The sequence below is a fragment of the Photobacterium sp. genome, from assembly GCF_057456235.1.
Genome location: NZ_JBVCPH010000008.1, coordinates 173,015 through 230,685, shown reverse-complemented (window position 1 = coordinate 230,685; position 57,671 = coordinate 173,015). Strand labels below are relative to the sequence as shown.

Here is a 57,671-nt window from a genome sequence, read left to right as displayed (position 1 = left end):
GCACAGAGCGAAGAATCCGCGCTTCCTGTCATTACCGAGAGCGGGTTGCTCATCGGACGTTTAGATATGGGGCTGGCATACAGGCTGCAATCTGAACGGGCTGAATCGCAGATCATGGCTACCGCCGGTCTTGATGAAAATGAAGATCTTTTCTCGACGGTTCGGAAAAGCACCCAGAATCGTGCCATCTGGCTTGGCATTAATCTTCTGACCGCCTTCCTTGCGTCTTGGTTTATTGGCTTATTTGAAGCGACATTGCAACAAGTTGTTGCGCTGGCGGTTCTGATGCCTATTGTCGCATCAATGGGAGGGGTTGCAGGCAGTCAGACTCTTACCCTGATTGTAAGGGGCTTGGCTCTTGGGCAGATTTCGCGAGCAAACCTCAAACCGTTACTCACCAAAGAGGTTAAAGTTGGCGCACTTAATGGTGTGCTGTGGGCACTGGTGATTGGGATCATCACCGGTTACTGGTTCAGTAGTATCATGCTGGGGCTGGTCATCGGTCTTGCGATAGTCGCCAATATTATCAGTGCGGCACTTGCCGGTATCTTTGTTCCCGTTATTCTTGAAAAGTTTAAAATTGATCCTGCTTTATCCGGTTCGGTTATCCTGACCACAGTAACGGATATTACCGGATTTGTGGTGTTTTTGGGGCTAGGAACCCTGTTATTACTGTAACCTTTTCGGGGATTCAGATTCTGCTCTGAATCCCTTTTCTCTCTAAGCCCACTCGTATTCTTTCACAGCAATCATAATGCGTTGACGTTCCTAATATGTTATCCCGTAATTGAGGCGATATCGGGTTCAGCAGCCCACATCTGTGTCAAATGTATTCGAAATCGCCTGCCCCCCACTTAGTACTTCCTCCTTGAATATAGCGGGTTGGAATCACTCTGAATCCTGAATCCTGAAGTTACTGGCGTATAAGCACAACTGTCATAATTTTTTCGTATCATCAAAACAACCGGATGAACTTGTGTGGCAGCTAACCTGTTTTAGCGTTAGGAATGGATCATTTCCAATTGTTCTTAGTTAAAAGTTATTCCCATTTTTTGGGATTTTAACCCACTAATAATCTTTTAATTCTCACCTGATGAGAAAGTTGGTTGTATTATCATTTAAGGAAGATTAAAAACACCGCAGAGAATGATTGTGAATAAAAACACCTTGAGCCCGAATCAGCGATTACTTCAGATTTTAATGACAATATCTTCATCATCTGAGCCGCTGTCCGCGCAGATGATCAGTGATCAAACCAGTACGCCGATTAGCTCTGTTTACCGGTATATAACAACACTGAGAGAGTGGAATCTGATTGAAGAACAGCATGGCCACAAACGCTATATTATTGGCCCTGCTGCCCTGCAATTACTCAGTAATTTTCGTTCTTTTTCGCCGTTATCGGAAGGTGTGAGGCCGGTACTGAAACGCTTACAGAACCAGACCGGGGAAATGTCGGCCTATATGGTTCCTGTTGGTTTTTGTGCTTTATGTGTGGAAATGGTCGAGAGTCCTCATGCGCTGCGTTGTAGTTATCAGCAGGGGCAAAGTCAGCCACTTATCCTGGGCGCCTCGTCGAAGGTGCTGTTAGCACAATTTAGTGAAAAACGATTACTTGCTACGTTAGCGCATTTTGGGATCAAAGAAGAGTGTGAAAGAACTAAGTGGTTAGTTGAACTTCAACAAATAAAACAAGATGGTTATGCGTTGAGTACTTCAGAGTTTGACCCTGGGGTCTCAAGTGTTAGTGCCCCGGTCTTTCTGAATAAAAAAGTGGTGGGTGCTATTAGTGTTATGGCACCCGAAGAACGTATTAACCATAAAAAAAACAGCATTATATTTAACGTATTACAAGCGGCCCGAGCATTACCTCCAGAATGGTAATGCGATAGACCAGCAAGGGTAGGAGGCGAGATGATTTTTAAACAAGTTAACCAGTGGTTTAACCGTGTGTTTTCTCACGAGAACTACCATACGACAGCTACTTTTCGCCCTTATACCGAGCAATCGCGAGTAGGGGCAGTATTGTTTGGTGTCGCTTCAGATCTGAGTCTTGGACGCTATCGTGGCCGGCTGGGCGATAGTGACGGACCTGAAAGCATTTGCCGGATGTTGGCAATATATCATAAGTGTTCACCGCATTTACCGCTGTATGATGCTGGAATTATTGATGATTTGGATGGCCTTGAATTTAATGAGTTGCAGGCAGTGCAGTATAGAAAAGTGTCTGGTTTTTTGGCAAAAGGTCATTTCCCTGTCGTTATCGGGGGAGGACACGAAATATCTATTTCAAGCTACCAGGCACTCTCTGATTATGTTAATCAGCCAGGGTATATTGTGAATCGCGCCGAAGAATGTTCGGAATATAAAGAGCCGCTGGCACGAGTGGGGATCATTAATTTTGATGCAAACTTTGAACTACGTCCAACGCTGTCACCGAGAGTCGGTTCAGTGTTTCACTCTGTCGCGAGTTTTTGTACCCAAAATCATCGTCCATTTCACTATTTGGCGCTGGGAATATGCGAGCGCACAAACTCGCAAGCTTCATTTGAATATGCAGAGCAATTAGGTTGCCACTGGCTGCAAGACAAAGATATGACGATACGCAAGAAAAAAATTGTGCAGAAAAAAATCGACCTGTTTTTGAGGGGGGTGGATTATGTTCATATCAGTTTTGATCTGTCGGTTTTTTCTGCTGCAGTGGCTTCTGGCGTCAACTTATCTCGGATACAAGGTGCTGACTGGTCTATTGTGGAGTTTGCACTTAATCAGATTGTAAGCAGCGGTAAAGTGAGGCTATTGGATGTCGCAGAATTAAATCCAGAGTTTGATGATGGACACCAAACAGCGAAAATTGCGGCAAAAGTGGTCAGCACCGTTCTGGAGAAATATTCACTTTTAAACGAGTAAAGTCGTTGTATTAAGACTGTATTGTATTGTGATTAAAATTGATTGACTAAATAGGGTTTGATGATGCTCGATATAACGCCTTTCGAGTGGGAGGATATAATCACGTGTATTTTGTGCGGGTCAGTACTGGGTATAGAGCGCCAACTGCGAGGTAAGCCGGTAGGCCTTCGCACTGCAACGCTGATAACGATAGGCACGTACTGTTTTATCGCATTAGGTGTAAGCTTGTCTGATGATCGAGGCGATCATGCACGTGTGATGGCACAAGTGATCACGGGCATCGGTTTTTTGGGCGCTGGTGTCATGATGACTCGGGATGGACAGATCCACGGTGTGACATCGGCTGCGGTAATATGGCTGCTTGCCGCTCTGGGTGTCACGATTGGTTTGGGATATGGACAAACAGCCCTTATTCTTACGGTGTTGATATTAACAGTGTTACTCGGCGTGGATAAGCTTGAAAACAGTATGCTGGCCTTGCGCAAGGGAGTGCATGTTCATATTTCTCGTCGTGTGCAGCGTCGTAGAAAAAAGGTGACAGAGAAAAGCGGCGAGTCTAATTCGGGAATCGGTGAAAAGTTATAAATGTTACGGAATAACAAATCCGTGCTTCTTATATTCAAACCCTCCGCTTTGATGCGGAGGGTTTGTTAGCAAAAGAGATCGCCTCTTTATGGTTAATTCTTCTGACAGCTCGCCCAGAGGTGTAGCAAGTCAGTGGCAATGGTTGCTCCGGCTAATGCCGTAATTTCAGCATGGTCATAGGCAGGGGCGACTTCTACCACATCCATGCCAATTAAGTTAATACCCACTAAACCGCGAATGATCTTCAGTACTTTGTCTGAACTCAAGCCGCCGCATACGGGGGTTCCGGTACCCGGAGCATAAGCTGGATCCAGGCAATCGATATCAAAGGTAAGGTACACCGGACGCTTTCCTATAATGTCTTTGATCTGCTCAACAATCACTTCGACGGTTTGGTCATTGGCGCTCGCGGCATCAATTACATTGAAACCTAATGTATCGCTGTGCTCGGTACGGATACCGATTTGAACCGAGTGCTTAGGGTCGATTAATCCCTCATTGGGCGCATGATAGAACATGGTGCCATGGTCATATTTACTTCCCATCGCGTAAGTATCTGTATGGGCATCAAAGTGGATCATGGCCATTTGACCGTACTTTTTTGCATGTGCGCGTAACAATGGCAATGTAACGAAGTGATCGCCGCCAAAGGTCAGTAATGTTTTACCTTGTTGAAGTAAGCTATTGGCATGCGCTTCTAACCGCTCACTCATTTGCGCAGGATCGCCACAATCGAAAACCAGATCTCCACAATCCTCGATCTTTACTGTTTTAGTCAGATTGAATGTCCACGGCCAGCGCTTACCTTCCCATGCTAAATTGATCGATGCCTGACGAATAGCCCCCGGCCCCATACGGCTGCCTGAGCGACCGGTGGTGGCAAGGTCGAAAGGAACGCCGGTGATGATCACATCCGCATCTGACTGTTGCGGCATGAAGTTTAGTGGTTGACGTAAAAATCCAAATGCATTGGAATATAAAGAGTAATCGGCATGAGTTGCTAACGTTGCCATATCTCGCTCCATAATTATAAGCGGCGATGAAGAAGCCGCTTACAGACGAATTAATTAGACATTGGTGGATGGGTAAAAAAGAGCGTTCATAATCATGATGCTCTCTTTAACGGCCATTGAGGCTATATTTCAGAAGAAATTATTTGTTATAACAAATATCTTCCAAATAGGTATATCCGTGTAGGCCTTCTGCCAATTCAGCCAGAATGTCGCTATGTTCAGATTCAGGTAGATTTTCCTTAACCATATGTTCGTATTGGCGGAGGAATTTTGCTGGATCAAGATGAACGTAACGCAACACATCTCCGACAGAATCACCACGGTCGATATTTTCAATCTTATAGTGACCATTATCATCACAACGAACGACTGCCGTGTCTGTATCACCAAATAAGTTATGCATATCCCCAAGAATCTCTTGGTAAGCACCGACCAGGAAGAAGCCGATTCGGTACGGGTTTTCATCATTCCATTTAGGTACAGGCAGCGTACTTTCAATACCTTGCCCTTCAACATAGTGCTCGATAGCACCATCTGAATCACAGGTTATATCTAAGATTACAGCACGACTATCTGGTGCCGTATCAAGATTAGATAACGGCAATACCGGGAAAATCTGATCGATACCCCAGGCATCCGGTAACGACTGGAATAACGAGAAGTTAACAAAGAACTTATCTGCCAGCCGCTCGTGTAATTCGTCCAGTAAAGGGCGGTGAGCACGGTTTTTGGCTGACAACACTTTTTCCAGTTCATAACAAAGGCGTAAGCTTACTTGCTCTGCCCATGCGCGATCAACAAAGCTTATTAATCCCATATTAAATGAAGTATGTACTTCAGTGAGATCACTTTGGTTATCGTGGAATATTTCAACCAAAGAACGGTCAGCAGTATTGCCTGATAATTCTTTCCATGAACGCCACATGTTATGCAGGATCTGTGGAGCATCTTCTGCTGGTGCTGAAATATCTTCGGCTTTATAACTTTCTACGCCAATTACATCGGTGATTAATACCGCGTGGTGGGCCGTTAGGTTACGTCCGGATTCCGAAATAATACGAGGCATTGAAATATCGTATTCAGTACAGATATCGCCCAAGGAATACACCACGTTATTGGCATATTCACTTAGGGTGTAATTCATCGAGCAACTGCTCTGGCTGCGCGTGCCTTCGTAATCGACGGCTAAGCCGCCCCCCACATCAACCGTGGTAATGCTGGCACCGAGTTGCTGTAGCTCGGCATAAACCCGTCCAGCTTCGCCGACGCCGCTTCGAACGTCTTTAATGTTGGCGATCTGAGAGCCTAAATGGAAGTGCAATAGCTGCAAACAATCCAGCATGTCACGCTCGCGCAGTGCATCAATCACGGTTAAGACTTGTGATGCAGATAAGCCAAATTTAGACTTCTCGCCACCGCTGGCCTGCCATTTCCCTTTGCCCTGAGACGCTAAACGCGCCCGTAAACCCAGACGTGGAGAGACACCCAGTTGCTTAGCTTCTTCAAGAATGACTTTTAGTTCAGACAGCTTTTCAAGCACGATGTAGACTTCATGCCCGAGTTTTTCGCCAATAAGTGCCAGACGAATGTACTCACGATCTTTATAACCATTACAGACGATGACAGAGCTTGCCTCTTGCGCCATAGCCAGCACAGCCATTAACTCGGGCTTACTGCCCGCTTCTAAACCAAGTTGACGTTGTTGTTTGGCATATTGGCTCTTTAGAATTTCACTGACCACGGCTTCTTGCTGGTTTACTTTAATTGGATAGACCGCAAGGTAGCTGCCTTGATAGTTATACGATTCGATGGCCTGATTAAAGGCACTGCAAAGGCTGTCGACGCGGTTATGCAGAATATCAGGAAATCGAACCAATACCGGCAATGATGCACCTGCGGCAATTAATTCATCCGCTAAGTGCGATAAATCGATGGCATTGTTAGGATTGTTTTTATCCGGACAAGCAACAACCGATCCTTGCTCGTTGATATCGAAGTAACCTTGGCTCCAGTAGGGCGTGTTATACATTTCACGCGCATCATAAATCGACCAATCGCTCATTGTTATATATCTCTAAATGAAAAATACGATTGTTGCTGCAATAACACAGCAACCTTTTATATAGGCCATGGCGTTGAAAGATAATCCAACGTCGTCTAACGGTATTAAACAGATACCGCGGTACAGTAGGATCCTGTTTCACAAAATCTGTCGACTGCCTGGCAATACTTAAATTTAAAAAGCCTTCTGACGAAACACACAGGTGAGTACGTAAGAAAAAATGTAAATGAATAGCTCGCTGGGCCAATATGAGCGATGGTATTCCTAATAAGGTCTATACTGATCGAGCGGATTAAACAATTGATTTATTGTTAGTGCAAATTAAAAAGTTTCATCGTAACCACAAAAATAAATCATCTTATAATTTCTCGATTTTTTACTCATTTGGCATCATAGTTATCAGCCATTTAGTCAGGAGCCGAAGAACGCCAAACTTCCTCCTTTTTTTGGGTCATCCTTAAATTTACCTATCGTGAGTAACGTAATGAAAATTGGCATTCTTTCTCAAAACAAAGACTTGTACTCAACCCGACGCCTGCGCGAAGCGTGTGAACAACGAGGCCACCAAGCGGTTATTATCAATGCGCTTCGTTGTTATATGAATATAAACTCGATACAACCATCAATTCATTTTGAAGGCAGTGATTTAACTGGGTTTGACGCCATAATTCCTCGCATCGGCGCTGACATCACTTTTTATGGTTGCTCCGTATTGCGCCAGTTTGAGATGATGGATGTATTTTCGATTAATCAATCCATTGCGATTACCCGTTCTCGCGACAAACTGCGTTCACTTCAGCTGCTTAGTCGTAAAGGTGTAGGGATGCCGATTACTGGCTTTGCGAGCAAGCCTGATGATGTGGCCGATTTAATCAAAATGGTAGGCGGTACACCTCTTGTCATTAAGTTATTGGAAGGCACTCAAGGTATTGGTGTTGTCCTGGCCGAAACGAAAAAAGCGGCAGAAAGTGTGATTGAGGCCTTTATGGGATTAAAGGCAAATATCATGGTGCAAGAATATATTGAAGAAGCTGGTGGCGCCGACATTCGCTGCTTTGTGATTGGCGATAAAGTAATTGCTGCGATGAAGCGTCAGGCTGCAGATGGTGAGTTCCGATCCAACCTGCATCGGGGTGGCAGCGCTTCACTTATTCGTATCAGCCCGGAAGAGCGAAAAACGGCTGTGGCTGCAGCAAAAGCGATGAACCTGAAAGTTGCCGGAGTGGATCTTTTACGGTCGAAACGCGGCCCGTTGGTGATGGAAGTGAACTCATCACCAGGCTTAGAAGGTATAGAAGCCGCAACAGGAAAAGATATTGCAGGTATGATTATCGAGTATATTGAAAAGCACGCTAACAATAAAAGTTCTCGACATTTGCAACATCAATAGACAAGCTTTATATTGAACAGCCTTAGCGAATGTTCGGCCATTCGCAAAAAAAAAGCAGCAGGTAACCGCTGCTTTTTTGTTAAATAAAATATATTGCTGAGTCATTCAGCCACTTCACTTATGATTTACTAACACTGTATTTATGTTGGACATTGCATTGGAAAAACTTGAACTTCTATTTGTTTACTTGATGGCACACAAACTCCTGCTCAGCGTGCTGGGTATTGTATTTGTTCTAATTCTCCGACGGCTGACGATTACTCAAATTCGTGGTGATAGCAATTTTCTCAGCGCAGAACAGCGTAAATGGATTTCACGGACCAAAAACGGTGCATTTACATTAGTGTTGCTGACTCTATTTATCTTATGGCAATCCGAGATCAGTGAGTTTGCATTGTCGCTGACTGCAATTGCCGTTGCTGTTGTTGTCGCATCAAAAGAGATCATTTTGTGTTTCACGGGATCGATACAACGTGCCAGTTCGCGTTCATTCCGGATAGGTGATTGGATTGAAGTGGGGACATTATGCGGTGAAGTTATCGAGCACAATCTGATGGCGACCATGATTCAAGAAATTGACTTACATCATGGCCAGTATCATTACACCGGTAAAACGGCGACGATTCCCAATAGTGTATTCTTCAGTGTTCCGGTGAAGAACCTTAGCTTTATGAAACGCTACGTATATCATGATTTCTTTATAACTATTCGGGAAACCGTCAACCTTTATCCATTACTGCCGATTATGCTGGCAAAAATCGATGATCACACAGAAGACTTCATCGATGTCGCTAAGCGTTATAATTATGTCATTGAAAGACATGCTGGCGTCGATTTACCGGGAGCGGAGCCGCATATCCATATAACGAACACCGACACTGGTGAACAACTGGTTCATTTCATGTTGTTTTGCCCAACGTCGCGAGCATCAGAGCTTGAACAGTTGATCCGTGAGGACTTTATGATCTTGTATTGTGCCCGTTATTTGAATAAAGATGGAAATAGTTTAACGTCACAGAGTCAGTGTGCTTTGGTTTGATCTGGAATCTGTAAGGGCTGGTAGCCCACACGTTATTGAAGATGTTTGACGTTATAAGGCAGAGATGGCCGACCTCTCTGCCTTTTTTGCCTTGGCAATAGCGAGTACTTTATTTTATCTACTTTACTGACTCACTTCAGCTTTATGCACTACCTTAAAGAGAGACATTTCAACAGGGCCACAGCTGGGTACTTTAAACGAGAATAAACGCGCCTTTCGGGAGACTCCAGTTCTTACTATGTCAAATATGCTTGAAAGGATCTGCTATTCGTTCGAATATTGTCTTTAATTAAACTGGCTGTTATTACTCTGAATCCTGTAATTTAAGTATATTTATATCGTTGATGACAATATTAGGTTACTACGGAGAGTATCGTGATAGAGGTTTCAGATAAGATTTCAGCTGACGATTTAATTATGATCAAATCACATCTCAGTGAATATAATGAAAAATTCATGACCCCTGATTTCCGTGACTTAGGCGTATATGCAAGGGCTGAGAATGGTGAGTTGCTGGCTGGATTAATTGGTAAAACCGCATGGGGTTATTTTGAGATAAATTTTCTCTGGGTATCAGATAAGATGAGAGGGTGCGGTGTTGGTTCTCAGCTTTTACAAGCCGCTGAAAATGAAGGTATCAGGCGTGGTTGTAAATACGCATTGGTAGATACTTTTAGTTTTCAGGCGAAAGGGTTTTATGTTAAACATGGTTATTCTATCTTCGGTGAGATAGATGATTATCACGATGGACACACCAGATACTACCTTCGAAAAGATATCCAATGATCAATCAAAGGTGATGCGTTAATTGAAACATAAAAGCAATGACAAATAGCGGTATCAAGATTTTCCGCTTCATCAACCATGATTACGTAAGAATAAAACGGAAATTCAATGTATTGCAACTGAAGGAGTCGCAGCATGGATAACAGCAAGGAAGGTCTGATCTATGGGTGTGTTTTTGATGGCCAAGGCAGTGGCCGGGCTATTGGTTGGGCGGATATTGCACAATGGAAGCCCGAGCAAGGCATTGCCTGGCTTCACTTTAATTATACTAGTGAGCAGGCCAGAAATTGGTTAGAGCATGAAAGTGGTTTAGACAGCCTTGTGGTTGACGCTTTGCTAACCGAGGAAAGTCGTCCTCGAACCACTCAACTGGCTGGCGGGTTGTTAATTGCCCTGCGGGGCGTGAATCACAGCCCTGGTTCGGATCCGGAAGATATGGTCGGGATCAGGATTTGGAGCGATGGTCATCGAATAATTAGTACCCGAAGGCGCAAGCTACTTTCTATCGGTGATGTGATTGCTCGGCTGGAAGCAGGGGAAGGGCCTAAAAGCATTGGCGAATTCTTGGTTATTTTATCCGATAGATTAATAACCCGAATGGGAACGACTATTGACGATACGGAAGATCAGGTCGCGGCGATTGAAGATCAGATATTGAGTTCCGATAGCGACGGTCTGCGCAGTCAAATTACGTCGCTGAGGCGGATGGTGATCGCTCTGCGGCGCTACTTGGCCCCCCAACGTGAGGCACTGGCGCAGATGCAGGCGCTCAGGGGCTCTTTGATCAGTAGTGATGAGCAGCAGATGATACGAGAGGTGACCGATCACCTTATTCGTTATCTTGAGGATCTGGACTCGGTGCGTGACCGTGCTGCCGTGGCCCATGAGGAGTTGGCCAACCGCCTGACTGAGCAAATGAATAATCGGATGTATGTGTTGTCACTGGTCGCAGCGGTATTTCTGCCGTTGGGTTTTTTTACCGGATTGCTGGGTATTAATGTCGGCGGCATCCCGGGAGCAGACAATCCCTGGTCTTTTGGAATTTTCTGCTTGCTTCTTATTGTTATTGTCACGATTCAGGTATGGATTTTTAAGAAAAAGAAGTGGCTTTAGTTTTCTTTCATGAACACACCGATATCGCCAGAGCGGATATGCAGATCACGCTGGGGGAAGGGGATCTCGATCCCTTCTTTACTAAATGTTTTGCTAATCAGTCGGTTGAGTCGATCACGTATTGGCATAATATCGTCCGGAGAAGGGACAAACACCCGTAAGTCCAGATCAAGCGAGCTTTCTCCATGTCGCATGAAGATGACGGTAGGCTCTGGGATGGTCAGTATTTCGGGCTGCTCAGTGGCGATTTTCATCAGTAACTCACTGACACGGTCTACGTCGCTGCCATAGGCGACACCGATAGAAATAACTACCCGGTTGACGGTGTCGCTCCGGGTCCAGTTAATAACATCATTAGTGATCAGACTCCGGTTGGGAACCATCACCTCCTGGCGGTCGAAGTTTACGATAGTGGTGGCGCGGATGTTGATTCGACTCACCGTGCCGGAAAGGTTACCGATGGTAACGGTATCGCCGGGTTTTACCGGCCGCTCGACCAAGAGGATGATGCCGCTGACAAAATTCGAAACAATTTCCTGCAGGCCGAACCCGAGCCCGACACCGATAGCCGCCATCAGCCAGCTAAGCCGGCCAAGATCAAGGTGGAGCTCCGCCAGTGCAAAGAAGAAACCCACCAAAAAAATACTATAACGAGAAATAGTTAGAATGGCATATTTGATTCCGGCATCAACATTCCAATGCGGGAACACCCACAGATTAAACAGCCCCGGTAAAACCCGAAGAATCCAGATAGTGACAACAAGCAGCAGGATACCGCGCAGAATATCTCCGAAGGTGACAAATTCAGGCTCTGCACCCGTTATCCGTACTTTATAAAGCTGCATGTCATCGAAAGTCCGCAGTGCCTGCTCATTGATACCCCAGAGGTTGAGCAGCAAGATAGCACCCAGAATAATAAAGATCAGGCGCAATACTCTAACGTATTTAGTTCTCAGTTCCCGGTGGGTCACCAAATTGCCATGCGGCTCTGGCGTGAGCATTCTGCTACGTTTGACAAAGGCGTGCATTCGTCCCCGAAAAAGGCGATAGATCGGAGGTAAAAGCGTCAGTACGATCAGTGTGCCAGTAAGGCTCAGGGTAATAGATAGTGAAGCATAGTGATAACCTGCCACCTCAAGCAGGATGACCGCCCAGGCAAGGATATTCAGGATCCCATAAAGTAGCTTCCAGTGGCGGAATATAGGTTCAAATTTAAGTGTCTCCAGCGCATGTTGCACAAAGGCGGAGCCCGGGCGTGTCAGTTTATATACGCCAATGGCTGAGGTGATCAGAAAAAGAGTATAAAAAATGCGTGGCAGAACTTCATTTTCGAACGGAGGCTGCCGGAAAACATTCCACGGCAGAAGCCATATGAGGAAACCGAACAAAAACCATTTTAGTGCAGAATATAATGCGTTGGCGGCAGAGTGTGGGAACCCAAACTGAATCTCTGAAATACTACGGCGGGCAAAGAAAGAACGGCTCAAGAACCAGAGAAAGAAAAATAGCGAAAAATGCTCGAAGATCTGGCTGCTGACACTGCCTATACCGGCAGGTAGCTGGGCAGAATCTGCCAGACGGGCCACAACGTAAAAGTAGGCAGGGATCAGTGCCGCGCTGAGCAGCGCGGTGATAACCACCAGACCAGATAAATACAGTAGCTTACCTTCAGCCTGGACACGATCGTTAATGCTGTGACTGAAGCCGCGGAGATATGCTCTTGTCTGATATAAGCCGATGGGCAGTATCAGAAATAGTACTAATGTATAGAGCAGGTTGATCGGCGTTTTTCCGGCATTGGTCAGGCGTGACCTGATTTCGGGGGAAGCCAGTTTAGCGAGCCAGGAGGCATCTTTCATAATTTCGTTAGGCAGTATGACTAGCGTTTGCCATCCCAGAGGCCGAGAGTCACGTATCCAGAAAGAGGTGCTGCGAATAATATGCTCAAATTGATTAAGGTTTTCAAGTCGTTGCTCTGTTACCAATTGTAATTTTTGTCCCTGGCTGATCACCTCGGTGAGGGCGGCTTTTTCATCACGTAAAGTATTTCTGTACGTAAACAGCAATCCTTGGCTGGCAGCCTGAAACCGTCCTCGCTCGTTTTCATCAAGTTGGTCGGCAATCTCACTGCGCAGCAATTCAAATTGTTCTGTCAGACCAAGTAAACTGTCTGCAATGGTAAAGCGGCGTTCACGGTACAGGTTCAGCGTTTGGAACCTGTCGTTACGCAATGTTCGGATCAACAAACTACGGCGCTGGCTTATCTGCTGCAGGGTCAGTTTTATTCGATCCGCAGCCGCATAATTATCTGGGCTGGATAGCAGGTTTGTAATTGCGAGAAACTCATCTTTTTCGGCATTAAACCATTTCTCTTGCTCTGTCACATCTTGATTCAGGCTAATCAACAGCGACTGCAGCTCGCGGGTGTTTTTCTGAGAGCGGGCTATCTGGGCTTCCCACGTCGCGATAAAACGCTCACCGGGATTGTCAGCATTCTGAGCACTTTCCTCTTTCTTTATCAGTGTTTGTTCAGCTTGTTGGGCTTGTTCGGCAAGCCGCTGCTGTAATAATTGATGATAAGATTCAAGTTGTTGTTCCTGCCGATTGATTTGCAGTTCGGCAAGCTCTAGTTCCAGTTGCAGAAGAGGTTCGCTTTGTTGGTACCACTGGAATTGTGCTTCATATAACGTGGCAGCCTGCCGGGCAACGAGACTGTCGAGCCGGACGTTTTCAATTTGTTTTTCCGTCAGCAGGCGCTCTGCCGCAGCCTGCGGTTTTAACATCGTCTTAGACAGCATAGCTTCGCGTTGTTCGGCCTCCTGAACACGGCGTTGTACGGCTTGCAGCAGCTCAGGCAGATCTGCTTCTAGTTGCTGTTGCTGGGCTTGTCTTGCCAGCAGGTTGCTCTTGCGGCTACGCGCGTCATTAAGTCGGCTTTCCATGAAGACACTATCAGTTTGACTGGCTTCTGTTGAAGATTGCACAGGAGGGAGTGCGGCTATTTTCACTAGCTGGCTGTTGACCTGCTTAACTTGGTCTGCAAGGTCAGTTGCTTTTTGTTCGATAAGAAAGAGTGAATCTGCCTGGGCTATATATTCTTCCAATAGCGTAATGCGGCGCTGCCAGGTCGCTTTTGATTGCAGTTCCAGTTCACTAGCTTGGGGATCTTCGGGAAGGTTGGCTAATTCCTGTCTGGCTGAATCTAACAGTAGACGAGCCTGATCTGTCGATTTGATAGGCAAGCTGAGAACTTGAATTCGGCCTTCTTCTGCGCTACTGACTGGCGCGATAAAACTAAGAGTGGTAAGCAGGATCAGAAAGATGAAGAATTTTGCCGGAAAACTATTTTCAGAAAAGTTATGTGCAGGAAAATTATATGAGTTGATACGTGCTTTACGCAAATCATCCTGGCCCAAGTAGCAGCTTATTATCATTTCTTAATTCCTTATATCGCTGCCCAAGATCATCCGTTTTGAAGCATGAATACAATAGAAATAATAGTTGATGAGATAAGCAATCTGGAATAAAAAAGCTGTTATGTGAGCCGCCATTAGTTAATCGGCTCGTTTTTAAAGGTTAATCGAGAGACAAGATACATAAATGAGACAGCACGGAGTTATTATGGTCCCTACAGTAACTTATACTTAAACCAGCATACCTTTGATGGCCGATTTCGCTTGACTGAGAGGAAAGGTCATAGCCACGGATTATTTGTCGCTTGAAACTATGGTGTTGCTCACCAGAAACGGATGCGGTGAATGGCTCCTTTGAGTTGGAGGTTAAAATGAATGCACTGTGCCTGTTTGGTAATCTGCGTAGTCCCCCGAACCATGCGGTATTGCTCAATGCACTCCGTATGGCTGCTGTCAGTCAATGCGGCCTGACAATACTGATAGACGCTTATACTCGAACTCTGGATCACTCTTACCTTGACGTATTGGGATTCAAAAGCAAATTGCGCGAGCATGTTCAGCAGGATGCTGACTTCTATATTGCATCCACCTATGACCAATTATTAACACTTATTGAAGACGAGCAATTGGACGTTATCGTGAGTGTGGAATGTTTCCTGGAACCATCCTGGGAGCGCAGACTGACAGATGTTTTGAATGAAAGCGGCTCAGAGTGGTTACTGCTTGACTACTCGAAACCGACGGAGCGGCATCCAATTTTCAGCAAATTGGCAAAATTGCCCGTTTCCATCTTATTAATGCGTGATCAAAAATGGAAAAACAAGCCGGTGTTACTGGCGGCACTGGATCCCCTGCACCGGCACGATCGGCCAGCAACCATGGACCCAAGTATTGTCCGTATCGCCGACGCATTATCGTCAAGGTTCACTACCGGCTATAAGATTGTACATTGCTGCCATATCACACCTTACCTGGTGAAGTATGCAAAGCAAATTATGGCTATCCATTCTGATGCGCTCAGGAAATTTCGCGCTATGTATAAATTAGATGGTGTCTCTGTCGTCTTGATCCCTGGAAACCCTGAACAGCAGCTCCCCGAATATGCCAGGAAAGCCCGTTGTGACATCCTGGTCATGGGAGGGTTCTGCCGCAGCTCAATGTCAAATTTCTGGCTTGGTAGTACAACAGAAGCTGTCGTGCAGGCAATGCCCTGCGATATTCTGCTTGTTAAGTCAGATTGATTTTGATTTAAAGCCAATCGCAAAGAATGGATTACCTTGATACGTGACGTTTTTACATTTCCGAGTAATTTTATATGGTGAGATACCCAAGTTACCCCAAGATGTACGATTCAGCTCGGGAGCCAACATTTCAGATCGCTAATCATCACCATATGGTTTACTGATTTCATCAGTGGGTTGATCGAGTAAAGGGTCATTGTGTATTTGAGAAATGAAGGATTCAACACTTTGTTCAGCCTGAACAATAGTATCGAACTTAGCAATATGAAAGAGTGCATCCCCTTCATTAACTAAAGGTATATTGTTTCTGCCAATAATAATGCCATTCGTTTTGCTGATAACCTCGCTATCGTTCTGACTGAAAGGTGATGAGATTAATGCCAGCACATCGCCTTTTTTGACGCGCTGGCCCAGGCGCGCGATAAACAGGCAGGTACCGTCATGCTCTGCTCGTATCCAATATGACGCTCGCGCAATAACCGGGCTTGCTTTTTTCTTGCTGTGAGTGGTTTTTGGCAGCATGTCCAGACATCGCATTACATTTATGACGCCTCGTATACCTGCTTTGATCGAATGCATATCAAACCGGAGTGCTTCACCAGCTTCATACAGAATGATCGGAATTCCTTGTTTATCGGCACATTCACGTAAAGAGCCGTCACGCACCTTGGAATCAATAACGACCGGCGCACCGAAATTGAGCGCCATCAATTCGGCTACTTGATTGTCCAGGTTGGCCCTTATTTGCGGCAGGTTACTTCGGTGAACGGCTCCTGTATGTAAATCAATAGCATGGGTGCAATGGTTCATGATTTCCGTTCGAAATAAATAGGCCGCCCTTCCGCCTACTGAGCCTGAAGGGGTGCCAGGAAAACAGCGATTTAAATCTCGACGATCGGGGAGGTAGCGAGAGCGGTGAATAAAGCCGAAGATGTTAACAACAGGAACCACCACAAGGGTTCCCCTGATTCGATCTAAGGAATGGTGCTTCAGTAATTGGCGGCATATTTCAACACCATTGAGTTCATCACCATGGATGGCAGCCGATACCAGCAATACCGGGCCATCGCGTCTGCCATGGATCACTTCAATGACCAGTTCGAGACTGGTGTGAGTGTAGAGTTTGGCTACATCCAGATAGACTTTCTGACGTTGTCCCGGATTAACGGTAACTCCGGCGATGGTTATAGAGCGGCGTTTTACCTTACCAGTGATAGTCATTTGAGAATAAGTCCTTCTAATCCAAAGTGATCTTTTTAAACAGCATAGCTTATGATTAAGGCGATGCGGTAATTGTAATGGCTTCTGTCAATGTAGATAAATTTTCTTAGTTTTGAGTTAGGTTACAGTTTGAATTTGAACTGTGGGCAATCTTGGTCGAAGATTAGAGCTATAAGTTCAGAATTTACTGATTATAAAAAGAAAGGGAATCACCATGAAAATTGCCATTCTGTCCCGCAACAAAAAACTATATTCGACCCGGAGGTTAGTTGAGGCTGGCCAGGAGCGTGGCCATGAAATGCATGTAATTGATGTTTTGAAGTGCTATATGAATATTAATTCCCGCGCATCCTCAATTCATTTTGAAGGGCAAGCCCTGGAAGGGTTTGACGCGGTGATTCCTCGGATCGGTGCATCAGTGACTTTCTATGGGACGGCAGTATTGCGTCAATTTGAAACGATGGGGGTCTATTCAGTTAATGAGTCCGTGGCAATATCACGTTCACGAGATAAGTTGCGCTCATTGCAGTTACTTGCTCGTAAAAACATAGGCCTGCCAATCACCGGGTTCGCAAATAAACCCAGTGATATCCCAGATCTTATTGATATGGTAGGGGGGGCGCCTTTGGTCATCAAACTACTGGAGGGCACTCAGGGGATCGGAGTCGTTCTTGCCGAAACCCGATCCGCTGCCGAGAGTGTGATTGAGGCTTTTCTTGGGCTGCATGCCAATATTATGGTCCAGGAATATATCAAGGAAGCCCGAGGGGCTGATATTCGCTGCCTTGTGATTGGTGATAAGGTTGTCGCCGCCATGAAACGGCAAGCGAAAGAAGGCGAGTTTCGTTCTAATCTTCATCGGGGAGGTTCAGCCAGCCTTGTAAGGATCACACCAGAGGAGAGGTCTACGGCGGTTCGTGCTGCGCGAACGATGGGACTGAATCTGGCAGGGGTTGATCTGCTCAGAGCTATGCACGGCCCTGTTGTTATGGAAGTGAACTCGTCCCCGGGTCTGGAAGGAATTGAAACGGCGTCAGGTAAAGACGTGGCAGGTAGCATCATTATGTTTTTGGAGCATAGTGCCAAGCTCGGGAGTACAAGAACCCGGGGTAAAGGGTAGTCGTTAGTATTGTGATACTGCATTAATTAAAGATTTATTAGTCAATAGGCAATATTTATTACCTCAGCGGAATGGCATTTTTCCTATATTCGCCAGAAAAGCTCAAGAGAGCCATTGGAGTGAGTGGAGTGCCTGTCTTGATTAAGCTCACGGGTGACTGTTGCAAGGCTTAGGCTCAAACCCCATTTGGGTTGGTAATAGACAAAACCCGCAACAGCTGTTGCTTGTAAATGCTCAATGTGAGCATCTGGTATGTCGTCGGGACGATCCCCTTCAACGGCTATATCATTAAAGCGGTAACGCCCTTCAATACCCGCAAACAGATAGTAGCCTGATGCGCTGGTCGACAGCACGCTGACATCGAAAAACTTACCGGGGGTGAAACCTACACTACCAAAGTTAGCACTTAAATCACGTCCCCATCTTGCTACAGCACCCAAAGCCACTTCACTCTGATAGTTACCGATATTGACACGGCCCACGCCACTGACATCATATTGTTCCATTAACCAGGCCTGCTCTCGCGTAAGCAGATGATCGCCTTGATAGCCTAGGTTGAAAACCACCTGATTTTTAATTTGGAAACCCCATCCCATGGGTTTATCAGAACCGATAATGGCGTGGATGAAGCGTTGCCCTTCTTCAGCCAAAGCATTGGGGCCGACTGTTCCTAGCATGAAACTAAATTTATCGACCCGGGCCGGGGAGTATTGATAGATACCGGTTTCGAAAAATAACAATCCGGCATAAGGGTGTTCATCGGGTACCGGTTCGGTTGCTTCAATATCTTCCGGTGTCCATATTTGCTGGCCAAGACGTAAATTCCAGCCTTGCAATGTGGCTGAACCGAGCGGTAATAAATGGGCTAGCTGACGAATAGGAGATGGTGCGTCTGATGTTAGTGTGTCGCTAGCCGTTGAATTGAACTCAAGAAAAAGGCCGTTGGTGTAATTCTGATCGGTAGTGACAATACCGTCGTTATCAATAGCAAACGAGAGGCTACCAGAGTTGTAAGCCATAACGGCAGGTGAAAACAGTGAGCAAACGGTAAGGATACCCAGATAAATTTGTTTCATTTACAGTCCTTGGCCACAAGAGGCAGGATAAACAGAGCATTCCGGGTTGATTGATGTTGCTAATTAGTTAATTATTTATCGAATTGCCTATTCATAATAGCGGATACAATGACCGAATCGCCAATAGAATCAGGTTGTGAGATAACTTGTAACTTGGTCAGAATGCCCCAGGCTATAATCAGTACACAAAATGTTAAAGGAATACGGTATGTCCACATTGCCCTCATCATTAGTCACGACAAAGTGGTTGGCTGAACATTTAGATGATCCAAATCTGATTCTGCTTGATGCCAGTTGGTATATGCCGGGTTCAGCAAGAAATCCTGAACAAGAATGGCGGAATTGCCATATTCGTGGCGCGAGATTTTTTGACTTTGATACCAAAATTAAAGACCCCGATGCAGACTTACCGCATATGCTGCCTTCGCCAGAGCTGTTTGCCCAAGAAGTTTCTAAACTGGGCATCAGCAATCAGAGTATGATTGTGGTATATGACAGCCACGGCCTGTTTTCAGCTCCGCGAGTGTGGTGGATGTTTAAAGCGATGGGGCATGATAATGTCGCAGTACTTAACGGCGGATTACCGGCATGGCTGGCAGAGCAGTATCCAACTGAAAGCGGTGAGGCGGATAAACCAGAGGCTTCTCAGTATGCAGCCTCTTTATTGCCGCAATGGGTTATTAGTGCCGATAATCTGCAATTGTTACTTAATGATCCTGATACGGTTGTTTTAGATGCCCGTCCGGCAGCGCGCTTTGATGGAACAGAGCCTGAACCAAGAGCTGGTGTAAGAAGTGGCCATATGCCAAATGCCAAGAGTTTGCCTTTTACTTATTTAATTAAAGACGGATTCTTTCTAGACAGAGATCAATTGGAATCATGGTTTAACACGGTTGCTGCCGATCCCGAAAAGCGGTTAATTTTCAGTTGTGGCTCTGGTGTCACAGCTTGTGTACTGGCATTAGCTGCTGAACTGACAGGGCGGAAATTACTGACGGTTTATGATGGCTCCTGGGCAGAGTGGGGAGCATCATTAAAGTATCCTGTTTGTCGTTAGGAACGAGAAAGCCGACCGGTATTATCCCGATTGATAATACCTGCCGGCTTTATCTCTGATCACCTGACCTTGAGGTAGCCCCGCTGCTCAATAATGGTTTGCCCTGCATCTGAGTTAACATAGTTTAAAAAGTCTTTCGCATTATCGCTTAAGTTCTTCTCTTTATAGAGCATCAGGAATGGGCGTGAAATTTGGTATTGGCCTGACTCGAGATTATCGATATTCGGCTTAATGCCTTCAAATGACAGGGCTTTAACCGAATCATCAACAGAGCCAAGTGAGACATATCCAATAGCATGGACATTCCGGGAGACCAAGCTTTTCACCATGCCATTGGTATTGACAACTAAAATCTGCGGATTGATGTCAGAGACAGTCTGCTCTTTAATTTGCTGTGTCAGCCCCATAAAATCTTCAAAAGAAAAGCGTGAGCCAGATGCGTTATCACGGCTAACGACAGCCATTTTTTTATCTGTGCCTCCAACGTCTTTCCAGTTGGTGATTTCACCGCGATAAATTTTAGACACTTGATCTTTTGTCAGATTAATAACGGGGTTCTGTTTATTCACCACTAAGGCAATGCCATCATGAGCGATGGTGACCACCTTAATATCAGGACTGATTTCGGCGGGTTTTAAAGAGCGGGAGCTCATACCAAGTTCCGCGGCATCTTGTTTAACGGCTGCAATTCCAGCTGATGATCCTATCCCCTGAACAGCGATAAAGGTTTCATTGTGTGCCTGAGAGTAGGCTTCAGCCAGTACTTCAACGACATGACTGACAGATGTAGACCCGGTTACTGTCACCGTATCAGCCTGCACATTAAATGCAAAGCTGGCACACAATGCCCAAAGGGTCGTTGCCCTGAACAACATTGACTTTCTCCATTTATAGTGAATTTGCAGCACATCTTATTACGAAGATATGACAGTTATGTGAAGGAGAAATCTGGTTTGTTTGTGTTCAGCTGTTGAGTTCTCGTGATTTTTCTTTGTACATTGCCCTGTCAGCTCTTGCAAGAATGACATCGGGATCACTTAAATTACCGGGATAGTAGGGAGCGAGGCCGATACTGAGGTCGATGTTAAACGATTCTCTCATATCGGTTGTGGCGTTGAAGAGTTTTTCGCCCCATTCGTCGTAAAGCGACTGATCTTCTGATGGCATTAAGACGACAAACTCATCGCCACCGATGCGAAAGATCTGGCTGCCGATTGGTGCGGTTATGATTAATTGCCTGGCTATCGTGACAAGCAGTTCGTCACCTTGCTTATGGCCATGGTTATCATTAACCTGCTTGAAATTATCGACATCAATATAGGCTAAAATACCGCGTTGGAGGTTAATGGCCATTTTGTCGAACTGGCGAAACAGCGCCCGACGGTTTTGTAATCCTGTCAGGTCATCATGTAAAGCCTGACGACTTAACTCCCTTTCTAATGTTCGTGCTTTCGCGATCTGAGCGTTAAGATCGTCGATTAGGCTAAGGCGCTGATGCAGCATTTTACTAAAACAAAAACACATCAGAAAAACACCGATCTGCATAAAAGCATCATCAGTTTTATTCAGTAGCCAGTGATCGTCTAATTCGGGAATTTCATCTAATAAATCGGCAATGACGCCGAGGGAATAGCTTCCTAGCGCGAGCAAAAGCCATAACTTCATCTCTTCGCCGAAATCTTCACGTAACAGCATCGCAATTAGGCTCAGTGTCAGAATTGAAATAACCATTTCAAAGCTTTCACTCGATGCGACGAAGGCAAAAAGTAACATACTGGTACAAGCAAAGATGGTTAAGCGCATTGGGAGTTGAGAAATCTTGTTCATGATCTCCCTTAGGCGTCGATCAATAAATGACTTTGTAAGATTCTGTCAAAGAGCATGAATAGGTACAAGAGGTTTAAAAATGAATGTGAGAAAAACACGTTGAGATCTTTGATAACGCAAAAAGTGAAAATCAAATGGGTTGAATTCGACTCTATATTTTTTTTTGTATACGACAAAATGGAATGTTGCCTGCAAATTAAATGGCGGAAAGTGTTCGTATTTTGAGCGTTGTATCATAAAGATGAAATAACGTTTCAAACTCAAATAAGTTCAAAAAACAGACGGTCACTTTAATGCAACCATTAATTTAAATCTAACACATTGATTTTACTTAAGTAAAAAATATTCCTTTCATTCATATTATCTTCCTTAATTTCTTTTGATAGATCTCATTTTTGCAATCAATGTTTGACGGATAGTTGTTTGTCAATCTCTCTGATATACAAGGGTTGTAACAAAATATTTCAGTTAACAATATTGTAACAAATTGTGTTTTATGTTTATCCTAAGTAATGATTAGGAATTGTTGTACCGCAGTACATAGACACAACAATGGAGAGGTCGGGAATTATGCTAACAATGGCAAGATCAACACAACCGAACAAAGCGCTAATTTCCGAAAGGATCCAAAAACTGATTAAAGGGCTATCTAACGGCGTTTATGAGCGTGAAGAAACGATCAAGCTTTGCTTGCTTGCCGCACTGGCAGGTGAAAGTGTATTTCTTTTAGGTCCTCCAGGTATCGCTAAAAGCCTGATTGCTAAACGTTTAATTCAGGCTTTTGATAACAGTAGATTTTTCGATTATCTGATGACCCGCTTTTCAACACCGGAAGAAGTGTTTGGTCCTTTGTCGATCCAGGAATTGAAAGATAATGGCAAATATGTTCGCCTGATCGAGGGTTACCTGCCAACGGCACAAATTGTTTTCCTCGATGAAATCTGGAAAGCAGGCCCAGCCATCCTGAATACCCTACTGACTGTTGTTAACGAACGTACCTTTAAAAATGGTCAGGATGTACTTCCAGTTCCTATGCGTTTACTTATTACGGCATCGAATGAATTGCCGGAAGAAGATAGTGGTCTGGATGCCTTGTACGATCGGATGTTAGTCCGTGTCTTCGTCAATCGAATTCAAGAAAAACAGAATTTCAAAGCGATGTTGATGGGTGAAAGCTCAGCGGCTCAGAATATAGATCCGGCCTTAACCATTAAAGATGAAGAATACGAACAGTGGCAGGCGCATATTGACGAGGTAACGCTGTCAGAAGATATCTTTGAAAAGATCTATCAGCTTAAATCAATGATCGAACAGCGTGCTGAAGCCGGCACCGATATGCCGTCTGAAGATAGCGAGCTGTATATCTCTGATCGCCGCTGGAAAAAATCGGTTCGTTTATTGAAAGCCAGCGCTTTTTTTAATGGCCGTGACATGATTAATCCGCTTGATTTGTTGTTATTGCAAGACTGCCTGTGGCATAGCCCGGAATCACGCCGTGTTGTACGGTCTTTGTGTCAGGACTTTGCGGTTGAAAAAGCCTTTGACCAGAGTATATCTAGGGCCAATGCAGCAGAAGCACAAAACATCATCGACGAGGTTCATGATGATATTGCCGCGCAACTGTGCCTGACTTTCAGTCGTGAAACCATGATGCGTAAAGAATGGTTTAAATATGACTTCAGCACCGCTAAGCGCTATAACGTCAATAATAACCCGCGAATGATTAAGCTGGTTATGCTGCAGAAGAACACATCTGTTTCAGAAAAGGAAAAAGGGGACAGCCGTTGGGTATATGTCGACGGTGATGAGTTTGAGAAGAAGATTAAAACCGGTCAGTGTGATGTGTATGGCTTTGTAAATAAAAATACCCACCTGTGTCGTCTGCAGTTTGAAATTAATGCCCAGCAACGGCTTGTGACTAAAGATATTGCAAACCGTTCTGTGCTGGTAGGGCTTGCCGGTACAAAAGGTATCACTGTTGCCCAGCAACAACAGTGGCAACAAGACGTCGATAAAGCTTCAAGCAAAACACTCGATGCAGATCATAGTATTAAGGTCTCTCGCAGCAGTTTCCGTGGTGCGTTACCACATAATTTTATTGATAAAGACCTGCCGGTACTTATCGAGCAGAGCATTACCGATGCTGCGGACTCAGTATCAGAGCTCAAACGGCTGATTGATAAAAGTGCCTTACGTATTTCGCATTTATCTGAGTATTTCGAATAAGTAAGGGAGCAGTCTATGCCAGTATCTGAAGGCCTTAACCTAGCATTAATGCTCTCCGAATCAGGGATCATCGATAATGCTGTACATGAGATGATGATACGCCCCCAGCTGCTAATGGCGGCTGAAGCAAACGCTGGTGTTAAAACCGCGATGAAAAACCAGATCATGAAATGGCGTGGTCAGGTAAAACATCGTATGACCAAGACCAGTGTGGAAGAGCATTTCCAACAGGAAATGGATCTCTACCAAGAGGCCCGCAATTGGGATCCGGATTATTTCTTTGATCAGGCTGACAATATTGTAAAAAAGCTGGAAGGCCATTCTGCGTTTTACTTTAAAGCGAAAAGCCTGGTTGACAAAGAGCACCAGAAACACAATCCAATGTTTCAAAGCTATTTTTGTAATTTGTGGTATCAACATTTATCACAGGCATTGCAAGAAGCGCAGTTGACGGAGCTGGAACAGCATAAAGAGAAGCTGCTGGCAGATTTGTATCAGCGTATTGAAACCATGCAGCAGGTGGCAGAAGTCACGGATGCGGGGGATGAAAAAAAAGCAGGCCGATTATGGGATATGGCCAGAGCAAAGCTGACCCGGACAGATGTCAGTACCATGAAATCCATCGCCAGTTTTTTGAAAAAGAATAATGGATTGAAGGAAATCGCCGAAAAATTGGGCCGCATGGCGAATGAAATCGATGATCCGAGTAAAGAGCGGGTAAAGGCAGAAGATTTGCGTATGGTCGAAGAGCGCAGTGACAGTGTCACTGATGATATTGTCGGGGTCCATGAGAGTGATGACTTGTCGAAATTGTTACCCAATGAAGCAATGTTTCTTGCGTATCCAGAGTTGGAAGTTGTCTTCTATAAGCATCTCGTTGATAAACGCCTGATGAATTACCGGGTACAGGGCGCACAGCGAAAGCTCCGCAAAGTGAAAGCATATAAGCGCCAAACCAAACACGTAGAGCGAGACAAAGGTCCGTTTATTGTTTGCATTGATGCGTCAGGCTCTATGTCTGGTTTCCCTGAACAATGTGCGAAAGCACTGGCTTATGGCCTGATGCAGATTGCTTTAGCCGAAGATCGCGACTGTTACGTGATTATGTTTTCGACCCAGCAAATCACGTATGAGCTGACCAAACAGGATGGTTTAACTGAAGTACTGAACTTCTTATCTTATTCTTTCCACGGTGGAACCGATCTGGGGCCGGTGTTGGATCAGTCGATTGATTTGATGAGTCGCGGGAAATATAAAAATGCCGATTTGGTTGTACTATCAGATTTTATTGCCCCTTCACAGCCGGCGGAGATGCTCAAGCGTATCAATAAGCTTAAAGAGCAGAAAAATAGATTCCATGCGGTGAATTTATCCCGTTATGGTAATCCGGCATTAATGTCGGTATTTGACCACTGCTGGTCTTATCATCCATCACAGCTGGGTCGCTTATTGAAACGGCGCTGAGAAGCGCCGTTATCACTTTCTACTGAGATATTCAGTAGCCTCAATATGCTCATGTCACTCGAAATGCCGGCTCTTGGGGGGCTCGGGTATACACAACCTCAATTCATTATTAAATTCGGCTGAATTTCAAGCAGTCAGTAATGGCAGTGCTTGTTGTTGTTGCGTCTCATGCTAATCTGCCTTAATAGAGATATCATTAAATTGAATAAAGGGTGAGGGAAGATCATGGATTTTAACTTTTCACAGAATGAAGCTCGTGTGATCGGTTGTTTGCTTGAAAAGGAAGTTACCACTCCAGATCAATACCCGTTGACATTAAATGCGCTGACAACGGCCTGTAATCAGAAAAGTAACCGCGACCCGGTATTGGCATTGGATGATGCCACGGTACTCGATACGGTTGAACAGTTAAAAGAGAAACGTATTGTCAACGATGTATCAAGTTTTGGTAGTCGTGTCGCCAAATTCCAGCACAGATTCTGCAATACAGAGTTTGGTTCATTAAAATTTACCGAACAAGAACGAGCTGCAATTTGTGTTATGTTATTGCGCGGACCGCAAAGTGCTGGCGAAATCCGTACTCGTACCAACCGCTTATGCGGTTTTAGTGATGTGAAAGAAGCGGAGGCGGTACTTGATGGTCTGGCTTCACATCCCAATGGTCCTTATATCGTTAAACTGCCTCGTGAAGCGGGTAAGCGAGACTGCCGCTATATGCATTTGTTCAGTGGCGAGATAGATCTTGAAACGTTAGCGACGCAAGCGTCACCGGCCGCTGCTTCATCAGAGACTGTCGAACGGCTTACTCAGCTGGAAGAACAGGTATCGGCGATGAAACTGGAAATTGCCGAATTGAAAGAGATGCTGGAATCGCTCACATCATAATTTGCTTTTAGTTCCTCATTACAGACGTTTTGGACGTATCTAGGAGCGACGCCTGTTCACAATGGACCATAAATACAATGGCAGCCCAGCCAAAAACGGTAACACAATCATTGATGAGCCCACCAAGCCTCAGCCGGTATTGTGGTCTGTTTATCTTATTCGGACGGCCTCGAGCAGTTTATATTGTGGCGTAACGACTGACGTACAGCGTCGCTTTACCGAACATCAGAGCAGTAAAAAAGGGGCGAAGTATTTAAAGGGCAAAGGCCCTCTTACTTTAGTCTGGTCTGAAGCTGTCGGGGATAAACGCAAAGCCATGCAACTGGAATACCGGATCAAGCGTCTGTCTAAGGCCAGAAAAGAAGCGATAGTGGCTAACGATATGTCGCTAGAGACGATATAAACAGCAAGAATAGGGTTGGTTTTAACTGGTAATTGTCCAGGTTGGCATAATAACGTATCATCATGCATCTGCTATGGATTGGTTTGATATTGTGGTTATTAAGCTTCGTTTGTTTATTGTTTCGTTATGTTGCTTACCATTGACGGTAATGGGGTCAGATGTCGCTACTTCAGACAACTTGCGTCAAACGCGAGATGTGTTGAGAGATAAATTGGTCGGGATCTATACAACGTTTCAATTGAAAGAATCGATTATTCAGGGCTGTGATCGTTTAGATAATGATGTCAGTAAACAGCTGAAACAAGCTTTTACTGAATACGGCGCTGTTGCCAAAGAGTATATTGACGAGGGAAAAAGACTTTTGACAGAAGAGCTTTCTGCCGTCGATGCGATGGAGTGGAAAGCGATACTTGCCGATTCTCAGAAACATTTTCAGTCAACATTTAGTCAAATGTCTGTATCACAACTGACGCTTGAATGTCAGCAACTGACGAACGAGATGAATGAAACCAATAAACGCGTTATCACATTGAAAAAACAATAAAAATTGCAGTATATTCTCCTCCTTACTACACTTCTTAATATACCGGTTAGGTGTTACTCTTATGGCGCAAAAAGCCACAATTTATAAAGCCCATATCAATATTGCTGATTTGGATCGTCATGTCTATCTAGATATGAACCACACTATTGCCTGTCATCCTTCAGAAACGCTGCAACGTATGATGCTGCGCCTGTTAGCATGGGGGTTAAATGCTGATGAAAATCTTACGTTTACCAAAGGCGTAAGTTCTGCTGACGAACCCGATCTTTGGCGCAAGAGTCTAAGTGATGAAATGGAATTATGGATAGATCTTGGCTTGCCGGATGAAAAGCGTATCCGTAAAGCATCCAATAAATCTAAGCAGGTTATTATCTTTGCTTATGGCGATCGTGCGGCACCAATCTGGTGGCAGCAAAACAAGATTAAAATTAATCAGTTTGATAATGTTTCTGTCGTCTATATCAACGATGAAACCCTGGCCGAGCTAGAAGCATTGATTGAACGTTCTATGCAGCTTCAATTGACGATTGAAGGTGAACAAGCCTGGTTGAGCACAAATATGGGAGATTGCACCATTATCCCTGAATGGTGGCACCGCTAGGTCTAGCTTGTGTAACGTATAACACCGATCCCGCAGACAAAAATCACTGTTTTGTCTGCGGGGTCTGGTTTTTGAGTACCTGATATCAACCAGGAGCCGTTTTTATCTTTGTATCGAGGGCCGTTGTGAAACGCGTTCGTACCAATCTTGAATATGAGGGAACATTTCATCAATGGTAATTTCGAGGTTCGTAATAAAACCGCACATCACAAAAGCGGTGATGTCGGCAACAGAAAACTTGTTTCCTGCGATATAAGCCGAGTTCGCTAACTGTGCATCGAGTGTCGGCAGGAATTCAACCACCCGCTGGCGTGATTCATGCCCCCAGCTTTCAACGCAATTCTCTCTGTCTTTATAGATCCCGCTAATGTTTCGGAATGCCTGCATGGCCGTATACAGCCCTTGAAACTCGACGATACGTTGCCACATTTCTACCTTCGCTCGTTCTTGCGGGGTATCACCGAAAAGAGAGGGAGTGGATGGGTACATTTCATCGAAATAACGACATATGGCAATGGACTCGCAGATCGTCGTGCCGTCATCTAATTCTAAAACCGGAATGCGGCCATTGATGCTTTTGGCTTTGAACTCATCAAAGAGGTTTTCACCGCCACGAATATCAACGTTAACCCGGTCGATTTCAATTCCTTTTTCAGCCAGGAAAATACTTACCCGGCGAGCACTTGGAGCGGGAGCCAGTTCGTAAATCTTCATGTTGTTCCCTTTATCTGATGTTCGGCTAGATTATAACTTATGCAATTGCCGAGCGAATAGTCAAGAAATGGATTGAATTTTAGATGCTTAAGGTTGGTTAGCCTCTTATGCGGAACGGCATTCAGCTTTAACGGCATTTAAGCCTTGCTGCCAGAAGGCGACTTCCATACGGGTCGCCGTCTTGAATATTTCGCATAAACGCTGACCGCGCGGGCTGTTTAGTGGAGTGTCAGCGATCATTAAATCGAGACGTTCCATGCCAGATTTAGCACCGTTCTGGAAATCGTCACTACTGTATAGCTCGATCCAGCTATAATAGGGATTCCCTTCCATCACCGTCCTTTCATCTTTGAGCAGCTGCTGGCCAATCTCTGCATAACCAATGGCACATGGTGCGAGGGCAACGTACAGATCAACCAGGTCACCCGCCATGCCGGTTTCAAGTACATAGCGCGTGTATGCAACGGTGCCAAAATCTTCCTGCTCAGCTTCCATATCTCTTTCAGTCAATCCCCATTGCGCGCAGTAGGTCATATGGTGGCAGGTTTCATTTTCGATAAGGGCATGTAAACCCGGCAATGGTGCACGCATTTCTTCTAAGGTCTGCGCCTTGTAAATTGCCAGCGCATAGGCGCGGGCATAATGCTTTAAGAAAAGAAAATCCTGTTTCAGATAGTGCAGGTAAGCCTCATTGTGTAGTTGTCCGCTCGCAAGCTGATCTACAAAGCTGTGTTGCGTATAGTCAATCCAGGTTTGATGACAAGCGCGAATTAGATCCTGATGATTCATTTGATTTAACCTTTTAGCATAACGATGGGCTTCGTACTGAGTGCCGGAGCCCCGATAGAGTGATTATTGCAAGGCGGTGAAACCGACAATTACAGTGTCGGTACGTAATCCTTCGCTCGCGGTGCGTTATCAATGATTTTGTGCTGATACATAAATTGTGCGAAGTCATCGTAACGCGCTTCATCAACGGCTGACGGACGCAGTGCGAAACGAGGCAGGGTGTCACGCCATGCACGGCGGTTCAGTTCGTTGTTAAGTGTGTCGGGAGAGTAAGCGACAAACTCTTCCCATGCCTGATCGGGGTGGTTGATGATGTACTGGGTTGCCAGTTCAAGAGCCCGGTTGAATTTTTTCAGTATGTCTCGGTCATAGCTGTTTTTGTTCGCGACGACGATTAGCTCATCGTATGACGGTACACCGTGCTCTTCGGGGAAGAACGCCTTGGCTTTGTAGCCTTCCAGCTCAAGCTGATTAGTCTCAAAGTTACGCAGCCCGCCCCAGATAGCATCGACTTTGCCAGATGCCAGTGATGATGACAGTGCCCAGCCAACATTGATGATTTGAACATCTTTATAGTCGACGCCTTCGCTATTGAGCATAGTACCGATCGTCGCTTCTTCGTTACCAGCGATGGCGATACCTATTTTCCTTCCTTTCAAATCTGCCAGTGAGTTGATTTTGTTGTTGTCCAGTACCATCAATGTATTCAGTGGTGCTGCTATCAATGTGGCAGAGCGGATCAAAGGCAGACCGGCTGCAACATCTATCGTGAGGCTGGTTTGGTAAGACACTGCTAAGTCAACTTTGCCCGCTGCCACCAATTTGGCCGGCATACTTGGATCCGCCGGCTCCTGGATGGTGATGTTCAGTCCTTGGTCGTTGAAAAGACCGTTCTCTTTTGCGATGACAATCGGGCCATGATTCGGGTTGACGAACCAGTCGAGCATTAACGTCATGTTTTTAGTTGGTGCGCTAAAAGCGGGAGCACTAAAGACAGAGGTGGAAAGCGCCAGAGAAATCAGGCTTTTAGCCAGTATTTTTTTCAAGGTTAATGTCCTTTTTATTTCATTAGTATTGAGGTGGTTTTACGTTGTTTTTCATATTGCTATGAGTTTGAAATATTAGGTTAATTTTGCGGTTCCATTCATTGTTTGGATTGCCATGGTATCGCTCGCTTAAGCAGTAAATCGGCAGCAAAGTACAAGCCGATTGAAAAAGTAGCCAGGATCAACAAAGCGGCAAACATTTCATCGATCATCATGCGGGCATTGGCTTGCAACATCAGGTAGCCCAGCCCTTCACTGGAGCCCACCCATTCACCGACAACGGCACCAATTGGCGCGACAACAACCGCAACACGGATCCCCGATGCCAGCGCGGGTAAAGCTGCAGGTAAGCGTACATGCCACAGCAGTTGCCATTTTGAAGCGCCCATGGTTTTAGCCAGATCCAGATAGCCGGAAGGTGTGTGCCTTAATCCGTCGTAACAACAGGTGGTCACAGGGAAAAAGATGATCAATGCCGCCATCACGACTTTGGAGGTAATGCCATACCCCAGCCATAGCATCAGAATAGGTGCGATGGCAAAGACAGGAATTGCCTGGCTGGCAATTAACACAGGTAGCAACCAGCGACGCAGCGGATCAAAGAGCAGCATCTGCAGAGCAAAAAACAGGCCCATTGACAGGCCTAGCAATAAACCCAGTAGCACTTCAGCGGCGGTAACCCAGGTGTGATTGAGCAGAACGTCATGGCGCTGGATAAGCTTGTCGAGTACAGCTATCGGGCCCGGTAAGATAAAACTCGGTAATTGAAATGTTACGACAGTCAGTTGCCATACCCCGAGGATCACTGCGCTGCTGATAATCATGCGAGGCAGTGGGTGGGGAGACGATTGTAAGTCAGCCATAATCCTGCTCCAGTTGCTCGATAATTTTTTGTTGTAATGTCGCCAGTTCAGCATCAAATTGGCGAGGAGGTGCTGATGACGGTGCCGGGAGTGAACGGACAGCAGCGGGAGTTCCCGTCATCAGCAATATTTGATGACCCAAGCGCAGCGCTTCTTGCGGATCATGGGTGATCAGCAAAACGGTTTTATCAGCCAGCAACTCAGCCGCGAGGTTCTGTAGTTTATGGCGGGTAACAGCGTCGAGGGCCGAGAAAGGTTCGTCCATTAACAGCAGTGGTTTATCCTGCATCAGGGTTCTGGCCAAAGCGACACGTTGGCGCATTCCGCCAGATAGGCTATCGGGATAAGCACTGGCATATTCGGCGAGGCCGACTCTGTGTAACAGATCGAGCGCGCGCGCTTTCTCATCGGCATTCGGCTTGCCTTTCATTAAACGAATACTGAAACAGACGTTCTCTATTACACTCAGCCAGGGCAGTAGTAAATCTTGTTGTGCCATATAGGCCACCTGGCTTGCTGGTGTTTTCCCATCACATGTTGTTATTTCACCTTGCCACTGTGCTTTGTCATCCAGCAAACCAGCCAACAGGCGTAAAAGGGAGGTTTTACCACAGCCACTTTTGCCGAGAATACAGGTCCATTTACCTTTCGGCAGGGTTAGACTTAAGTTTGCAAACAGTGGAAACGGGCTGGTGTGATAATGGATCTGGCCGTGTGTTAGCGTCACCTCAACCCCGGGTATTGCCGATATTGCAACCGTCATAGTATTACCGTCATGCTCCGTTATTTTTTAGTTACGCGTCAGGGGTGAAATGACCAGCAAAGAAATGGTGCACGGGGCCATGACCGGAACCAATTTCCAGCTCATCAGCATGAAGGATTGCTTGCGATATATAGTTTTTGCCATGGGTTACCGCGTCGAGCAATGGATAACCTTGCGCAAGATAAGAAGCGATTGCCGCCGACAGGGTACAACCTGTGCCATGGGTATTCCGGGTGGCAATGCGCTTGGTACTCAACCGATGCACATCATCGGCCACAATCAGAAGGTCGGTACTATTTTCTTCTTGTTCCAGATGCCCGCCTTTTAACAATACCGATTTAGCCCCCAGATGACGAAGTGCCTCAGTCATGGTTACCATGTCACTTTCAGTGGTGGGACGCTCGCAGTTAAGCAGGGCAGCGGCTTCGGGCAGGTTAGGGGTGATCACATCGGCCAGCGGGATCAGTGCTTCTTTCAGGGTTGAGATGGCTTCTTGCTGTAAGAGTAAGTCACCGCTGGTGGCCACCATCACCGGATCGAGAACCAGATACGCAGGCTGATACTGGCGTAGTTTGTTCGCCACAGCGCGAATGATCGTGGCATCACTCAGCATACCGATTTTTACTGCTTTAACATCTAAGTCGGTAAATACCGCATCAAGTTGCTGTTCGACAAATTCTGGGGAAACAGGGAATATGGCTGATACACCGAGGGTGTTCTGGGCTGTAAGTGCGGTGATCACTGAGCAGGCATAACCGCCAGTTGCAGAAATCGCTTTGATATCGGCTTGGATGCCGGCACCGCCTCCGCTGTCAGAACCCGCGATGGTCAGTGTGATTGGTGTTTTCGACGTTGCTGTCATGACTACCCCTAAAAAATGCTGCGCAGGGGTAACAACAGGTGCCGTGAAGAGCAGGCCATAAATCGTGGCCAGAGGGGGCACTACTGTTAGTTCCCTACGCCAGTGCTAACTGGATCAGGTTCAACGGGTCCCACCGAAGTGGTCTCAGCCTTATGGCTCCCCGACTAACTACTTGTTCAATAAACAATCTAAATCACACTTAAAAAGTGAAATGTAAACCGTTTAGGCATATATCCTAACACCTTTTTCTGGCTTGGGGCCATTTTTATTATGGTGCTCAACAGCGTCAATCATCATTGCAGCTATAGCCAAGTTATCTCAAGATGCGGAATTCTTGCGTAAATGAAAATCTTGAGGTTGGCTGGGTGGAAATCTGTATGCTTATACTTCAATATTTTTTCGACAAAGCCTTTGGGAACAATACCTGTTTATATTATCGGATAATCCCTATTTAACCGTCACAACTTCAATTCCTCGTTCAGATAAACCCTGGATGCAACTGGCAGGGAAATGGATGTCAGTAATAATTTTATCGAAGCTGTCGATATCAACAGCATGAAAAGTTGCAACTTTGCCGTACTTTGATGAATCACTCACTAAGTAATTAACCCGAGAGGAAGCAATAACTGCTTTTTTAACGAGTACCTTATCTTCACTCGGTGTCGAGATCCCACGCTGACTCCAAGATGACGTTGACACAAAGGCAAGATCAATATTTATCTCATTCAGCAGTCGCGCTGCTTTTTCACCCACACAAGACTGGTTCATCCGATCGATCTTACCACCCGTATGGTAGAGGTTACATTCGGAATTATTCAGTAAGAATGCCGTAATTGCAAAATCATTGGTCACCACCAGTAAATCATCGCGATGCACTAAATGATGAGCAATTTCTAATGTTGTCGTACCTGCATCAAGATAAATCGTTGCATTAGGCTCAATAAGGTTAGATGCATATAATCCGATGCCCGCTTTTTCATTGTTGTTCTGGCCGATTTTAACATCATGAGATAACTCAGAATGAATCATTTCTGTCAGCTGAACACCACCAGATACCGACATAACACGGCCATCAACTTCTAGCTTAGCGATATCCCGACGAATCGTCATATGGGAAACCTGCAACTGCTGTGTCAGGTCGTGAATACCTATAACTTCTTGGTTGCTGAGTAGAGCCAGAATTGCACGTTGACGTTCTGCTGGGATCATAAGATTTTCCGTTACGGTTGTATTGAGTCGGGCTAATTGACTTATTTTAACATTATATCACTATCGATGTGAATATATGTGAGGCTGTCTCAGCAAAGAATAAATATTCATACTCTTGTTTTATATAAAAATTTATAAGAAATTTCGTATATCTACGTATTAACGATGCAAATGAACTTAACAAAAATAACCAAATAAATTCAGCCTATGTTAATTAATGTGACGCAGGCGCTGGATTAACGTCAGGGAAATACCATAGAATCACAAACAACAACACAAATTAACAAAAATTAACAAGGTGATGTATGAATATACAAAAAGTACAGTCAATTGCCGTGATTGGTTTGGGCTCGATGGGTATGGGGGCCGCAAAATCGTGTATTAAGGCCGGGCTGGATGTTTATGGTGTTGATTTGAATACTGATGCGCTGGCTGAGTTGAAAAATGCAGGCGCGGTAGATATATCCCATAACTGTGCTGACTTTGCTGCAGATTTGGATGCCATTCTTCTTCTCGTTGTTAATGCAAAACAAGCAAAGTCAGTGCTATTTGAAAATGGTCTGGCCGATAAACTTCGGCCAGGTACTGCAGTCATGGTTTCTGCCACTATTTCAGCTGATGACGCCAAAAACATTGAAGCTAAGTTGGCAGAGTCTGAACTTATCATGCTTGATGCGCCAGTATCAGGCGGGGCAGTAAAAGCCTGCCAGGGTGAAATGACAATTATGGCATCGGGCTCAGAAGAAGCCTTTATAAAACTCCAGCCGGTTCTCAATGCGACCGCTGGTAAGGTTTACAATATTGGTAGTGAAATTGGCATGGGCGCTACCGTTAAGATCATTCACCAGCTTCTTGCTGGCGTTCATATCGCCGCCGGCGCAGAAGCGATGGCATTAGCTGCTCGCGCTAATATTCCACTGGATCTGATGTATGACGTCGTAACAAATGCAGCCGGTAACTCCTGGATGTTTGAAAATCGAATGAAACATGTTGTTGAAGGTGATTATACACCAGCATCCATGGTCGATCTTTTTGTCAAAGATCTGGGTTTAGTTGCCGACACCGCACAAGGCCTGAAATTTCCCCTTCCGTTAGCAAGCACCGCACTGAATATGTTTACCAGCGCCAGCAATGCCGGTTACGGACAGGAAGATGACAGTGCCGTCATCAAAATATTTGATGGTATTGAACTGCCGAAGAAGGAGAAATAGCCATGTTATTAGGTGTCATTGCCGATGACTTTACAGGTGCTACCGACATTGCCGGCTTCCTGGTCGAAAACGGCATGCGTACGATCCAATTAAACGGCGTCCCTTCGGCTGATATTAACGTCGATGCCGATGCTGTCGTTGTTAGCCTGAAGTCACGATCTTGTCCTGTTGATGAAGCGGTGAGCTCATCACTAACTGCACTGGAATGGCTGAAAAGCAAAGGCTGTAAACAATTTTACTTCAAGTATTGCTCAACGTTTGACAGCACGGAAGAAGGCAACATCGGCCCTGTAACTGATGCGTTGCTTGATGCGCTAAACACTGATTTTACGATCATATGTCCGGCGCTGCCAATTAATGGCAGAACCGTATTCAACGGACATTTGTTTGTCATGGGCGAGCCTCTGGACGAATCAGGTATGCGACATCACCCGGTGACCCCAATGACCGATTCTAGCCTGATCAGGTTGATGGATAAGCAAGCCAAAGGCCAAGCAGGCCTGGTGAATTATCAGGATATTGATCAAGGTGCTGATCATGTAAAACAATGTTTTGAGCAACTCTCTCATCAAGGCAAACGTTATGCCGTCGTTGACACATTTAACGATGCACACCTCGCAACGTTAGGCAAGGCAGCCAGTGAATTAACACTTGTGACTGGTGGCTCAGGGTTAGCTGCCGGCATTGCAAAAAACTGGACTCAACAACTCAGTGATCAGTCATCAGCGAAAGAAGCGGGTAAACCAACGGCTGGAAAATCGGTTGTACTGTCGGGTTCCTGCTCAGTGATGACAAATCAGCAAGTCGAACAATATAAAACCAGAGCGGCTCACTTCGCCATCGATGTGAAAACGTGCTTAGAAAATACTACTGCTTACAGTGTTGTCGTCTGCCAGTGGGTACTTGAACATTTGAATGAACCGCTGGCACCGATGGTGTATGCCACAGCCTCAACCGATGAGCTGAAATATATTCAAGAACAATACGGTGCTCAGGCTTCTAGCCATGCCGTTGAACAATTCTTTAGTCACCTTGCTCATCAGTTACATGAACAAGGCGTGACTAACTTCATTACCGCCGGTGGTGAAACCTCTGGTGTCGTGACTCAGAGCCTTAACGTCAGCGGATTCCATATCGGGCCACAAATTGCACCGGGTGTACCTTGGGTAAAAGCCATTGATAGCGAACTGTCTTTGGCACTGAAATCCGGTAATTTTGGTGATGTGAACTTCTTTGAAAAAGCACAGGGGTTCTACCATGAATGAGCACCAGCAACGGCTACAAATGGTCACTCTGGCACGCTCAATGTTTGAGCGTGGCTATGCGACAGGTGGTGCGGGTAACCTGTCGGTAAAATTACCTGACGGCACGTTTTTAGCGACACCAACGGGCTCATCGTTTGGTCGTCTTGATGCTGAGCGCTTGTCTGTTGTTGATATCAACGGTAATCATCTATCAGGGGATAACCCTTCAAAAGAAGTCGCGTTCCATCTGGCTATTTACCGCAACAGTCCCGATTGCAATGCGATTGTTCATCTTCATTCAACATACTTAACGGCATTGTCTTGCCTCGAAGGCTTAGATCACGATAACGCGATCACGCCGTTTACTCCCTATTTTGTTATGCGGATAGGTCAGTTACCCGTGATCCCTTATTACCGTCCGGGTGATCCGCGGATCGCAGAAGAACTGTCAAAACGTGCAAGTGACTACCGTGCTTTTTTACTGGCAAACCACGGCCCGGTAATCACGGGTAAAGATTTAACTGATGCGGTTGATAACGCAGAAGAATTGGAAGAAACCGCCAAACTCGCATTGATGCTGGATGGCAAAGCGATTCGCTATCTGACTCAGCCTGAAATTAAAGAATTAGAAGGGAGAGGAAAATAATGGCTAAGTTTGCTGCAAACCTGACGATGTTGTTCACTGAAGTACCTTTCATGGAACGATTTGCTAAAGCCAGTGAAGCTGGTTTTAGCGCCGTGGAATATCTTTTTCCCTATGCCTTTGACGCGCAAGAGCTGGCTGGCGAACTGAGAAAATATCACTTAGAGCAAGCCCTGTTCAATATGCCTCCAGGTGATTGGAGTGCAGGTGAGCGCGGATTTGCTGCCATTCCAGGACGAGAAGCAGAATTTCGTGCCAGTGTTGATACCGCGCTTAACTATGCGTTAACGCTGAAATGTAAAAAAGTGCACGCTATGTCTGGCATCATTGACAATAACTATAGCTATCAACAACACGTAGATACCTTTCTTGGCAATATCCGTTATGCCGCAGAGGTGTTTGCTGAACACGACATTCTATTATTGATCGAACCGCTGAATAATCGTGATGTACCAGGCTATTTTATTGCCCATCAGCGTGATGCCGTTGAGTTGATCAAGCAAGTCGAGCGTCCTAACGTAAAGCTACAACTCGACCTGTATCACGCCCAAATCATGGATGGTGATTTAACCACTCTTATCAATGACGTCGCTTCCTACACCGGTCATGTTCAGATTGCATCAGTGCCAAACCGGCATGAACCCTCTGAAGGTGAATTGAATTACCCCTACTTGTTTACAATTCTCGAACAGTCCGGCTATGACGGATGGATGGGCTGCGAATATAACCCTCGAAATACAACGGAGGAAGGACTGGGTTGGGTAAAACCGTACCTTTCTGAAATACAGACAAACCACCACAGATAGATCTAAACCTGTGTGTAAGGTTCATGACTTAGGTTGCTGAACCTACTCGCTAAAACGTGAAACAAAAATAATACACAGAGCTGGCAAAGCCAGCCAAATTAAGGATATAGGATAATGGATGGAGCAATCTTTGGGATCATTTTCGGTATAACCGTCATGATGCTGTTAATCATAAAAACCCGAGTACCTGTCGTTCTTGCCATGGTTATCTCATGTTTAATCATGGGGCTCTTTGCCGGCATGGCACCCACAGATCTTGTTAACTCGATCAAAGCTGGCTTCGGTGGTGTTCTTGGCGGCATCGGACTGATTATTGCCTTTGGTGTAATAATGGGCGCATGCTTCGAGAAGTCAGGAGCCGCGGTACGAATGGCGAAAACATTTGTCAAACTATGTGGTAAAGGCCGTGAAGATCTGGCTCTTGGTTTTACTGGCGTATTAGTGGCAATTCCTGTTTTCTGTGATTCAGCTTATGTGCTACTGCACTCTCTGGTTAGAGCGATTTCAAGAAATACCGGGCGATCGGCTGTTGGTTTAGGTGTCACACTCGCATTAGGCCTGCTAATTACTCACGCCTTAGTGCCGCCAACACCCGGTCCAGTTGCCGTTGCGGGTATTCTGGGGGTTGATCTTGGTATCTACATGATGTGGGGTTTAGCTGTTTCAATCCCGATGATGCTGCTATCACTTATCTATATTCGCCGGGTTGGCAAAGAATACTACCGTGTACCCAATGGCGAAACTTGGATTACAAACAAAGCTGACTGGGCAAATTTAGAGAATGTGACAGAAACAAAAGATGAGGAATTACCAAGTAACTTCCTTTCATTTGGCCCAATTTTGATCCCTATCATTTTGATTCTGGCTAACACTCTCATGGGGCAAGGCGACACCGCCTTCCATAGTGTGCTTCAGTTGGCGGGTAATCCAGTGGTTGCTGTCGGCATCGGTGTTCTAATGGCGCTTTATGGCTTAACAACCCAAATTGATCGCAAAGAAATGATCCATTCGATGGATGATGCACTCTCAACTACCGGTCTTATTTTGGTGGTTACTGGCTGTGGTGGTGCGATGGGAGCGGTATTAAAGGCATCTGGCGCAGGCCCGCAAGTTGCCGAAGCTATTGCGAGTAGCGGTATTCCACCTCTATTAGTTCCTCTTGCCATCGCTTCTATGCTTCGTCTGATTCAAGGTTCTGCTACCGCATCTATGATGGTAGCAGCGACAATGACACTGCCTCTAGTTGAAACCCTGGGTTTAGATCCTATCTTTGTTGCACTAGCTTGTGCAGTTGGTCCCGTTGGTTTCTCACACTTGAATGATTCATACTTCCATATCATCAACCGTACACTGGGTATTACCGAATTATCTGATCAGTTGAAAATTTGGAGTTTGACCTCAACCATTGCCTGGGCAATTGGTGCAAGTCTTATCATGTTACTGAACATAATTTTTGGTCAAGGCGGAACAATGATTGATCCGCTGATCCCATTGGCGGTGTTGGGTGTAATCATGTTGTGGATGAAAACGCGTGATGTTCAAACAACAACAACCGTCGTTGGTTCGTAACAAAATAACGGTAGTTATTACAGGTAATGCTGAACGTTAGTACTACTTAAATAATCCCTGACCTCTCGTGGGTTAGGGATTATTTGTATTCGTAAAATGACGGTAATAGCCGAATACCATAATGGTCGCCTTAATGGCTTTGCTCGATAAAATCGTAAATCGATGTCATGTTCTCGTTGAGCTTCCTGCTATTACTGCTGCAGCAAGTGGGGCGACGACGATGATGGTTACGATACCAGTCAGTAATAGCACTGTAGCTAGCATCGCCGTAGCACCCATATCATCTTGATTTTCCATAAAATATCCCTTCAGTTAATTGTCATGAAAAATGCCAGCACTGAGACTGAAGCCGCCAACACCAAGGACATATCCAAAGTCATACCAACCGCCATTGTTATAAATGGCATAGATGGCGATATCGTTACAAAGCAGAGAACCAAGCCACGCGAAGATGATGATCAGCCCGTGCCATAAGCCGTAGAAAAAGCCGACGGGTTCCACTGACTCGGCTTGGCTGAAACTGATTGAATCTGCACACCCAATTAGCATCAGTGTAAATAACACAACTAGGATTACTTTCTTCATATGCAGATGCTGTCCTTTTTAATGCAGTGAGTGGGGGGAGCACTGTATTTCTTATAAGAATAGCAGCGTGAAGCACATAATTGGGTAACCCCAAGATCCTTAAGCCAAGGCGCAGCGCAGGCTATGCCGCCGGCGACGATGAATGTCCGGTCTGTATGGGAAAGAATATTTAATGCAATCATTTGATAAGATTGGAAATTATTTATGTCGTGGGTGTCGGTGAACTTTTTCGCTGGCGAACTTCGGCCTTAGCTCGAGCATGCCTGGAAAAGTCGTATCAGGAACAAGACGAATTTGTCTATTAATGAGGGGGGGAAACCATACAAGTTGCTGAATTTGACTACACTTTGAGCATGCTTGTCATAACAGTTCAGCCACTGCTGTAAGGATACGTGCTATGCAGGTCAACTCAGAAAGTCTGCCAGGTCAAGAGCCGGAGCAGATAGCGCAATCAGTACTGAATGTCATTAAAGAACTCGTTAAAGAACTGCGGCAAGGGCAAGAACTTTCCAAGCCCATTCAGCTTGATTGTGATTTTGATCGTGACTTGGGTTTTGACAGTCTTGCGCGGGCCGAGTTGATCCAACGTATCGAGCAGCAGTTTAAGGTCAACCTGCCAGATGAGACACTGGCCGTGATAGAAACCCCGCGGGATTTGTTACGGGAACTGCTCAACGCACAAAGCCACGACACCGCTTTAGTCTCTGAGCAAGTAATCCGGCAGATTAAGCTTGGGGTCGTTGAATCTGCGCCTGATCATGTGGAAACACTTCAACAAGTTCTTGACTGGCATGTGAAGGCGCATCCGGACCGTCCGCATCTTTATGTGTATCAGAATGCCGATCAGCTTACCGAAATCAGTTATCGGGCATTGCGGGATGAAGCGCTGCGGATTGCATCCGGGCTGGTGAAACAGGATGTGCAACCGGGTCAGTGCGTTGCCATTATGCTGCCAACCAGTAATGACTATTTTTACAGTTTTTTCGGAATACTGTTTGCCAGAGCGATTCCGGTGCCGATCTATCCCCCGGCCCGGCCTTCACAGATTGAAGATCACTTAATGCGCCATGCCCGTATTCTGCAAAATTCTCAGGTGCGTATCCTGATCACTGTCCCGGAAGCCAAACCGCTTTCGCAATTGCTTCGGTTACAGGTTCCATCCATTCAGGCCGTAGTCACGGTTGATGAGTTAAGGCATCCGCCCGAACCGCTCTCAACGGGCGAGGCTCAGAGCACAGATATTGCTTTTTTACAGTATACATCGGGCAGTACCGGAAACCCCAAAGGGGTAGCGTTGACACATGCCAACCTGCTTGCTAACGTTCGGGCGATGGGTAAAGTGGTGCAGGCAGATTCGAGCGATGTTTTTGTCAGTTGGCTGCCGGTATACCACGACATGGGGTTGATCGGTACCTGGTTTGGTAGCCTTTATCACGCCATGCCCTTGGTGATCATGTCACCCTTGCTGTTTTTGTCAAAACCTCAGCGCTGGCTGTGGGCGATACATCACCATCGCGGCACCTTGTCACCGGCCCCCAACTTTGCCTATGAGTTATGTATCAACAAAATCGACGATGCCGAGCTTGAGGGGTTAGATCTCAGCAGTTGGCGGTTGTCATGGAATGGCGCGGAACCGGTCAGCCCCAGTACGATACGTCGTTTTACTGAACGATTTGAAAAATATGGCTTTCGCCCTGAAACCATGTCTCCGGTTTATGGATTGGCAGAATGCTCGGTTGGTTTAACTTTCCCGACTAGCGTTCGTCTTCCCCTGATTGATCGTATCAGGCGTGAACCTATGGAGCGTTTTGGCCGGGCGATTCCGGCGGCAGCCGATGAGACGAATGTTATACAGGTCGTGGGCTTGGGACAGCCGCTGCCGGGACACCAGATCCGTATTGTTGATGAATTTGGCCGAGAGCTACCGGAGCGGGAAGAAGGAGGGCTGGAGTTTAAAGGGCCTTCTGCTACCCAGGGGTATTATCAGGATCCGGAGAAGACGCAACAGTTGTTTCATGGTGAATGGTTGGATACCGGTGACCGCGCCTATCTGGCCGGTGGCGAGCTGTTTATCACCGGACGGAGCAAAGATATTATTATCCGTGCTGGTCGAAATATTTATCCCCATGAGTTGGAAGAGGCCGTCTGTAATATTCCCGGGATCCGAAAAGGCTGCGTCGCGGTATTTGCCAGTCATGATAGCAAGTCCGGCACTGAACGGTTGATTGTATTGGCAGAAACACGTGAAACTGACAAAGCGCAGCAGCAGCGGCTTCAGCAGGAAATAAACAATCTTTCTCTGGATCTGCTGGGCAGCCCCGCAGATGACGTGGTGATTGCCCCCCCTCATACCGTCCCTAAAACATCCAGTGGGAAAATTCGCCGCGCAGCATGTAAAGATCTCTATGAGCAAGACAAACTGGATGCCCGTCAACGTGCTGTGTGGTGGCAGACGCTTCGTTTGATGATGGCAGGCATAAAGCCTCAGCTGAGGCGTTACTGGCGAATAGTTTCAGATTTTAGTTATGCGGCTTACATGTGGCTGGTTATGGCCGTCCTGGCGCCATCAGTCTGGGCCCTTGTTGCGGTGGTTCCAAATAAACGCTGGTGCTGGTCGGTTACCCGACTTGGCGTACGCTTACTGATCTTGTTTACCGGGACGAGGGTAACCTTTAAGGGGCAGGAAAACCTGCCGGCCGATACCAACCCCTGCATCTTCGTTGCTAACCATTCCAGCTACCTTGATGGAATGATAATGGCGCTGGTAGCCCCGACTACATGTAGTTTTGTCGCCAAGGCTGAACTATTGAAAAATCCATTCGCCCGTATTTTCCTGACCAGGCTGGATACGGAGTTTGTTGAGCGCTTTGATATGCAAAAAGGGGTGACCGATGCCCGGCGGATATCGGGCAATGCCAGAAGTTGCCGATCCCTGTTCTTTTTCCCTGAAGGCACCTTATATCGAATGCCCGGCCTGCACGAATTTCATATGGGGGCGTTTATTGCTGCGGTTGATGCTGGCCTGCCAGTTGTGCCCATCACCCTTTGTGGCACACGTTCAAAACTGCGCGGTAAGTCTCTGTTTCCCAGACGGGGAGATATCAATGTGACAATTGGTAAGCCGCTGACTCCGCAAGGAACCGACTGGAATGCGGCTCTGGCGCTGAGGGATCAGGCCAGAGCCGACATTCTGAGCCATTGCGGTGAACCTGATCTGGCTCATACCATAAAGTAAGAGTAATTACAGACGGTCAAAATATTGAATATAAAGAGATATGTTGAGCGCAAGAACCGTTATTTTCTCCTTGCTTTCTACGTTTATATTCATATTTTCTTAAACCACCTCCAGATGCGAAGTTCAGAGTGTCCTCTGGATCTCAATTCGAATAAAAAATGAAAAAATGGCGAATCCTTTCAAACACTGAAAACGTTCGGACTTAGATATTTAGAATATGAGATATGTGTCTAAAATTTGGCCGAAAAGGAATTTTCATGATGATTATTCAACCCGTGTCATTAAAAATAACCAGAAGCAACTAAATGAAAAAATTCACGTTCTCAATTTTTATAGTATCAGGGCTACACTGCGAGGAGACTTAACCTCGTTAAGTATGAGTAATTAGTTTTATCAGATAAATAATACACTGGCGGGTAGTGCATAACCTTTAGGTTTTATCTTTATTTTTCAAAGGATTTGATTGATTTCTAATTGATAAGGCGCCAACGGTGAGCGGAAATCGTCACAATCTGCAAAAGGAGTTGTACATGTCTGTTTTGCGTCAATTGTCTGACAAAATGACAGCTAAGCCATATTTAATTGCTATAACACTGACACTGCTGATTTCAGTTTGGATGGTATCCGGACAACTATCTCAGACCGAAGATGTTGATACTGCTATTGGCAAAGAGTCAAATGAAGTGCTTCCCCATGTCAGAACGAAAGAGGTTAAGGCTGAATTGGTTACCCGTAGCGTGACCCTCTATGGCCGAACGGAGCCCGATCGTAAAACCACGGTTGCGGCTGAAGTGCTCGGACAGATCATTGAGGTAGTGGCAGAGCGTGGTAGCGTTCTAAGAAAAGGGGATTTGATCGCTCGTATTGATAAAAACGATCTTCCTCAGCAACTTGATTATGCTCAAGCCCGTCTCAAACAGAGAGAAATAGAATTTGATGGGGCCAAAAAATTGAGCGCGAAGGGGTTTCAAGGTAAAGCCCGCCTGGCAGAGACTGAGGCATCACTGACACAAGCGCGTGCCGATTTAGCTAAACTGAAACTCATGCTATACAAAACAGAGATTCGAGCACCTCAATCGGGAATACTCAACGAACGCTATATTGAAGAAGGAGATTTTGTTTCTGTAGGAACTGTGGTTGCCCTGATTACTGATATCGATCCTTTGATCGTTCGGGCCGATGTTACCGAAAAAGATATCTACGCTATCAAGTTAGGTCAAAAGGCCGTAGTTCGTCTGCTGAACGGGCAGGAGGTGGAGGGTGAACTACGCTATATCTCACGGGTCTCAAATGTTGAAACCAATACATTCAAGATTGAAGTCAGCATTCCCAACCCAGACTTTACACTCTGGGCAGGCGTCAGTGCCGAACTCAGTTTGCCGTTGGAAAAAACTCGAGCTATTAAGGTTTCTCCTTCATTAATGGCATTGGATGAGGCCGGTAATATTGGCATTAAAACGGTGAAAAATGGCGTGGTCAGGTTTCACCCGGTTGACTTAGTTAAAACTGAGAAAGACGGCGCCTGGCTAGGTGGTTTCGAAGAGAGCGTTGAGGTCATTATTCTCGGGCAAGGTTTTGTAAAGGCTGGCGATCATGTCGTAACCACTAAGGTGGAGAATTAACTCATGCTAAGTGTTATTGACGCCGCCCTGAGCCGGGGCCGTACGGTTGTTGTGTTATTGTTGCTTTTGCTGGTTGCTGGTGCAGTTAGTTACAACCTGATCCCGAAAGAATCTGATCCCGATATCCCGATACCGTACGTGTATGTTTCCATCGAACATAGCGGTATTTCGCCTGAAGACGCGGAGAGGATGCTGCTGCGTCCTATGGAGCAAGAGCTACAGGGGCTGGAGGGGCTAAAAGAGATGAAGGGCTCAGCCGTCGAGGGCCACGCGTCAGTTTTTCTAGAATTTCAGCTGGATATAGACCAGAAACAAGCGTTAACCGATGTTCGTGAAAAGGTTGAATTGGCTAAGAGTCAGCTTCCTGCGGGTACCGACGATCCCACCGTTCATGAGATCACCATGGCAGGCTGGGCGCCGGTCGTGACGGTGGTGTTGTCTGGCTCAGCGCCTGAGCGGGCGCTGATCATGCTGGCTCGGGATTTACAAGATAAGCTGGAAACCTTAAAAGAGGTGCTGGAAGTTGAGATTGGCGGCGACCGGGATGAAATGGTAGAGATCTTGGTCGATCCTCTTCTGATGCAAAGCTACAGCCTCGATCAGGAACATATCTACAACTTATTGTCACGTAACAACCGCTTGGTTGCCGCCGGAACCATGGATAATGGTCGAGGACGTTTTCCTATTAAGGTGCCTTCTGTTTTCGAAAATATTGCTGATGTACTTTCATTGCCGATCAAGGTTGATGATGACCGGGTGATCACTTTTGGCGATATTGCTCAGATACGTCGTGTATTTACTGACCCCAATTCGTTTGCCCGGTTAAACGGTAAACCGGCTGTCACGCTAGAGGTAAAAAAGCGTGCGGGACAAAATGCGATTGAAACAGTAAATAAAGTGCGTGAAATCGTTGCGAAAGAGTCAGAGCTTTGGCCTGCTAACGTGCAGGTGGACTTCACCGGAGATACCTCGGAATACGTTAAAGATATGCTGGCTGATTTGCAGAACAATGTTGCCTCGGCGGTGTTGCTGGTGGTGATCGTGATCATCGCAATTCTGGGGATACGCAGTGCCGCTTTGGTCGGTATTTCTATTCCAGGCTCGTTTTTGACCGGTATTCTGGTGCTGTCAGCCTTTGGGATGACCATGAATATGATCGTCCTGTTCGGGTTGATCATGGCTGTTGGCATGTTAGTTGATGGCGCTATTGTTGTAACTGAATTTGCTGATCGCGAGATGAGCGAGGGAATACACAGAAAACAGGCTTACAAAAATGCTGCCAACCGCATGGCGTGGCCTATTATTGCATCCACGGCAACCACATTAGCAGCGTTCGCTCCTTTGTTATTCTGGCCCGGATTGATGGGCGAGTTTATGAAGTATTTACCGCTGACTTTGATCTTTACCCTCACCGCCTCTCTGATCATGGCCTTGATTTTCGTTCCCACACTCGGGACGCTTTTTGGTAAGCCAAGATTGATTTCAGCGGCCGGTAGGGCTCAGCTCATCGAAGCCGATCAGGGGGATATTGCTAAGCTTAAGGGGTTTACTGGCTTTTATGTCAGAACCCTAAAAGTGGCAGTCTACAGGCCCTGGATGAGCCTTAGCGTAGCTTTGCTGTTCTCTGTCGTGGTCTTTATGGCTTACGGCGTGTTTGGTAAAGGGGTAGAGTTTTTTCCGGATACCGATACTGGTGCCTTCAATATAACGGTGAGATCGCAGGGTGATCTTTCTATTTTCGAAAAAGATGCCGTGATGAAGGAAGTCGAGGCCCAGTTGTTGGATATGGAAGAAATAGAAACCTTGTACGGCAAGACAGGAGGGGTGGATGAAGTTGGTTATATTCGAGGTAATCTGACCGACTGGCAAGAACGGCGCAATATCGACGAAATCACGGCAGAAGTGTTTGAGCGAACTGAACACCTGGCCGGCATCGAGCTTGAGGTTCGTAAAGATGATAATGGCCCACCATCGGGTAAAGCGCTGCAGCTGGAGATCAGCTCCCGTTTTCCAGAGTTATTGCAGCCGACCCTGGAGAAGGTGAAAGCAGAGTTGGAGCATCACTCTGCTTTTACCAATATAACGGATAATGGCGATAAACCCGGAATTGAGTGGCAGATCAAGGTTGATCGGGAAAAAGCGGCACGTTTTGGTGCCGATGCTACGCTGGTGGGGGCCAATGTACAGTTTGTGACCACCGGGTTAAGAATCGGCAGTTATCGTCCCGATGATACCGATGATGAGATTGATATTAAGGTTCGTTTCCCAGAGGAATACCGTCATGTAGATAGCTTGCATCAGCTTAGGTTGAAAACGTCTACGGGTCAGGTACCTATCAGCAATTTTACCGAACTTAAGGCGGCTGATAAGCAGGGCGTTATCAATAAAGTGGATGGCCGGCAGGTAATCACTTTAGAAGCGGATTTGATACCCGGTTATAACTTAAATGAGGTGTTGCCTGATTTAATGGCCAGAATCCCGACATTAGGACTGGATCTCAGGGTCAATTTGAAATTGAGGGGCGAAAACGAAGATCAAAAAGAGTCTGAGGCATTCTTGATCAAGGCTTTTGCGGTGGCACTGGCTGTAATGGCACTGATTTTGATCACCCAGTTCAATTCATTTTATCAGGCATTCTTGATCCTCAGCGCGGTGATCTTTTCAACCGTCGGGGTTTTTCTGGGTTTGCTGCTTACCCAGCAAGCCTTTGGCGTCGTTATGGGGGGGCTGGGAGTGATATCTTTGGCGGGTATTGTGGTCAATAATAATATCGTTCTTATTGATACCTTTAATGTGCTGTGCAAGGAAGGGGTTACGCCGATGGAAGCGATCCTAAGAACGGGTGCACAGCGCCTACGCCCGGTACTGATGACAACGGTAACTACGATTTTAGGTTTGATGCCGATGGTACTGGAGATGAACTTCGATCTCTTTAATCGAAATATCGAATTTGGTGCCCCCATTTCTAAGTTCTGGGTTCAGTTGGCGTCGGCGGTTGCTGGGGGACTCGCATTTGCAACGTTACTCACGCTGATACTTACCCCCTGTATGTTAGCGCTACGAATAAACCGTAAAGACAGAGAGTTTCAATCATCCATAGAGCTGATCCCCGAGTCAAAAGATCTCAGGTTGAATAAGGTCAGCAACGGTTAACGATCAAGACATAATCGCAATATTAACGCCACGAAGGTTTGGTTTAAATCATTTACTGTATTATACAGCGTTAGCAATTATTCCCCTGATGGTACTATTGGTTGATAGTACCATCTTTTTTTTAATCTACTGATTAACAGAATCATAATAATCAACTGAAAGTAAACGGAAAAAATTGTATTCTTTTTTACAGCATAACCTGAATATTTATGACTATTATTTAATGTGCTGGTCGTTTTATTCTTAACATATAAATATCGACTTAGCGTACAGTTTACGATGAGCCGGTCATAATGTTAAAGCTTGTTCATTTTTATGTGTGATGCTAGTTGGAGATAACTAATGAAATACAAAATTGTCTGCGATAAACATGAGTTTGAATTTGAAAACAAAATAAACCTTCTTCTTGGGCAAGGGTGGAAACTCTATGGTGAAATTGTAGTTAGCCTGGTGGGTTCACCTGATAAATTAACCTGCTGGTATACTCAGTCGATGGTTAAAGATGATTAAAAATGTGTCAGCAATTTCTGTAAGGATACGGTTTTGCTGGCCATCATATATGAGATATATCCAGTGTCTGTCTACACCCTGATTTTGGAGTATAATGCTGCGACGTATATGTCACAGGTGGAAGCGAGTGACGAAAAGGCGGCCTTAATAGAATGGGCTGAAGAGTTAGATGTCTGTACTATCGACGGCTTTCCCTTAGACGGCGCAGATCAACTGTTAAAAAACCTCGAAGCTCAAGCCCTGTCACCGGTCGTTAAGTTGGTAAATGTGTGGAATTTAACCTTTGTTGTAGGGCATGATCTTGCAATTTTGCATCTGATTAAAACTGAATTGCAGATCGATGGTTGAATGATAAATGACGTTTTTAAAGTAGAGAAGTTGAAGAGGAGGGCAGTCCCCCCCTCCTAGTTCTCGGTCGCAGAATTAACGGATAGGCGGAGCGTACTGAATGCCACCATCTTGCCATAGCGCGTTTACTCCGCGTTTCATTTCAAACGGTGAGTGTACGCCTACCGTACGTTCGAAACTCTCACTGTAGTTACCGACTTGTTTGATAATACGGTAACCCCAGTCGTCACTCAGTCCCAATCCTTTGCCTTTAGGCCCGTCTAGACCAATGAGGTGACGGATATTCGGGTCATTAGAGTTCTTCATATCATCAACACTGATTGATGATACACCTAGCTCTTCCGCCGCCAGCATGGTGTAGAGCGTCCATCTGATAATGTTGAACCACTGATCATCGCCTTGGCGGACGACCGGGCCTAACGGCTCTTTAGAGATAATTTCAGGTAAGACAACGGCACCAGCAGGATCCTCTAAGCTCTGACGAAGCGCATAGAGGGCTGACTGATCGGTTGTCAGAACATCACAACGACTGGCATCAAAGCCTTCAACGGCTTGCGCCTCTGTATCATACATGACTGGCGTATATTTCATTTCACGAAAACGGAAATATTCGGCGAGGTTGAGTTCTGTCGTGGTGCCAGATTGGACACAAATTGTTGCGCCATCAAGCTCTGTTGCACTATATACACCAAGGTTCTTTTTAATCATAAAACCCTGGCCATCGTAGTAATTAACACCAGTAAAACGGACTCCCAAAGCGGTATCGCGATGCATTGTCCAGGTGGTATTACGCGCTAGCAGGTCAACGTCTCCTGATTGAAGAGCGGTAAAGCGTTCTTCCGTTGTTAGCGGGATATATTTTACTTTTGTTTTATCGCCAACGGTTGCAGCTGCAACCGCTTGACAAAATTCAACATCCAGTCCTTCCCACTCGCCTTTTGCATTCGGGTTAGAGAATCCCGGTAGCCCGTTGCTGACCCCGCATTCAACGTAGCCTAGCTTTTGGACTTTTTCTAAGGTTTGATATTTATCGGTACTGGGATTTGTCGCTGTCAGTTGTTTTTCGAGGCTGGCAATTTTGTCTTGCAATGGTTTGATAACATCTGGATCAGACGTCTTTGCTACAGGGAGTTCTGATTGCTTCATTTGTTGCTCAAGTGTTTGGATTTTTGCTTCGAGTGATTTGATGAGTTCTTTGTCCTGAACGTTGGTTTTATCACAGCCGGAGAGAATTAATGCTAGGGTCGATATTACGAAAGAGAATTTTATCGTTTGCTTCATCGTTACGTCCTGCCATTTTTATAGAAATAAGAGAGACCAAAAATATTTGATTTTTTATAAAGAGCATCGATGTAATAAAGGTATATTATCCGTATCCATATTGAGTATAGGAACAGATTGCAATTCTTCTAGTAATTGGTGGGTAAGAGAACAATAGTTCGGGAATCGGCTTTAATTAAACCAATCACTTAGAATCAAATACATCGAGGTCGGGAGAAAATTAAAGGTAATAATCGACATTCGGCAATGTTCCAGTCAGTCCGCTTCCATGTCAAATGTACTCGAAAAAACGACTCATTCCTCTGTACATTTTCCTCGAATTGAGCTGGTAGAGAGCACTCTGAATTCAGCATCCAGAAGTCACTTGGCTATAGGTGTGATTTCTTTGCGGTGGAAACAAGTTCAACCATTGCTTGCCAAGTCTATGGGGCATGCTAGTTTTAATAGTAGTCTATCAACGACATGCCGGAGAAAAACAAAATGAGTGAAACCAAACAGGCATTATGGGAGCTAGAATACCGACTTGAACACCATCCCGAGATTTTTAAGAAAATTAACTATGCCCAGTTAATTGAGCTAGGTAAGAAAATAAACCAAGGTGTTAGCAAAAAAATAGATGTTCCTGATCTTACTCCAGCTGACATAAAAACGACTGTCGATGCCTTTAAGGGGTGTCTGGAGTTGGCTGTGATTGTAAAGGAGTCAGAAATCGCCACCATTCTACTTGAGCAATCAAAAAATATCACAAAAGTCCTCGAAGGCTACTCTATACCGGAAATTGATGCGCAAATTATTACAAAAGATGAGATCAAAGAGCTTGTGGCATTAGCTGAATCAAATGATTTAATGGAAATGCTATTAGGTATAAATAAAAATAGTCTCAATGAGAAGAAGTTAGAATCATATTTAAAAATTAGTGTTGATGATCCGGGTACAACTCCGGATGAAAACACCCTGACGCCTGACGAACGTAATCGAAGACTGACGGCACTCATAATAATGAATAAAGCGGTATCAGGCGGCCTGCTGAGCTGTGGAAATATTGGCTTGGGCGCGCTTTCTGGCATTCTTTCCACTATACCAACGTTGACAAATCCAACTTTTCCACTGATTCCAGGTTTAATTACTTCTACCTATACCGGCATAAACGGAATACTATCAGCCATTAACGACCTGAATAACCTGCCATAAGAGAGAAATCTTTCAACACCATGGCTGTGATAAAAAGAGCACGTTCATCGTGCTCTTTAAAGGACGTCCATACCCAGTAAACAATTAAGCTCTCATCAGCCAGAATCCTGCATTTGGAAGTGACTTCGGTCTATTTATCGGAGATTAATTCGACTGAGTTGTGATATTTGGATTTTTTCCCTGATTCAGAATACAGAAGGTGTTGTCTTTAAGTGCAGATTCAAGCGCGGTGAGGGATGGGATGTCCATTTTTACCCAAGTAAAACTAGTTCCTAAATCCATTATGGAATGAGCATCAGAACCACGCACTACGGCGATGTGAGAAGCCGCTTTTTTCAACTCTGGATGGACGGTATCGAGATGAGACGTATTAAGGAACTGCGCGGCATCAATGAGATTGAGTGATTTTTGTATCTCGGGGTTAACATTTCGAACATTTTCCAGCAGACCTTTTGACCCCTCGATATGAGCAGGGATTGCCAGCCCACCGGCCTGCTTGACGTCTGCGATAACGGTTTCAATTGACTCGATAGTCGATGTTCGCTCGGGATCGCCAAAATCATCGACAATGCCGCATGCGCCAAGTAGCGTTGTGATGTGGTTTGAATCTACGCTTGGATCAAAAAGTGCCAGCAAGTGGGTATGACTGTTTCCGGTTGATACCGTGATCTCACATCCTGGAAAAATATGCAGAGGCCGGTACCATGGTTCTGACTTGTCCAGGGTGATGTATGTTTCTTTCAGCTGGTTAATCCAACAGCCTGAGTTATGGTCGGTGACGGCCACACAGTCTATATCGGCTTGCATTACAGCTTTTAGCCACTCCGCTTCATTAGGAATTTCTTGATCAAGATAATCAATAGAGGCTGGGGTATGAGTATGAAAATCAAATTTGTACCACTGACTTCCAATAGCCGATTGAGGCATTAAGGCCATTCCTTATTAAGTTCACCAAAATTGGCTGACTAATTTTAAAAGTATATTGGCGTTCATTTTATGATCGTTATCGCATATTCCCATTTAGGCGGTGTCTATTTCAGTGTTGACTATCTCATGGCGATAAGTAAAACAATCATGACAACAATCGTGTATGCGGGCTGCCTTTTAAGTTTCCGTATCGATTTTCGATGCATTCACTCACCGACAATCCCTTTTCAGATAATTCACATGCGGATTCACAAGCTTGAAGCCGAGAATTGATGTTTTAAAATTGTAAGACTGTCACGCGGTGGGGGCAGGGTAGGAAAATGCCAAAAGGTTTATTTGCCATACTTTATCTTAATGCTACTGACAAAGCTGTGGCACTCAAGGCTAGACGAGATTGTTGTCATACTCGGCTAACCTTGAGTGATTGCAATGCAATGAAATCAATAACACGATGATTATTTGACTAATGGATTAATAGTCATGATTCAATAAATCTTACAGTTTTTGACCTGATATAGTAATGATCGTCATTGAACGTGTAGGTTCTTGTTGATTTCCCGTTTCTTAGGTTAAAAATCTCTCAACCAGATATCTTTATGCTCAGACATTTTATTTTTACGCTTTTTCTTACCGCAGCCTTCAGGTTTTGCCATCGGTTTATTTGACGCTAAAATCGCGTCACTGATAGTTTCATCGACTTCAAAACCCACCACTTGCTCACGTTCAAGTCTGATCTTGTTCTTCTTTTCGATGATGTTGAAGTGATGGTAATCATCATAATCAATAAGCGATAATGCTAAACCTACTTCACCGGCACGGCCACTTCGGCCAATACGGTGCATGTAATCTGATGGACTTCTTGGTAAATCAAAATTGATTACCACTGGCAATTTTTCGATGTCTAGACCACGAGCAGCAATATCTGTCGCAATTAACACTTCTATCTCGCCTGATTTAAAAGCATCAAGCACGCGAGTACGAGCACCTTGCCCTTTATTACCATGAAATACTTCTGCGGAAATACCCCGTTTAGAGAGTTTGTCAGCTAAGTGCTCACAGCTATTTTTTGCATTGACGAAAATCAGTGCTTGTCGCCACTGATGTTGCTTGATTAAATGCGCTAACAAGGCTGTTTTTCCACCCTTATTAACGGTAAAAACGCGCTGTACCAGGGTACTGGTATCAGTGCTCTGCAATTGTATTTCAACAGGGTCGTTAAGCAACTCTTGAGTTAAAGCCTGTACTTGCTCAGGAAAAGTCGCTGAAAATAATAACGTTTGAGTTTGCTTTGGCAATAAACTCAGCAGTGCTGATAGTTCATCAGTAAAACCAAGACTTAACATACGATCAGCTTCATCAAGCACTAAGGTTTTAACCTTATCTAGCTTAATGGCATTACTTGAAATTAAGTCGAGTAATCGACCAGGTGTTGCCACCAAAATGTCGGTACCGCCACGTAATGCAAGCATTTGAGTATTCGCGGATACACCACCAAAAACAGCAACCGTTTTAATCGTGCCGTTAAAGTGCACGGCATAAGACTTAATGTTGTCAGAAACTTGTTTTGCCAATTCACGCGTTGGCACTAAAATCAGCCCGGTAACATAGTTGCCTTTACTGCTTTTGCTATTCAATGGCTTTTCAGCGTGTAATTGCTGCAGCATAGGCAGAGCAAAGGCGGCCGTTTTACCTGAGCCTGTATTTGCCCCTGCAATTAAATCACGCCCTGCTAATACACTTGGGATAACTTGTGCTTGAATAGGCGTTGGCTGTTGATATTCAAGTTCAGTTAATCGAGCTAACAAGGGTTGAATAAGGCCAAGTTCAGTAAAGTTGTCTGGAGTTGTGACAGTAGTCATTAGTATAAAGGGCTCAAAGCTAAAATAATCGCCGGTATTTTAACGTATTTATGCCCCGTTAAGTAGATTAATGAAGGCTATATTTCCTTTAGTTGTTACAGTTAAATTAGACAGACAATAGCTAAGTGATATGTCAGGCCGAGAGCATAAGTTGATTTTTTGTTAAAAACGTAAATTACCATCAATTTATAGAGCGGTTATACGGTTAAATTCCAAAAAATTACCGGTATTTTTGGTTGCTGATGTACATATTTCATATCGATGAGTTGGTTTGATTTAGCTTTGGATGAAAACTAAGTATTCATGATCTCACCCTGATTCTTAGAGCTACCCACAGCCTTTAATGCGGGCATCACTGAGGTCGATGAAACTTTATTTCAACACTAATAGTAAGGCTAAAGAAAGTTGACACGCAAGTCGGAAAATGCGGAATGAAAGTACTTGCCAGTTTACGTCGGATAAAATTTAAATGGCTTACTTTACCTTAGTTTTAGAACAGCTGTAATAAAATAACATAGTGGCTAATTAGTTTTAATTTCCAGAGTATAGCGTTTCTTTTTATCCTGACTTGTCATCACATTTACCTTTGGCAGTAATGAAAAACGACATTAAAAAAGTAGAACTAGATCTTGTTTAGTAACTTACTGTTTAATAAACAGTATTTACATTCTATTGATAGCTCTGCTTTTTGTATTTACATCAGAGTTATTGTTATTTTTTTGCTTTATTATTGTAAGGTCATTGTTTTATTTTCGATATTAAAGTTTGTTTAAATTACGCATTACTTTTAAAGCAACAATTTTTTAACGTTGCGATATCCGCACCGTTACACGAATGTGTCCCCGTCACATATTGTAATACTCTTCCAGTTTGTCCTTGTTTAATCCCCTATATTCATCTCATCAAATCTCCAATGCTCTACACATATAATAAAGGATTGATAACGATGAAAAAGGTTTTGTTCAATGTTGCTGCTCTTACACTGGCTCTTGCTACTGCTGGTGTTCAGGCAAAAGACTATGAAATTGTGAACGTCGTGAAAGTATCAGGTATCCCTTGGTTTAACCAAATGAACAAGGGTATTGAGCAGGCTGCTACTGATTTTGGTGTTAATGCCCGTCAGTTAGGTCCATCTACTCCCGATCCCGCACAGCAGGTGAAGATCATTGAGGATCTGATTGCTAAAGGTGTGGACGCTATAACGGTTGTTCCTAATGATGTAACGGTATTAGAACCCGTATTTAAGAAAGCGCGTGAGAAGGGCATTATTGTACTTACTCACGAATCACCAGATGGCCACAGCGCCGACTGGGATATCGAAACCATTGATAATCAAGCTTATGCGAAAGCGACAATGGATGAACTTGCGAAAAATATGGGCAAGAAAGGTGGTTATGCCGTTTATGTTGGTTCATTAACCGTCCCACTGCATAATAACTGGGCAAATCTAGCGATTGATTACCAAAAAATGGCTTACCCAGACATGTATGAAGTGACAAGCCGTATGCCTGTTGCTGAAAGTATTGATGCTTCGTATGCTGCAACGAATGACTTAATGAAAGCACACCCAGACATGACGGGTATTGTTTCTTATGGATCACTCGGTGCCATTGGTGCAGGTGAGGCCATTAAGAAGAAACGCGCTAAAAACAAAATGAGTACTGTGGGCATTATGATGCCAAGCCAAGCGGCACCGTACTTGATGCGTGGCGAGATTGATAAAGGCTTCTTATGGAATCCCGCCGATGCAGGTTATGCGATGGTTGCCGTAGCGAAACAAATGCTGGACGGCCAAAAAGTGGTTGATGGTGTGACTGTTGATAATCTTGGTGTTGCAGAGATTGATCAAGAAAAGCGTGTGATTAAATTTAATAAAATCCTTGTAGTAGACAAGTCAAACGCTCGTGACCTAGGTTTCTGATCACATTATTAATATTTTGTTCAGGGCAGTGCAATACTGCCCTTTAGCTGGAAATCCATCATGTCAAACGAAGCATTTATTACCTTAAAGCGTGTATCCAAGCATTTTGGTTCCGTTAAGGCCCTTGATGGCATCAACTTAACTTTCAATAAAGGTGAAGTGCATTGCTTAGCAGGGAAAAATGGTTGTGGAAAAAGTACCTTGTTCAAAGTGATCTCTGGGGTACATGCACCTGAAAAAGGTGCAGAGATTGTACTTGATGGGAAAACCTATTCCCGCTTGAACCCGCAGCAATCTATAGAACATGGGATTCAGGTTATCTATCAAGATCTATCTTTATTTCCTAATCTTACTGTCGCTGAAAATATTGCCGTGCAAGATCATATGGCATGGACGAAAGGCGTAGTTAAGCACGCACGTTTAGATGCGATAGCCAAGGCTGCGATGGATAAAGTGGGGGTATCACTTCCTTTAACAAAACGAGTAGAGCAACTTTCTATTGCAGAGTGCCAGTTGGTCGCTATTTGTCGTGCAATGGCGTCTGATGCCAAGCTTGTCATTATGGATGAACCGACGGCTTCTCTGACTCGAACAGAAGTAAATAGCTTAATTCAGGTGGTTGCGGATTTAAAGTCTAAAGGTATTACTGTTGTGTTTGTTAGTCACAAGCTGGATGAGGTCATGGAGATTTCTGATCGAATTACGGTTATTCGTGACGGCAAAACCATTGGCACGTATCCAGCAGAAGAAATGAATAGTGATGAACTGGCGTTCTTAATGACAGGGCAACGTTTTGAGTATTCTCCGCTAGGCGAATATAAACAGCAGGGAGATGTGAAATTAGAGGTCACTAACCTGACTAAAAAAGGTCAGTTTAATGATATTAATCTTCAAGTGCGTGCTGGTGAAATTGTTTCTATAACAGGGTTGTTAGGTTCTGGTCGTACTGAGTTATGTTTGGCTTTATTTGGTATGACTCGACCAGATAGCGGTCAAATGAAGGTTAATGGCAAACGTGTTGAATTTAGTTCTAACAGAGAAGCGATTGCTCATGGCATTGGTTATGTCTCGGAAGACAGAATGAGCACTGGGTTAGTTATGGAACAATCCATACAAGACAACACTACAGCGACAGTTCTGTCTCGATTGAAAAAGCCGAATGGTTTTCTTGATCATGCAAAAGCGACAAACTTAGTGAAAAGACTCATATCTTCTTTATCAATTAAAGTTGCTGATCCTATGTTACCAGTGACCAGTTTGTCGGGCGGTAATGCTCAACGGATTTCTATTGCTAAGTGGATTGCGGCTGAGCCTGATGTGTTGATTCTCGACTCTCCAACAGTG

48 protein-coding genes, 1 pseudogene and 1 riboswitch (2 of these 50 running past the window's edge) are annotated in these 57,671 nt (G+C 45.1%); of the genes and pseudogenes, 30 read left to right on the top strand and 19 right to left on the bottom strand.

Annotated features, from left to right (window positions below; translation table 11 throughout):
- The 4 genes from AC2204_RS11695 to AC2204_RS11680 all read left to right on the top strand — a co-directional run.
- On the top strand, positions 1-678 hold the 3' portion of the coding sequence (locus AC2204_RS11695; protein WP_318925670.1) for a magnesium transporter. Its footprint begins 669 nt before the window's first position; 678 of the gene's 1,347 nt are visible here — the last part of the coding sequence; its start codon lies off the left edge, out of view; it ends in the stop codon at positions 676-678.
- A 468-nt stretch (positions 679-1,146) separates the two neighbouring features.
- Complete coding sequence (locus AC2204_RS11690) at positions 1,147-1,884, top strand: IclR family transcriptional regulator (protein ID WP_318925669.1); 738 nt, start codon at positions 1,147-1,149, stop codon at positions 1,882-1,884.
- Between the two features lie 30 nt (positions 1,885-1,914).
- Positions 1,915-2,910, top strand: a complete 996-nt coding sequence (locus AC2204_RS11685) for a formimidoylglutamase (RefSeq protein ID WP_318925668.1) — start codon at positions 1,915-1,917, stop codon at positions 2,908-2,910.
- 60 nt (positions 2,911-2,970) lie between these two features.
- Positions 2,971-3,495 (top strand): MgtC/SapB family protein, encoded by a 525-nt coding sequence (locus AC2204_RS11680; RefSeq protein WP_318925667.1) that lies wholly within the window; start codon positions 2,971-2,973, stop codon positions 3,493-3,495.
- A gap of 92 nt (positions 3,496-3,587) precedes the next feature.
- On the opposite strand, the gene speB is transcribed toward AC2204_RS11680, so the two are convergent.
- Together speB and speA are read right to left on the bottom strand one after the other, a co-directional pair.
- Positions 3,588-4,508 (bottom strand): agmatinase, encoded by a 921-nt coding sequence (gene speB, locus AC2204_RS11675; RefSeq protein ID WP_318925666.1) that lies wholly within the window; start codon positions 4,506-4,508, stop codon positions 3,588-3,590.
- A 139-nt stretch (positions 4,509-4,647) separates the two neighbouring features.
- Entirely contained in the window at positions 4,648-6,570 is a 1,923-nt protein-coding gene (gene speA / locus AC2204_RS11670; protein WP_318925665.1) for a biosynthetic arginine decarboxylase, read from the bottom strand.
- 484 nt (positions 6,571-7,054) lie between these two features.
- On the opposite strand from speA, the gene rimK (AC2204_RS11665) reads away from it, so the two are divergent.
- The 4 genes from rimK (AC2204_RS11665) (at position 7,055) to zntB (ending at position 10,898) form a co-directional block, all read left to right on the top strand.
- Positions 7,055-7,960 carry a 30S ribosomal protein S6--L-glutamate ligase gene (rimK, locus tag AC2204_RS11665; protein WP_318925664.1) on the top strand — a complete coding sequence of 302 codons (906 nt, stop codon included), beginning with the start codon at positions 7,055-7,057 and terminating at the stop codon, positions 7,958-7,960.
- A gap of 157 nt (positions 7,961-8,117) precedes the next feature.
- The gene (locus AC2204_RS11660) at positions 8,118-8,999 is read left to right on the top strand and encodes a mechanosensitive ion channel family protein (RefSeq protein ID WP_318925663.1); all 882 of its coding nucleotides are present in this window, start codon (positions 8,118-8,120) and stop codon (positions 8,997-8,999) included.
- A 375-nt stretch (positions 9,000-9,374) separates the two neighbouring features.
- Positions 9,375-9,785 carry a GNAT family N-acetyltransferase gene (locus AC2204_RS11655; protein ID WP_318925662.1) on the top strand — a complete coding sequence of 137 codons (411 nt, stop codon included), beginning with the start codon at positions 9,375-9,377 and terminating at the stop codon, positions 9,783-9,785.
- Positions 9,786-9,920: 135 nt separating this feature from the next.
- Positions 9,921-10,898: a zinc transporter ZntB gene (zntB, locus tag AC2204_RS11650; protein ID WP_318925661.1), complete on the top strand. Its 978-nt coding sequence runs from the start codon at positions 9,921-9,923 to the stop codon at positions 10,896-10,898.
- Here the strand turns inward: zntB and AC2204_RS11645 are convergent.
- Positions 10,895-14,332, bottom strand: coding sequence for a mechanosensitive ion channel domain-containing protein (locus AC2204_RS11645; protein WP_318925660.1), 3,438 nt, complete (start codon positions 14,330-14,332; stop codon positions 10,895-10,897). The two genes, zntB and AC2204_RS11645, sit on opposite strands and share 4 nt — an antisense overlap.
- Positions 14,333-14,682: 350 nt before the next feature.
- Between AC2204_RS11645 and AC2204_RS11640 the strand changes: the two genes are divergently transcribed.
- On the top strand, positions 14,683-15,552 hold the full coding sequence (locus AC2204_RS11640; RefSeq protein WP_318925659.1) for a universal stress protein: 870 nt from the start codon (positions 14,683-14,685) through the stop codon (positions 15,550-15,552).
- Positions 15,553-15,690: 138 nt separating this feature from the next.
- Here the strand turns inward: AC2204_RS11640 and AC2204_RS11635 are convergent, their stop codons facing one another.
- Positions 15,691-16,773 carry a succinylglutamate desuccinylase/aspartoacylase family protein gene (locus AC2204_RS11635; protein ID WP_318925658.1) on the bottom strand — a complete coding sequence of 361 codons (1,083 nt, stop codon included), beginning with the start codon at positions 16,771-16,773 and terminating at the stop codon, positions 15,691-15,693.
- Between the two features lie 214 nt (positions 16,774-16,987).
- Here AC2204_RS11635 and rimK (AC2204_RS11630) point away from each other — a divergent pair, with 214 nt between their 5' ends.
- The gene (gene rimK, locus AC2204_RS11630; RefSeq protein WP_318925657.1) at positions 16,988-17,893 is read left to right on the top strand and encodes a 30S ribosomal protein S6--L-glutamate ligase; all 906 of its coding nucleotides are present in this window, start codon (positions 16,988-16,990) and stop codon (positions 17,891-17,893) included.
- Between the two features lie 83 nt (positions 17,894-17,976).
- On the opposite strand, the gene AC2204_RS11625 is transcribed toward rimK (AC2204_RS11630), so the two are convergent.
- Positions 17,977-18,969 carry a lipid A deacylase LpxR family protein gene (locus AC2204_RS11625; RefSeq protein WP_318925656.1) on the bottom strand — a complete coding sequence of 331 codons (993 nt, stop codon included), beginning with the start codon at positions 18,967-18,969 and terminating at the stop codon, positions 17,977-17,979.
- A gap of 208 nt (positions 18,970-19,177) precedes the next feature.
- Between AC2204_RS11625 and sseA the strand changes: the two genes are divergently transcribed.
- Positions 19,178-20,026, top strand: coding sequence for a 3-mercaptopyruvate sulfurtransferase (gene sseA / locus AC2204_RS11620; RefSeq protein WP_318925655.1), 849 nt, complete (start codon positions 19,178-19,180; stop codon positions 20,024-20,026).
- A 59-nt stretch (positions 20,027-20,085) separates the two neighbouring features.
- Here the strand turns inward: sseA and AC2204_RS11615 are convergent, their stop codons facing one another.
- Together AC2204_RS11615 and AC2204_RS11610 are read right to left on the bottom strand one after the other, a co-directional pair.
- On the bottom strand, positions 20,086-20,901 hold the full coding sequence (locus tag AC2204_RS11615; RefSeq protein ID WP_318925654.1) for a phosphate ABC transporter substrate-binding protein: 816 nt from the start codon (positions 20,899-20,901) through the stop codon (positions 20,086-20,088).
- Positions 20,902-20,989: 88 nt separating this feature from the next.
- Positions 20,990-21,853, bottom strand: a complete 864-nt coding sequence (locus tag AC2204_RS11610; RefSeq protein ID WP_318925653.1) for a GGDEF domain-containing protein — start codon at positions 21,851-21,853, stop codon at positions 20,990-20,992.
- Between the two features lie 570 nt (positions 21,854-22,423).
- Here AC2204_RS11610 and AC2204_RS11605 point away from each other — a divergent pair.
- The 6 genes from AC2204_RS11605 (at position 22,424) to AC2204_RS11580 (ending at position 27,976) form a co-directional block, all read left to right on the top strand.
- Positions 22,424-24,079, top strand: a complete 1,656-nt coding sequence (locus AC2204_RS11605; RefSeq protein WP_318925652.1) for an ATPase RavA domain-containing protein — start codon at positions 22,424-22,426, stop codon at positions 24,077-24,079.
- Positions 24,080-24,094: 15 nt separating this feature from the next.
- Positions 24,095-25,543 (top strand): ATPase RavA stimulator ViaA, encoded by a 1,449-nt coding sequence (viaA, locus tag AC2204_RS11600; protein WP_318925651.1) that lies wholly within the window; start codon positions 24,095-24,097, stop codon positions 25,541-25,543.
- A 225-nt stretch (positions 25,544-25,768) separates the two neighbouring features.
- Positions 25,769-26,428, top strand: coding sequence for a YceH family protein (locus AC2204_RS11595; protein ID WP_318925650.1), 660 nt, complete (start codon positions 25,769-25,771; stop codon positions 26,426-26,428).
- Positions 26,429-26,489: 61 nt separating this feature from the next.
- On the top strand, positions 26,490-26,831 hold the full coding sequence (locus AC2204_RS11590; protein ID WP_318925649.1) for a GIY-YIG nuclease family protein: 342 nt from the start codon (positions 26,490-26,492) through the stop codon (positions 26,829-26,831).
- A 73-nt stretch (positions 26,832-26,904) separates the two neighbouring features.
- The gene (locus tag AC2204_RS11585; protein ID WP_318925648.1) at positions 26,905-27,375 is read left to right on the top strand and encodes a hypothetical protein; all 471 of its coding nucleotides are present in this window, start codon (positions 26,905-26,907) and stop codon (positions 27,373-27,375) included.
- A 61-nt stretch (positions 27,376-27,436) separates the two neighbouring features.
- On the top strand, positions 27,437-27,976 hold the full coding sequence (locus AC2204_RS11580) for a YaeQ family protein (protein ID WP_318925647.1): 540 nt from the start codon (positions 27,437-27,439) through the stop codon (positions 27,974-27,976).
- Between the two features lie 102 nt (positions 27,977-28,078).
- On the opposite strand, the gene AC2204_RS11575 is transcribed toward AC2204_RS11580, so the two are convergent.
- From AC2204_RS11575 to AC2204_RS11545, 7 genes and pseudogenes are all read right to left on the bottom strand, one after another.
- Positions 28,079-28,690, bottom strand: a complete 612-nt coding sequence (locus AC2204_RS11575; protein WP_318925646.1) for a glutathione S-transferase family protein — start codon at positions 28,688-28,690, stop codon at positions 28,079-28,081.
- A 105-nt stretch (positions 28,691-28,795) separates the two neighbouring features.
- On the bottom strand, positions 28,796-29,479 hold the full coding sequence (locus AC2204_RS11570; RefSeq protein WP_318925645.1) for a TenA family protein: 684 nt from the start codon (positions 29,477-29,479) through the stop codon (positions 28,796-28,798).
- 89 nt (positions 29,480-29,568) lie between these two features.
- Complete coding sequence (locus AC2204_RS11565; protein ID WP_318925644.1) at positions 29,569-30,525, bottom strand: ABC transporter substrate-binding protein; 957 nt, start codon at positions 30,523-30,525, stop codon at positions 29,569-29,571.
- Positions 30,526-30,623: 98 nt separating this feature from the next.
- A pseudogene (locus AC2204_RS11560) lies at positions 30,624-31,352 on the bottom strand (ABC transporter permease); the annotation flags it as partial.
- 28 nt (positions 31,353-31,380) lie between these two features.
- Positions 31,381-32,151, bottom strand: a complete 771-nt coding sequence (locus tag AC2204_RS11555; protein WP_318925642.1) for an ABC transporter ATP-binding protein — start codon at positions 32,149-32,151, stop codon at positions 31,381-31,383.
- Between the two features lie 31 nt (positions 32,152-32,182).
- Positions 32,183-33,013 (bottom strand): bifunctional hydroxymethylpyrimidine kinase/phosphomethylpyrimidine kinase, encoded by an 831-nt coding sequence (gene thiD, locus AC2204_RS11550; RefSeq protein ID WP_318925679.1) that lies wholly within the window; start codon positions 33,011-33,013, stop codon positions 32,183-32,185.
- A gap of 74 nt (positions 33,014-33,087) precedes the next feature.
- Positions 33,088-33,186, bottom strand: a riboswitch (TPP riboswitch).
- Between the two features lie 274 nt (positions 33,187-33,460).
- Entirely contained in the window at positions 33,461-34,222 is a 762-nt protein-coding gene (locus tag AC2204_RS11545) for a DeoR/GlpR family DNA-binding transcription regulator (protein WP_318925641.1), read from the bottom strand.
- Between the two features lie 311 nt (positions 34,223-34,533).
- Between AC2204_RS11545 and ltnD the strand changes: the two genes are divergently transcribed.
- From ltnD to AC2204_RS11520, 5 genes are all read left to right on the top strand, one after another.
- Positions 34,534-35,433 carry an L-threonate dehydrogenase gene (gene ltnD / locus AC2204_RS11540; protein WP_413466694.1) on the top strand — a complete coding sequence of 300 codons (900 nt, stop codon included), beginning with the start codon at positions 34,534-34,536 and terminating at the stop codon, positions 35,431-35,433.
- Between the two features lie 2 nt (positions 35,434-35,435).
- A complete protein-coding gene (gene otnK / locus AC2204_RS11535) occupies positions 35,436-36,698 on the top strand; it encodes a 3-oxo-tetronate kinase (protein ID WP_318925639.1) in 1,263 nt (420 codons plus the stop codon).
- Entirely contained in the window at positions 36,691-37,323 is a 633-nt protein-coding gene (gene otnC, locus AC2204_RS11530; RefSeq protein WP_318925638.1) for a 3-oxo-tetronate 4-phosphate decarboxylase, read from the top strand. Before otnK ends, otnC begins: the two co-directional genes overlap by 8 nt.
- Entirely contained in the window at positions 37,323-38,126 is an 804-nt protein-coding gene (gene otnI, locus AC2204_RS11525; RefSeq protein WP_318925637.1) for a 2-oxo-tetronate isomerase, read from the top strand. The genes otnC and otnI overlap by 1 nt, the downstream gene beginning before the upstream one ends.
- A gap of 114 nt (positions 38,127-38,240) precedes the next feature.
- Positions 38,241-39,695, top strand: a complete 1,455-nt coding sequence (locus AC2204_RS11520; protein ID WP_318925636.1) for a GntP family permease — start codon at positions 38,241-38,243, stop codon at positions 39,693-39,695.
- 165 nt (positions 39,696-39,860) lie between these two features.
- Here the strand turns inward: AC2204_RS11520 and AC2204_RS11515 are convergent, their stop codons facing one another.
- Both AC2204_RS11515 and AC2204_RS11510 read right to left on the bottom strand, forming a co-directional pair.
- On the bottom strand, positions 39,861-39,992 hold the full coding sequence (locus tag AC2204_RS11515; RefSeq protein WP_318925635.1) for a hypothetical protein: 132 nt from the start codon (positions 39,990-39,992) through the stop codon (positions 39,861-39,863).
- A gap of 15 nt (positions 39,993-40,007) precedes the next feature.
- The gene (locus tag AC2204_RS11510) at positions 40,008-40,280 is read right to left on the bottom strand and encodes a hypothetical protein (RefSeq protein ID WP_318925634.1); all 273 of its coding nucleotides are present in this window, start codon (positions 40,278-40,280) and stop codon (positions 40,008-40,010) included.
- Positions 40,281-40,677: 397 nt separating this feature from the next.
- On the opposite strand from AC2204_RS11510, the gene AC2204_RS11505 reads away from it, so the two are divergent.
- The 5 genes from AC2204_RS11505 (at position 40,678) to AC2204_RS11485 (ending at position 49,148) form a co-directional block, all read left to right on the top strand.
- Positions 40,678-43,515 (top strand): AMP-binding protein, encoded by a 2,838-nt coding sequence (locus tag AC2204_RS11505; RefSeq protein WP_318925633.1) that lies wholly within the window; start codon positions 40,678-40,680, stop codon positions 43,513-43,515.
- Positions 43,516-44,045: 530 nt separating this feature from the next.
- On the top strand, positions 44,046-45,137 hold the full coding sequence (locus AC2204_RS11500) for an efflux RND transporter periplasmic adaptor subunit (protein WP_318925632.1): 1,092 nt from the start codon (positions 44,046-44,048) through the stop codon (positions 45,135-45,137).
- A 3-nt stretch (positions 45,138-45,140) separates the two neighbouring features.
- Positions 45,141-48,290, top strand: coding sequence for an efflux RND transporter permease subunit (locus AC2204_RS11495; RefSeq protein WP_318925631.1), 3,150 nt, complete (start codon positions 45,141-45,143; stop codon positions 48,288-48,290).
- 342 nt (positions 48,291-48,632) lie between these two features.
- Complete coding sequence (locus AC2204_RS11490; RefSeq protein ID WP_107283094.1) at positions 48,633-48,800, top strand: DUF1737 domain-containing protein; 168 nt, start codon at positions 48,633-48,635, stop codon at positions 48,798-48,800.
- A gap of 63 nt (positions 48,801-48,863) precedes the next feature.
- Positions 48,864-49,148, top strand: coding sequence for a hypothetical protein (locus tag AC2204_RS11485; protein ID WP_318925630.1), 285 nt, complete (start codon positions 48,864-48,866; stop codon positions 49,146-49,148).
- 75 nt (positions 49,149-49,223) lie between these two features.
- On the opposite strand, the gene AC2204_RS11480 is transcribed toward AC2204_RS11485, so the two are convergent.
- Positions 49,224-50,429 (bottom strand): transporter substrate-binding domain-containing protein, encoded by a 1,206-nt coding sequence (locus AC2204_RS11480; protein WP_318925629.1) that lies wholly within the window; start codon positions 50,427-50,429, stop codon positions 49,224-49,226.
- Between the two features lie 480 nt (positions 50,430-50,909).
- Here AC2204_RS11480 and AC2204_RS11475 point away from each other — a divergent pair, with 480 nt between their 5' ends.
- Complete coding sequence (locus AC2204_RS11475; RefSeq protein WP_318925628.1) at positions 50,910-51,620, top strand: hypothetical protein; 711 nt, start codon at positions 50,910-50,912, stop codon at positions 51,618-51,620.
- A 144-nt stretch (positions 51,621-51,764) separates the two neighbouring features.
- Here the strand turns inward: AC2204_RS11475 and AC2204_RS11470 are convergent, their stop codons facing one another.
- Positions 51,765-52,547: a PHP-associated domain-containing protein gene (locus tag AC2204_RS11470; protein ID WP_318925627.1), complete on the bottom strand. Its 783-nt coding sequence runs from the start codon at positions 52,545-52,547 to the stop codon at positions 51,765-51,767.
- 569 nt (positions 52,548-53,116) lie between these two features.
- Complete coding sequence (locus AC2204_RS11465; protein WP_318925626.1) at positions 53,117-54,406, bottom strand: DEAD/DEAH box helicase; 1,290 nt, start codon at positions 54,404-54,406, stop codon at positions 53,117-53,119.
- Positions 54,407-55,352: 946 nt separating this feature from the next.
- Between AC2204_RS11465 and AC2204_RS11460 the strand changes: the two genes are divergently transcribed.
- Positions 55,353-56,327 (top strand): autoinducer 2 ABC transporter substrate-binding protein, encoded by a 975-nt coding sequence (locus AC2204_RS11460; RefSeq protein ID WP_318925625.1) that lies wholly within the window; start codon positions 55,353-55,355, stop codon positions 56,325-56,327.
- Between the two features lie 60 nt (positions 56,328-56,387).
- Positions 56,388-57,671: the 5' portion of a sugar ABC transporter ATP-binding protein gene (locus AC2204_RS11455; RefSeq protein ID WP_318925624.1), read on the top strand. The gene runs 210 nt beyond the window's last position; only the first 1,284 of its 1,494 coding nucleotides appear in the window; the start codon lies at positions 56,388-56,390; its stop codon lies off the right edge, out of view.

Coding starts and splice junctions, on each gene's coding strand:
- AC2204_RS11510 (WP_318925634.1), bottom strand. CDS start 40,280: ATGAAGAAAGTAATCCTAGTTGTGTTATTTACACTGATGCTAATTGGG.
- AC2204_RS11520 (WP_318925636.1), top strand. CDS start 38,241: ATGGATGGAGCAATCTTTGGGATCATTTTCGGTATAACCGTCATGATG.
- thiD (WP_318925679.1), bottom strand. CDS start 33,013: ATGACAGCAACGTCGAAAACACCAATCACACTGACCATCGCGGGTTCT.
- AC2204_RS11515 (WP_318925635.1), bottom strand. CDS start 39,992: ATGGAAAATCAAGATGATATGGGTGCTACGGCGATGCTAGCTACAGTG.
- AC2204_RS11505 (WP_318925633.1), top strand. CDS start 40,678: ATGCAGGTCAACTCAGAAAGTCTGCCAGGTCAAGAGCCGGAGCAGATA.
- sseA (WP_318925655.1), top strand. CDS start 19,178: ATGTCCACATTGCCCTCATCATTAGTCACGACAAAGTGGTTGGCTGAA.
- AC2204_RS11610 (WP_318925653.1), bottom strand. CDS start 21,853: ATGAACAAGATTTCTCAACTCCCAATGCGCTTAACCATCTTTGCTTGT.
- AC2204_RS11605 (WP_318925652.1), top strand. CDS start 22,424: ATGCTAACAATGGCAAGATCAACACAACCGAACAAAGCGCTAATTTCC.
- speB (WP_318925666.1), bottom strand. CDS start 4,508: ATGGCAACGTTAGCAACTCATGCCGATTACTCTTTATATTCCAATGCA.
- AC2204_RS11475 (WP_318925628.1), top strand. CDS start 50,910: ATGAGTGAAACCAAACAGGCATTATGGGAGCTAGAATACCGACTTGAA.
- AC2204_RS11570 (WP_318925645.1), bottom strand. CDS start 29,479: ATGAATCATCAGGATCTAATTCGCGCTTGTCATCAAACCTGGATTGAC.
- AC2204_RS11465 (WP_318925626.1), bottom strand. CDS start 54,406: ATGACTACTGTCACAACTCCAGACAACTTTACTGAACTTGGCCTTATT.
- AC2204_RS11585 (WP_318925648.1), top strand. CDS start 26,905: ATGGATTGGTTTGATATTGTGGTTATTAAGCTTCGTTTGTTTATTGTT.
- AC2204_RS11685 (WP_318925668.1), top strand. CDS start 1,915: ATGATTTTTAAACAAGTTAACCAGTGGTTTAACCGTGTGTTTTCTCAC.
- AC2204_RS11495 (WP_318925631.1), top strand. CDS start 45,141: ATGCTAAGTGTTATTGACGCCGCCCTGAGCCGGGGCCGTACGGTTGTT.
- AC2204_RS11580 (WP_318925647.1), top strand. CDS start 27,437: ATGGCGCAAAAAGCCACAATTTATAAAGCCCATATCAATATTGCTGAT.
- AC2204_RS11690 (WP_318925669.1), top strand. CDS start 1,147: ATGATTGTGAATAAAAACACCTTGAGCCCGAATCAGCGATTACTTCAG.
- AC2204_RS11460 (WP_318925625.1), top strand. CDS start 55,353: ATGAAAAAGGTTTTGTTCAATGTTGCTGCTCTTACACTGGCTCTTGCT.
- AC2204_RS11645 (WP_318925660.1), bottom strand. CDS start 14,332: ATGATAATAAGCTGCTACTTGGGCCAGGATGATTTGCGTAAAGCACGT.
- viaA (WP_318925651.1), top strand. CDS start 24,095: ATGCCAGTATCTGAAGGCCTTAACCTAGCATTAATGCTCTCCGAATCA.
- AC2204_RS11590 (WP_318925649.1), top strand. CDS start 26,490: ATGGACCATAAATACAATGGCAGCCCAGCCAAAAACGGTAACACAATC.
- speA (WP_318925665.1), bottom strand. CDS start 6,570: ATGAGCGATTGGTCGATTTATGATGCGCGTGAAATGTATAACACGCCC.
- AC2204_RS11500 (WP_318925632.1), top strand. CDS start 44,046: ATGTCTGTTTTGCGTCAATTGTCTGACAAAATGACAGCTAAGCCATAT.
- AC2204_RS11555 (WP_318925642.1), bottom strand. CDS start 32,151: ATGACGGTTGCAATATCGGCAATACCCGGGGTTGAGGTGACGCTAACA.
- AC2204_RS11625 (WP_318925656.1), bottom strand. CDS start 18,969: ATGAAACAAATTTATCTGGGTATCCTTACCGTTTGCTCACTGTTTTCA.
- AC2204_RS11470 (WP_318925627.1), bottom strand. CDS start 52,547: ATGCCTCAATCGGCTATTGGAAGTCAGTGGTACAAATTTGATTTTCAT.
- rimK (WP_318925657.1), top strand. CDS start 16,988: ATGAAAATTGCCATTCTGTCCCGCAACAAAAAACTATATTCGACCCGG.
- AC2204_RS11640 (WP_318925659.1), top strand. CDS start 14,683: ATGAATGCACTGTGCCTGTTTGGTAATCTGCGTAGTCCCCCGAACCAT.
- rimK (WP_318925664.1), top strand. CDS start 7,055: ATGAAAATTGGCATTCTTTCTCAAAACAAAGACTTGTACTCAACCCGA.
- otnI (WP_318925637.1), top strand. CDS start 37,323: ATGGCTAAGTTTGCTGCAAACCTGACGATGTTGTTCACTGAAGTACCT.
- AC2204_RS11680 (WP_318925667.1), top strand. CDS start 2,971: ATGATGCTCGATATAACGCCTTTCGAGTGGGAGGATATAATCACGTGT.
- AC2204_RS11480 (WP_318925629.1), bottom strand. CDS start 50,429: ATGAAGCAAACGATAAAATTCTCTTTCGTAATATCGACCCTAGCATTA.
- otnC (WP_318925638.1), top strand. CDS start 36,691: ATGAATGAGCACCAGCAACGGCTACAAATGGTCACTCTGGCACGCTCA.
- AC2204_RS11635 (WP_318925658.1), bottom strand. CDS start 16,773: ATGACTATCACTGGTAAGGTAAAACGCCGCTCTATAACCATCGCCGGA.
- zntB (WP_318925661.1), top strand. CDS start 9,921: ATGGATAACAGCAAGGAAGGTCTGATCTATGGGTGTGTTTTTGATGGC.
- otnK (WP_318925639.1), top strand. CDS start 35,436: ATGTTATTAGGTGTCATTGCCGATGACTTTACAGGTGCTACCGACATT.
- AC2204_RS11575 (WP_318925646.1), bottom strand. CDS start 28,690: ATGAAGATTTACGAACTGGCTCCCGCTCCAAGTGCTCGCCGGGTAAGT.
- AC2204_RS11490 (WP_107283094.1), top strand. CDS start 48,633: ATGAAATACAAAATTGTCTGCGATAAACATGAGTTTGAATTTGAAAAC.
- AC2204_RS11595 (WP_318925650.1), top strand. CDS start 25,769: ATGGATTTTAACTTTTCACAGAATGAAGCTCGTGTGATCGGTTGTTTG.
- AC2204_RS11545 (WP_318925641.1), bottom strand. CDS start 34,222: ATGATCCCAGCAGAACGTCAACGTGCAATTCTGGCTCTACTCAGCAAC.
- AC2204_RS11615 (WP_318925654.1), bottom strand. CDS start 20,901: ATGTTGTTCAGGGCAACGACCCTTTGGGCATTGTGTGCCAGCTTTGCA.